This is a genomic window from Paragemmobacter amnigenus (assembly GCF_009908265.2).
Taxonomy (GTDB): Bacteria; Pseudomonadota; Alphaproteobacteria; order Rhodobacterales; family Rhodobacteraceae; genus Paragemmobacter; species Paragemmobacter amnigenus.
Map to the genome: position 1 here is coordinate 1 of NZ_JAAATX020000013.1, position 55,165 is coordinate 55,165.

General features: G+C 67.6%; 52 protein-coding genes and 1 tRNA gene (1 of these 53 cut by a window edge). 25 read left to right on the forward strand and 28 right to left on the reverse strand.

Annotated elements, in window-relative coordinates:
• Both GU927_RS16955 and GU927_RS16960 read left to right on the forward strand, forming a co-directional pair.
• Positions 1-895 (forward strand): efflux RND transporter periplasmic adaptor subunit (locus GU927_RS16955; RefSeq protein ID WP_161763646.1); only part of this gene is annotated, 895 nt, incomplete at its 5' end.
• Positions 895-4,194, forward strand: a complete 3,300-nt coding sequence (locus tag GU927_RS16960) for an efflux RND transporter permease subunit (protein WP_161763647.1) — start codon at positions 895-897, stop codon at positions 4,192-4,194. The genes GU927_RS16955 and GU927_RS16960, both read left to right, overlap by 1 nt.
• Before the next feature lie 12 nt (positions 4,195-4,206).
• Here the strand turns inward: GU927_RS16960 and GU927_RS16965 are convergent, their stop codons facing one another.
• Positions 4,207-5,004: a protein-disulfide reductase DsbD domain-containing protein gene (locus GU927_RS16965; RefSeq protein ID WP_161763648.1), complete on the reverse strand. Its 798-nt coding sequence runs from the start codon at positions 5,002-5,004 to the stop codon at positions 4,207-4,209.
• A 137-nt stretch (positions 5,005-5,141) separates the two neighbouring features.
• Between GU927_RS16965 and GU927_RS16970 the strand changes: the two genes are divergently transcribed.
• A complete protein-coding gene (locus tag GU927_RS16970) occupies positions 5,142-5,696 on the forward strand; it encodes a YqgE/AlgH family protein (protein WP_161763782.1) in 555 nt (184 codons plus the stop codon).
• A gap of 113 nt (positions 5,697-5,809) precedes the next feature.
• On the opposite strand, the gene GU927_RS16975 is transcribed toward GU927_RS16970, so the two are convergent.
• From GU927_RS16975 to GU927_RS17015, 9 genes are all read right to left on the reverse strand, one after another.
• Positions 5,810-8,152: an aldehyde dehydrogenase family protein gene (locus GU927_RS16975; protein ID WP_161763649.1), complete on the reverse strand. Its 2,343-nt coding sequence runs from the start codon at positions 8,150-8,152 to the stop codon at positions 5,810-5,812.
• Between the two features lie 4 nt (positions 8,153-8,156).
• Positions 8,157-9,143, reverse strand: a complete 987-nt coding sequence (gene deoC / locus GU927_RS16980) for a deoxyribose-phosphate aldolase (protein ID WP_161763650.1) — start codon at positions 9,141-9,143, stop codon at positions 8,157-8,159.
• A 94-nt stretch (positions 9,144-9,237) separates the two neighbouring features.
• Entirely contained in the window at positions 9,238-9,630 is a 393-nt protein-coding gene (locus GU927_RS16985; RefSeq protein ID WP_161763651.1) for a cation:proton antiporter, read from the reverse strand.
• Positions 9,627-9,896, reverse strand: a complete 270-nt coding sequence (locus GU927_RS16990; protein ID WP_161763652.1) for a K+/H+ antiporter subunit F — start codon at positions 9,894-9,896, stop codon at positions 9,627-9,629. The genes GU927_RS16985 and GU927_RS16990 overlap by 4 nt, the downstream gene beginning before the upstream one ends.
• Positions 9,893-10,384, reverse strand: coding sequence for a Na+/H+ antiporter subunit E (locus tag GU927_RS16995; protein ID WP_161763653.1), 492 nt, complete (start codon positions 10,382-10,384; stop codon positions 9,893-9,895). The genes GU927_RS16990 and GU927_RS16995 overlap by 4 nt, the downstream gene beginning before the upstream one ends.
• A 2-nt stretch (positions 10,385-10,386) precedes the next feature.
• Positions 10,387-11,892 (reverse strand): monovalent cation/H+ antiporter subunit D, encoded by a 1,506-nt coding sequence (locus GU927_RS17000; RefSeq protein ID WP_161763654.1) that lies wholly within the window; start codon positions 11,890-11,892, stop codon positions 10,387-10,389.
• Positions 11,892-12,230, reverse strand: coding sequence for a Na+/H+ antiporter subunit C (locus GU927_RS17005; RefSeq protein WP_161763655.1), 339 nt, complete (start codon positions 12,228-12,230; stop codon positions 11,892-11,894). The genes GU927_RS17000 and GU927_RS17005 overlap by 1 nt, the downstream gene beginning before the upstream one ends.
• Entirely contained in the window at positions 12,230-15,067 is a 2,838-nt protein-coding gene (locus GU927_RS17010) for a monovalent cation/H+ antiporter subunit A (protein WP_161763656.1), read from the reverse strand. Before GU927_RS17010 ends, GU927_RS17005 begins: the two co-directional genes overlap by 1 nt.
• 160 nt (positions 15,068-15,227) lie before the next feature.
• Positions 15,228-16,388, reverse strand: coding sequence for an ROK family transcriptional regulator (locus GU927_RS17015; RefSeq protein WP_161763783.1), 1,161 nt, complete (start codon positions 16,386-16,388; stop codon positions 15,228-15,230).
• 285 nt (positions 16,389-16,673) lie between these two features.
• Here GU927_RS17015 and GU927_RS17020 point away from each other — a divergent pair, with 285 nt between their 5' ends.
• From GU927_RS17020 to GU927_RS17030, 3 genes are all read left to right on the forward strand, one after another.
• Complete coding sequence (locus tag GU927_RS17020) at positions 16,674-17,696, forward strand: substrate-binding domain-containing protein (RefSeq protein ID WP_161763657.1); 1,023 nt, start codon at positions 16,674-16,676, stop codon at positions 17,694-17,696.
• A 127-nt stretch (positions 17,697-17,823) separates the two neighbouring features.
• The gene (locus GU927_RS17025) at positions 17,824-18,885 is read left to right on the forward strand and encodes an ABC transporter permease (protein WP_161763658.1); all 1,062 of its coding nucleotides are present in this window, start codon (positions 17,824-17,826) and stop codon (positions 18,883-18,885) included.
• Between the two features lie 13 nt (positions 18,886-18,898).
• Positions 18,899-19,672, forward strand: coding sequence for an ATP-binding cassette domain-containing protein (locus GU927_RS17030; RefSeq protein WP_161763659.1), 774 nt, complete (start codon positions 18,899-18,901; stop codon positions 19,670-19,672).
• 253 nt (positions 19,673-19,925) lie between these two features.
• Here GU927_RS17030 and GU927_RS17035 read toward each other — a convergent pair whose 3' ends face one another.
• Entirely contained in the window at positions 19,926-20,846 is a 921-nt protein-coding gene (locus GU927_RS17035) for a DMT family transporter (protein WP_161763660.1), read from the reverse strand.
• Between the two features lie 109 nt (positions 20,847-20,955).
• Here GU927_RS17035 and ade point away from each other — a divergent pair, with 109 nt between their 5' ends.
• Entirely contained in the window at positions 20,956-22,668 is a 1,713-nt protein-coding gene (gene ade / locus GU927_RS17040; RefSeq protein WP_161763661.1) for an adenine deaminase, read from the forward strand.
• 83 nt (positions 22,669-22,751) lie between these two features.
• Positions 22,752-23,411, forward strand: a complete 660-nt coding sequence (locus GU927_RS17045; protein ID WP_161763662.1) for an exopolysaccharide biosynthesis protein — start codon at positions 22,752-22,754, stop codon at positions 23,409-23,411.
• On the opposite strand, the gene GU927_RS17050 is transcribed toward GU927_RS17045, so the two are convergent.
• Positions 23,408-24,808 carry a sensor histidine kinase gene (locus GU927_RS17050; RefSeq protein WP_161763663.1) on the reverse strand — a complete coding sequence of 467 codons (1,401 nt, stop codon included), beginning with the start codon at positions 24,806-24,808 and terminating at the stop codon, positions 23,408-23,410. The two genes, GU927_RS17045 and GU927_RS17050, sit on opposite strands and share 4 nt — an antisense overlap.
• On the reverse strand, positions 24,805-25,479 hold the full coding sequence (locus GU927_RS17055) for a response regulator transcription factor (RefSeq protein ID WP_161763664.1): 675 nt from the start codon (positions 25,477-25,479) through the stop codon (positions 24,805-24,807). Before GU927_RS17055 ends, GU927_RS17050 begins: the two co-directional genes overlap by 4 nt.
• A 73-nt stretch (positions 25,480-25,552) precedes the next feature.
• On the opposite strand from GU927_RS17055, the gene GU927_RS17060 reads away from it, so the two are divergent.
• From GU927_RS17060 to GU927_RS17075, 4 genes are all read left to right on the forward strand, one after another.
• Positions 25,553-26,608 (forward strand): ABC transporter substrate-binding protein, encoded by a 1,056-nt coding sequence (locus GU927_RS17060; RefSeq protein WP_161763665.1) that lies wholly within the window; start codon positions 25,553-25,555, stop codon positions 26,606-26,608.
• 112 nt (positions 26,609-26,720) lie between these two features.
• Positions 26,721-27,665, forward strand: a complete 945-nt coding sequence (locus GU927_RS17065; protein WP_161763666.1) for a Bug family tripartite tricarboxylate transporter substrate binding protein — start codon at positions 26,721-26,723, stop codon at positions 27,663-27,665.
• Positions 27,662-28,150, forward strand: a complete 489-nt coding sequence (locus tag GU927_RS17070; protein ID WP_161763667.1) for a tripartite tricarboxylate transporter TctB family protein — start codon at positions 27,662-27,664, stop codon at positions 28,148-28,150. Before GU927_RS17065 ends, GU927_RS17070 begins: the two co-directional genes overlap by 4 nt.
• A 1-nt stretch (position 28,151) precedes the next feature.
• The gene (locus GU927_RS17075) at positions 28,152-29,669 is read left to right on the forward strand and encodes a tripartite tricarboxylate transporter permease (RefSeq protein WP_161763668.1); all 1,518 of its coding nucleotides are present in this window, start codon (positions 28,152-28,154) and stop codon (positions 29,667-29,669) included.
• Positions 29,670-29,919: 250 nt separating this feature from the next.
• On the opposite strand, the gene GU927_RS17080 is transcribed toward GU927_RS17075, so the two are convergent.
• Together GU927_RS17080 and GU927_RS17085 are read right to left on the reverse strand one after the other, a co-directional pair.
• Positions 29,920-29,995: transfer RNA gene (locus GU927_RS17080), tRNA-Ala, on the reverse strand.
• Positions 29,996-30,144: 149 nt separating this feature from the next.
• Positions 30,145-30,480 (reverse strand): TIGR02300 family protein, encoded by a 336-nt coding sequence (locus tag GU927_RS17085; protein ID WP_161763669.1) that lies wholly within the window; start codon positions 30,478-30,480, stop codon positions 30,145-30,147.
• Between the two features lie 182 nt (positions 30,481-30,662).
• Here GU927_RS17085 and GU927_RS17090 point away from each other — a divergent pair, with 182 nt between their 5' ends.
• Genes GU927_RS17090 through GU927_RS17100 form a run of 3 tightly spaced genes read left to right on the forward strand, consistent with a single transcriptional unit; the run spans position 30,663 to position 33,177 of the window.
• Positions 30,663-31,349 (forward strand): M48 family metallopeptidase, encoded by a 687-nt coding sequence (locus tag GU927_RS17090; protein WP_161763670.1) that lies wholly within the window; start codon positions 30,663-30,665, stop codon positions 31,347-31,349.
• 33 nt (positions 31,350-31,382) lie between these two features.
• Positions 31,383-32,033 carry a GntR family transcriptional regulator gene (locus GU927_RS17095; protein ID WP_161763671.1) on the forward strand — a complete coding sequence of 217 codons (651 nt, stop codon included), beginning with the start codon at positions 31,383-31,385 and terminating at the stop codon, positions 32,031-32,033.
• 4 nt (positions 32,034-32,037) lie between these two features.
• Complete coding sequence (locus GU927_RS17100) at positions 32,038-33,177, forward strand: MFS transporter (RefSeq protein ID WP_161763672.1); 1,140 nt, start codon at positions 32,038-32,040, stop codon at positions 33,175-33,177.
• 172 nt (positions 33,178-33,349) lie between these two features.
• On the opposite strand, the gene lpdA is transcribed toward GU927_RS17100, so the two are convergent.
• The 13 genes from lpdA to mdh all read right to left on the reverse strand — a co-directional run bounded on the left by lpdA (position 33,350) and on the right by mdh (position 47,490).
• On the reverse strand, positions 33,350-34,738 hold the full coding sequence (gene lpdA / locus GU927_RS17105; protein ID WP_161763673.1) for a dihydrolipoyl dehydrogenase: 1,389 nt from the start codon (positions 34,736-34,738) through the stop codon (positions 33,350-33,352).
• Positions 34,739-34,821: 83 nt separating this feature from the next.
• Positions 34,822-35,217, reverse strand: coding sequence for an MAPEG family protein (locus tag GU927_RS17110; protein WP_161763674.1), 396 nt, complete (start codon positions 35,215-35,217; stop codon positions 34,822-34,824).
• Between the two features lie 85 nt (positions 35,218-35,302).
• Complete coding sequence (gene odhB, locus GU927_RS17115) at positions 35,303-36,511, reverse strand: 2-oxoglutarate dehydrogenase complex dihydrolipoyllysine-residue succinyltransferase (RefSeq protein ID WP_232489255.1); 1,209 nt, start codon at positions 36,509-36,511, stop codon at positions 35,303-35,305.
• A gap of 80 nt (positions 36,512-36,591) precedes the next feature.
• Positions 36,592-39,561 carry a 2-oxoglutarate dehydrogenase E1 component gene (locus GU927_RS17120; RefSeq protein ID WP_161763675.1) on the reverse strand — a complete coding sequence of 990 codons (2,970 nt, stop codon included), beginning with the start codon at positions 39,559-39,561 and terminating at the stop codon, positions 36,592-36,594.
• A gap of 63 nt (positions 39,562-39,624) precedes the next feature.
• Complete coding sequence (locus GU927_RS17125) at positions 39,625-39,762, reverse strand: hypothetical protein (RefSeq protein ID WP_161763676.1); 138 nt, start codon at positions 39,760-39,762, stop codon at positions 39,625-39,627.
• Positions 39,763-39,793: 31 nt separating this feature from the next.
• Complete coding sequence (sucD, locus tag GU927_RS17130; protein ID WP_161763677.1) at positions 39,794-40,678, reverse strand: succinate--CoA ligase subunit alpha; 885 nt, start codon at positions 40,676-40,678, stop codon at positions 39,794-39,796.
• Positions 40,679-40,759: 81 nt separating this feature from the next.
• Positions 40,760-41,284: a hypothetical protein gene (locus GU927_RS17135; RefSeq protein WP_161763678.1), complete on the reverse strand. Its 525-nt coding sequence runs from the start codon at positions 41,282-41,284 to the stop codon at positions 40,760-40,762.
• 33 nt (positions 41,285-41,317) lie between these two features.
• Positions 41,318-42,511, reverse strand: coding sequence for an ADP-forming succinate--CoA ligase subunit beta (gene sucC / locus GU927_RS17140; protein WP_161763679.1), 1,194 nt, complete (start codon positions 42,509-42,511; stop codon positions 41,318-41,320).
• Positions 42,512-42,689: 178 nt separating this feature from the next.
• Complete coding sequence (locus GU927_RS17145) at positions 42,690-43,352, reverse strand: class I SAM-dependent methyltransferase (protein ID WP_161763680.1); 663 nt, start codon at positions 43,350-43,352, stop codon at positions 42,690-42,692.
• Complete coding sequence (pepT, locus tag GU927_RS17150; RefSeq protein ID WP_161763681.1) at positions 43,349-44,608, reverse strand: peptidase T; 1,260 nt, start codon at positions 44,606-44,608, stop codon at positions 43,349-43,351. Before pepT ends, GU927_RS17145 begins: the two co-directional genes overlap by 4 nt.
• A gap of 470 nt (positions 44,609-45,078) precedes the next feature.
• Positions 45,079-46,272, reverse strand: a complete 1,194-nt coding sequence (locus tag GU927_RS17155; RefSeq protein WP_161763682.1) for a hypothetical protein — start codon at positions 46,270-46,272, stop codon at positions 45,079-45,081.
• A gap of 11 nt (positions 46,273-46,283) precedes the next feature.
• Positions 46,284-46,451: a hypothetical protein gene (locus GU927_RS17160; RefSeq protein ID WP_217765715.1), complete on the reverse strand. Its 168-nt coding sequence runs from the start codon at positions 46,449-46,451 to the stop codon at positions 46,284-46,286.
• A 76-nt stretch (positions 46,452-46,527) separates the two neighbouring features.
• Positions 46,528-47,490, reverse strand: coding sequence for a malate dehydrogenase (gene mdh, locus GU927_RS17165; RefSeq protein ID WP_161763683.1), 963 nt, complete (start codon positions 47,488-47,490; stop codon positions 46,528-46,530).
• A 173-nt stretch (positions 47,491-47,663) separates the two neighbouring features.
• Here mdh and GU927_RS17170 point away from each other — a divergent pair, with 173 nt between their 5' ends.
• From GU927_RS17170 to GU927_RS17215, 10 genes are all read left to right on the forward strand, one after another.
• Positions 47,664-48,410 carry a sulfite exporter TauE/SafE family protein gene (locus GU927_RS17170; protein ID WP_161763684.1) on the forward strand — a complete coding sequence of 249 codons (747 nt, stop codon included), beginning with the start codon at positions 47,664-47,666 and terminating at the stop codon, positions 48,408-48,410.
• Between the two features lie 225 nt (positions 48,411-48,635).
• Positions 48,636-49,499 carry an HpcH/HpaI aldolase/citrate lyase family protein gene (locus tag GU927_RS17175; protein WP_161763685.1) on the forward strand — a complete coding sequence of 288 codons (864 nt, stop codon included), beginning with the start codon at positions 48,636-48,638 and terminating at the stop codon, positions 49,497-49,499.
• A 77-nt stretch (positions 49,500-49,576) separates the two neighbouring features.
• Entirely contained in the window at positions 49,577-50,125 is a 549-nt protein-coding gene (locus tag GU927_RS17180; RefSeq protein ID WP_161763686.1) for an NnrU family protein, read from the forward strand.
• Between the two features lie 4 nt (positions 50,126-50,129).
• On the forward strand, positions 50,130-50,333 hold the full coding sequence (locus tag GU927_RS17185) for a DUF1737 domain-containing protein (RefSeq protein ID WP_161763687.1): 204 nt from the start codon (positions 50,130-50,132) through the stop codon (positions 50,331-50,333).
• 38 nt (positions 50,334-50,371) lie between these two features.
• The gene (locus tag GU927_RS17190) at positions 50,372-51,403 is read left to right on the forward strand and encodes a MaoC family dehydratase (RefSeq protein WP_161763688.1); all 1,032 of its coding nucleotides are present in this window, start codon (positions 50,372-50,374) and stop codon (positions 51,401-51,403) included.
• A gap of 48 nt (positions 51,404-51,451) precedes the next feature.
• Positions 51,452-52,261, forward strand: coding sequence for a DUF4344 domain-containing metallopeptidase (locus GU927_RS17195; protein ID WP_161763689.1), 810 nt, complete (start codon positions 51,452-51,454; stop codon positions 52,259-52,261).
• A 195-nt stretch (positions 52,262-52,456) separates the two neighbouring features.
• Positions 52,457-52,840: a succinate dehydrogenase, cytochrome b556 subunit gene (gene sdhC, locus GU927_RS17200; RefSeq protein ID WP_161763690.1), complete on the forward strand. Its 384-nt coding sequence runs from the start codon at positions 52,457-52,459 to the stop codon at positions 52,838-52,840.
• Positions 52,841-52,853: 13 nt separating this feature from the next.
• The gene (gene sdhD / locus GU927_RS17205) at positions 52,854-53,225 is read left to right on the forward strand and encodes a succinate dehydrogenase, hydrophobic membrane anchor protein (protein WP_161763691.1); all 372 of its coding nucleotides are present in this window, start codon (positions 52,854-52,856) and stop codon (positions 53,223-53,225) included.
• A 14-nt stretch (positions 53,226-53,239) separates the two neighbouring features.
• A complete protein-coding gene (gene sdhA / locus GU927_RS17210) occupies positions 53,240-55,042 on the forward strand; it encodes a succinate dehydrogenase flavoprotein subunit (protein ID WP_161763692.1) in 1,803 nt (600 codons plus the stop codon).
• A protein-coding gene (locus tag GU927_RS17215) for a hypothetical protein (protein WP_232489256.1) crosses the window boundary here: on the forward strand, positions 55,042-55,165 show its beginning. Its footprint extends 326 nt past the window's final position; the window shows 124 of its 450 coding nt (coding positions 1-124); the start codon lies at positions 55,042-55,044; the stop codon falls past the right edge of the window. Before sdhA ends, GU927_RS17215 begins: the two co-directional genes overlap by 1 nt.

The following is a 55,165-nucleotide window of genomic DNA, read 5'->3' on the forward strand; positions in this document are numbered from 1 at the left end:
GCGCGAGGCGGGGCGGGCGCTGGTGCTGGCCCGCGATGATCTGGCGCAGGCCGAGGCGCAACTGGCGTTGCGCAAGCAGGCGCTGCAACGGCAGCGCGACATTGCCGCGCGCGGGGCCGGATCGGCGGCGGCGGTGGAGGCTGCCGAACTGGCCGAGGCGCAGGGCGCGCAGGCGCTGCTGGGCAGCCGGTCCGCGCTGGCGCAGGCCGAGGCGGCGGTGGACCAGTCCGCAATCACCGTGACGCGGGCCCGGATCGGGCTGGCCGAGGCGGAGCGGATGCTGGGGGATACGGTGATCCGCGCGGCCTTTGCCGGACGGCTGGACGGGGTGGCGGCCATCGTCGCGGGCGGGCAGGTCGGCGCGAATGAACGGCTGGGCGAGATCATCGATCCGTCCGCGCTGGAGGTGGGGTTCCGCCTGTCGGCGGCGGAACTGGCGCGGCTGGTGGACGGGACGGGCGCGGTGATCCCCGCCGCTGTGACGGTGCGGCTGGAGGTTGCGGGCGAGGATATCGCGGCCACGGGGCGCATCCTGCGGGCGGGCGCGTCGGGGGCCGAGGCAGGGGGCGGACGCGTGGTCTATGCCGCGCTGGAGGCGGCGCCCGCGCTGCGGCCCGGGGATTTCGTGACGGTCACGGTGACGGAACCCGCGCTGGAGGGGGTGGCGCTGGTGCCTGCGGCGGCGGTGGATGCGGGCGGGCGCGTGCTGGCGCTGGGTGCCGAGGAGCGGCTGGAGGAGGTCGCGGTGCGTGTGCTGCGCCGTCAGGGCGACGGGGTGGTGATCGAGGCGGGCGCGCTGGAAGGGCGCGAGGTGGTGGCGGAACGCTCTCCGCTGCTGGGGGCGGGGATCAGGGTGCGGCCGGTGCGGGCGGGTGACGTCGGGGCGGGCGGCTGATGCGGTCGCGCGGGATCCTGTCCTATTTCACGCGGCACCGGACGCTGGCCAATCTGCTGATGGTGCTGATGCTGGTGGGGGGCGTGGTCGCCGCGCTGGACATCCGCGCGCAGTATTTCCCCGATGTCGTGCTGTCCGAGGTCGATGTCAGCGTGACATGGCAGGGCGCGGGGGCCGAGGATGTGGATCGCGGCATCGTGCAGGTGCTGGAGCCCGCGCTGAAGGGGGTGGAGGGCGTGGCCGCCACCTATGCCCGTTCGGTCGAGGGGCGGGCGACGGTCGAGATCGAGTTCGAGCCGGGGGTGGATATCGACCGCGCCGCGCAGGAGGTGACGGCGGCGGTGGAGGGGATTTCCACCCTGCCCGAAGGGGCCGACGAGCCCGAGGTCAGCCGTGGCGCGTGGCGCGATCAGGTGACGGATGTGGTCATCACGGGGCCTGTCGGGGTGGAGCAACTGGCGCGGCTGGCCGACGAATTCACCGCGCGGCTGTTTGCGGCGGGCGTCACGCGGGCGACGATCAGCGGTCTGGCCGCGCCCGAGATGGTGGTGGAGGTGTCCTCGGTTGCGCTGATGCGGCATGACCTGACCATGGCCGAGGTGGCAGGCGCGGTTGCGGCGGCGGCGGGCAGCCTGCCTGCGGGCGAGGTGGCCTCCGGCGCGGCGCGGGTGCGGACGGGCGAGGCGCTGCGGACGGCCGAGGGCGTGTCGGATATCTCGCTGCGCGTCGGGGCGGATGGCGCGGTGCTGCGGCTGCGCGATGTGGCGGTGGTGCGCCTCGAGGGGGCGGATCGGGGGCGCGCGGCCTTTGTGGGGTCGAACCCCGCGATGGCGGTGCGGGTGGAGCGCGGGTCCGAAGGCGACGCCATCGACCTGCAGGCGCGGGTGGCGGCGGTGGCCGATGCGATGCGGCCCGCGCTGCCTGCGGGGGTGACGATGGATCTTGTGCGCACGCGGGCCGAGCAGATCACCGAGCGGCTGTCGCTGATGTTCGACAATGCGGCGACGGGTCTGGCGCTGGTCGTGCTGATGCTGTTTTTGTTCCTGAACGGGCGCATCGCGCTGTGGGTGGCGGCGGGGATTCCGGTCGCGACGCTGGCCGCCATCGCGGTGATGTGGGCGGGCGGGCTGACGCTGAACATGATCTCGCTTTTCGCGCTGATCCTTGTGCTGGGGGTCATCGTCGACGATTCCATCGTGGTGGGCGAACATGCCGATTTCCGCGTGCGCCATCTGGGCGAGGCGCCGGTGGTGGCGGCAGAGCGGGCGGCGGTCCGGATGGCGGGGCCGGTGTTGGCCTCTACCCTGACGACGGTGATCGCCTTTCTGGCGCTGGCGGCGATCGGGGGGCGGTTCGGGGACCTGATCCGCGACATACCGCTGACGGTGATGGCGGTGATGGTTGCCTCGCTGGTGGAATGTTTCCTGATCCTGCCCAACCACATGGCCAGTGCCCTTGCCGATTCCGTGAAGGAGAAGTGGTATGACGCCCCCAGCCGCTGGACCAACCGGCAATTGGACCGGTTCCGCAGGGCGGTGATGCGGCCCCTGATGCGGGAGGTGATCGCGGCGCGCTATCCGGTGCTGGCGGCGGCGGTGCTGGTTCTGGCGACGCAGGTGGCGCTGTTCCTGCGCGGGGATGTGCCCTTCCGCTTTTTCAACGCGCCCGAGCAGAGCAGCCTGACGGGGAATTTCGCCATGCTGCCCGGGGCCGACCGCGCCGACAGCGTGGCGATGATGCAGGAGTTGCAGCGCGCCGTCGCGGCGGTGGGCGCGGCATACGAGGCCGAGCACGGGCTGAACCCCGTCCTGTTCGTGATGGCCGAGGTGGGCGGCGGCGCGGGGCGCGGGCTGTCGGGGGCGGCGACGAAGGACCCCGACCTGCTGGGCGGGATTTCGGTCGAGATCGTCAATCCCGACCTGCGGCCCTATTCCAGCACCGCCTTCATCGCCGCGATCGAGGCCGAGGTGCGGCGTCACCCGCTGCTGGAGGAGCTGTCCTTCCGCGGCGGGCGGTTCGGGCCGGGCGGGGCGGCGATCTCGGTCGATCTTTACGGGGCCGAGGCGGGGGTTCTGAAGGCCGCGGCCGAGGCGTTGAAGGCGCGGCTGGCGGCCTTCCCCGAGGTGTCGGGGCTGGAGGATACGCTGGCCTATGACAAGGAAGAGCTGGTGCTGGCGCTGACCCCCACGGGGCAGGCGATGGGATTCACCGTCGAGGGGCTGGCGCGCGACCTGCGCGACCGGTTGGCGGGGATCGAGGCGGCAACCTTTCCCGACGGGCCGCGATCGGCCGCGATCCGCGTGGAACTGCCCGCGGACGAGCTGACGGCGGATTTTCTGGAGCGGACGCGGATGCGGGCCGGGCCGGGGGTGCATGTGCCGCTGGCCGATATCGTGACGGTGCGGCGCGAGGCGGGGTTCTCGTCCGTGGTGCGCGAGAACGGGCTGCGGGTGGTGACCGTCTCGGGCGATCTGGCCGAGGATGATCCGGCCCGCGCGGCCGAGATACAGCAGGCGCTGCGCGACAGTTTCGTGCCCGAGGTGGAGCAGGATTTCGGCGTGCAGGCGCGGTTTTCCGGTCAGGCCGAGCAGGAGCGCGAATTCCTTGGCGGGGCGCAGGTGTCGGTGGCGCTGGCGCTGGTGGGGATCTATCTGTGTCTGGCGTGGATCTTTGCCAGCTGGACGCGGCCCGTTGTGGTGATGAGCGTCATTCCCTTTGCCCTTGTCGGGGCGATCTTCGGGCATTGGGTCTGGGACGTGCCGCTGTCGATGTTTTCCATCGTGGGGATCATCGGCATGTCGGGGATCATCGTGAACGATTCCATCGTGCTGGTGGCGACCATCGACGAATATTCCCGCAGGCGCGGGCTGGTGCCTGCGGTGGTGGATGCGGTGGCGGACCGGTTGCGGCCTGTCCTGCTGACCACGCTGACGACCGTGCTGGGGCTGGCGCCGCTTCTGTTCGAGCGGTCCTCGCAGGCGGAGTTCCTGAAGCCCACGGTGGTGACGCTGGTCTTCGGGCTGGGCGCGGGCATGTTCCTTGTGCTGCTGGTGGTTCCCGCGATCATGGTCGTTCAGGCGGATATGGGCCGTCGCCTGCGCGCGCTGCGGCGGGCCTTGCGGCTGCGCCGCGCCGAGGGGCGGGTGGTGCGGATTGCGGCGGGCGGCGTCGGTGTCGTGCTGCTGACGGGGGTGGCGGTGGCGGCTGTGACGGGGGGTGTGGCGCAGGCTCTGGCCCTTGTGGCGGCGGGTGCTGCGGTTGTCACCGGCGGCGCGGTCGTCGCGGCGCGGCGGGGGTGAGAGGGGCCTTGGTCAGGGCGCGGGGCAGCCGCGGATTTCCACGGCGCGGGCGTCCGAGATCACGGTGACGGTGACGCCGGAGCGGTCCAGAGCGAAGGGGGCGCCCTGTGGCGGGACCATCTCGGCCGCGGCGGTCAGGGTGCCGCCGCTGCGGGTCGACACGGATTCCGAGACCCAGATGCCTGCGGCCGCGCTTTCGAAGACCACGGTTTCCTCGCCCCCCTTGTGGGGCAGGTCGATCGTTGCGGTGATCCGCAGCCCGTCGGCGATGGGGTCGAGCGCGCAGCCGATGCCGACAAGCCCCGCCTGTGCGGCGGCCAGCGGGCGGGAGTCCAGCGCGGCGGCGATGAGCGGGTCGGGATGTCCCGCGCCCTCGATCACGCTGTCGAAGGAGAGGGCGGCGGGGATGCAGATATCCGAGCAGACCCCCAGATCGACCGAGCCCTTCAGGCGCACGGGGCGCGCGGGATCGACGGGCGTCACCTCGATGGGCAGGACGAGTTCGTCGTGATAGCCCACCGTCTTCATGCCGTTGAGGGTGAAGACATAGGGGCGCGGCCAGTGGAAGGTTACGGCGCGCAGGTTTTCCGATCCTGTCCAGTCGAAGGCGGGGGGAATCCCCGCCTCGCCCGGGTTGCGCCAGTAGGTCTTCCAGCCGGGGGCGAGGGTAAGATGCAGCGCGGTCATGTGGTTGCCGCCCTGTTGCTGCCAGCCGGTCAGGATGCGGCCCGCGAGCACGTCCTCTTGCGAGAAGGCGAGGGCGGGGAGCGGGGTCGCAGCAAGGGCGAGGGCAAGGATCGGCTGGCGCATGGTCTGAAAATAGGCAGTCGGCGGAAAATGGGAAATCACGATCAGGGGATGGCGCTGCGGGTGATGGGGACTTGAGGCGGGGCGGCAACAGGCCCATCTTGGAGGGGTGGACACCGGAGGGTTTGGCGATGGCGGAGCTGGAACTGGATGGAAAGCTTCTGGTGGCGATGCCCGGCATGGGCGATCCGCGCTTCGAGAAGAGCGTGATCCTGATGTGCGCCCATTCCGCCGAGGGGGCGATGGGGCTGATCGTGAACCGGCCCGCGCCGGACCTGAGTTTCGCCAATCTGCTGGAGCAATTGTCGATCCCCCGCGCGCCCGAGGGGCGGGATATCCGTGTGCATTCCGGCGGGCCGGTGGAGCGGGGGCGGGGATTCGTGCTGCATTCGGGTGATTATGCGGGCGGGCCCGCGACGATGCGGATCGAGGGCGGCTATGGCATGACGGCGACGCTGGATGTGCTGGAGGCGCTTGCGCGGGGCGAGGGGCCGGAGCGGGCGCTGCTGGCGCTGGGCTATTCGGGCTGGGGGCCGGGGCAGGTAGAGGCGGAGATCAAGGCCAACGGGTGGCTGGTGGTGGATGCGAGCGCGGATCTGGTCTTCTCGGCGGATGATGCGGGCAAATGGGCGGGCGCGCTGAAGCGGCTGGGGATCGACCCGCTGACGCTGTCGGCGGCGGCGGGGCGGGCCTGAGGCAAAATTCTTCTGGCGAAGAATCTTGCGGGCGATTTTTCTGGCGAAAAATCGGGGTCGGGGTGTTTCTTCGCAGAAGAAACGGGGGGAAAATCCTTCGCGAGAAGGATTTTCTATTCGCCGTAGGGCACCCAGACGGTCTTGATCGCGGTGGCGTGGCGCAGGAATTCGCGGCCCTCTCCCTGCGGTCCCGTCCAGTCGCGCGCCTGGCCGTGGTTGACCCATGTGCGTTTGAGGTTGGTGGCGCTTTCGCCTTCGATCAGGGCCGAGAGGTCGGTCGAGGAGAAGGACCAGAGCGCGTCCACGTCCATGTGGCCCGCCAGCGGCTTGGCGAGTTCGGCATGGCTGCCGGTGACGATGTTCACCACGCCTGCCGGCAGGTCCGAGGTTTCCAGCACCTGATAGAGGTCGGTCGCGGCCAGAGGGAAGGGGTCGGAGGGGACCAGCACGCAGGTGTTGCCCATCGCGATGGCGGGGGCCATGGCGGAGATCAGGCCCAGAAGCGGCGCTTCGTCCGCGCAGAGGGCGGCGATGACGCCCACGGGTTCGTTCATGGCAAGGGCCACGCCGCGCAGGGGGACGGATTTGGCCTGACCGTCGAATTTGTCGGACCATGCGGCATAGGTGAAGAGGCGGGCGATGGAGGCGTCCACCTCTGCCGTGCCGTCCTTGCCGGTGAGGTCCTTCAGGCGCGCGGCGAATTCGGCGGCGCGGGCCGAGAGGTTTTCGGCGATGTAGTAGAGGATCTGGGCGCGGTTGTGGCCGGTGGCCTTGCCCCAGCCTTTCGCCGCGTGGGCCGCTTCGACCGCGTTCCGGATGTCCTTGCGGTTGCCAAGGCCGATATGGCCGAGGTGTTTGCCACGGGCCGAGAAGACCGCGCGGGAATAGCCGCCGTCGGGGCGGGCCTGCTTGCCGCCGATGAAGAGTTTGGCGGTGCGGTCGAGCGCGGGAGTGTCGTAGGTCGCGGGTTCGGGGATGGCGGCGACGGGTTTGAGCGGTTTCGCCGTCGCGGCGGGTTTGAGATAGGCCATGAGCCCTTCCCACCCGCCTTCGCGGCCGAAACCGCTTTCCCGCACGCCGCCGAAGCCTGCGGCGGCGTCGAAGAGGTTGGTGGCGTTCACCCAGACCACGCCCGCCTTGATCTTTGGCGCGATGTCCAGCGCGAGGTTGACGTTTTCGGTCCAGACGCTGGCGGCGAGGCCGTAGCGGGTGTTGTTGGCAAGCTCCACCGCCTCGGCCGGGGTGCGGAAGGTCATGGAGACGAGGACGGGGCCGAAGATTTCTTCCTGCATCAGGCGCGAGGCGGTGCCGAGGCCGGTGATGAGGGTGGGGGGGTAGTAGCATCCCTGCGCGGGCAGGGGCGTGTTGGCGCGGTAGATGTCGCCGTCGGAGCCGTTCACCATGTCGGTGATGGTGGCAAGCTGGATCGGGTCCACCACCGCGCCCACGTCGATGCATTTGTCCAGGGGGTCGCCAAGGCGCAGGCCGTCCATGCGGCGTTTGAGTTTTTCGTGGAAGCGCTGCGCGATGCCTTCCTGCACCAGAAGGCGCGATCCGGCGCAGCAGACCTGACCTTGGTTGAACCAGATCGCGTCCACCAGCCCTTCGATGGCGCTGTCGATATCGGCGTCGTCGAAGACGATGTAGGGGGATTTGCCGCCAAGTTCCAAGGTCAGCGCCTTGCCCGTTCCGGCGGTGGCGCGGCGGATGGCCTTGCCCACGGCGGTGGAGCCGGTGAAGGCGATCTTGTCCACGCCCGGATGGGCGACGAGGGCGGCGCCCGTATCGCCGTCGCCGGTGACGATGTTCAGCACGCCCTTGGGCAGGCCCGCCTCGCGCGTGATTTCGGCGAAGAGGAGGGCGGTGAGGGGCGTGTATTCGGCGGGTTTGAGGACGACGGTGTTTCCGGCGGCCAGTGCCGGGGCGACCTTCCATGCCAGCATCAGGAGCGGGAAGTTCCACGGGATCACCGCGCCGCAGACGCCGTGGGGGGCGTGGCCGGGGAGTTCGCTGTCCATCAGCTGGGCGAGGCCCGCGTGGTAGTAGAAGTGGCGGGCGACGAGGGGGATGTCGATGTCGCGGCTTTCGCGGATGGGTTTGCCGTTGTCCATGGTTTCCAGCACCGCCAGAAGGCGGGCGTGTTTCTGGATCAGGCGGGCCAGCGCATAGAGGTATTTCGCGCGGGCGTGGCCCGTAAGGCGGGCCCATTTCGGCTGGGCGCGGCGGGCGGCCTTTACGGCTGCGTCGATGTCCTGCGCGGTGCCTTGGGTGACTTGCGCCAGAGGGCTGCCGTTGGCGGGGTTTCTGGTGGCGAAGGTTTCGCCCGGTTTGGTGAATTTGCCGTCGATGAAATGGCCGAAGGTTTGGCCGTGTTTCCCAAGCCATGCCTTCGCCTCGGCATTGCCTTCGGGGGCGGGGCCGTAGTCCATGCGGTCGAAGATTTCCTTGATCGTCATGGTCTTATCCCATCGCGTGCCGGTTGGCGGCCGAGTAGTGGCCGGTCAGGTAATGTTCAAGCTGGCGTTCGATGTCGCCCAGCAGGGAGGAGGCGCCGAAGCGGAAGAGGTCGGGTTGCAGCCACGGGTAGCCTAGTTCGTCCTTCATCATGGCAAGGTAGAGGAGCGCGTCCTTGGCCTTGGAGATGCCGCCCGCGGGTTTGTAGCCGACCTTCACACCCGTGCGGTCCTGATAGTCGCGGATGGCGCGGATCATGGTGAGCGAGACGGGAAGGGTGGCGTTGACGGATTCCTTGCCCGTGGAGGTCTTGATGAAATCGGCCCCTGCCATCATGCAGACAAGGCTGGCGCGGGCGACGTTGCGCAGCGTGGCCAGTTCGCCGGTGGCGAGGATCGCCTTGACATGGGCGTTGCCGCAGGCCGCGCGCATCTCGCGCATTTCATCGTAAAGCGCCTGCCAGTTGCCGGTCAGGACGTGGCGGCGGGAGATGACGATGTCGATCTCGCGCGCGCCGGCGGCGACGGAGCGGCGGATTTCCTCGATCCTCAGGTCGAAGGGCGAGAGGCCCGCGGGAAAGCCGGTGGAGACGGCGGCGACGGGGATGTTGGTGCCTTCCAGCGCGCGGACGGCCGTGCCGACCATGTCGTGATAGACGCAGACGGCACCGACGGTCAGCCCCTCCATCCCCAGCTTTTCCAGCATCCACGGGGCGACGGGCTGGCGCGCCTTGGCGCAGAGCCGTTCGACGCGGCCCCATGTGTCGTCGCCCGACAGGGTGGTCAGGTCGATGAGCGAGATGGCCTTGAGCAGCCATGCTGCCTGAAACTCTTTCTTCACGCTGCGGCGGCCGCCAAGGGTGGCTGCGCGGCGTTCGATGGCCGAGGTGTTGGCCTGCACGGCGGCGACCCAGTCAAGATCGAGCGGCATCCCCTCGTTGCGGGGATGGGCGATCTGGGGCAGGCGGGTCGGGGTGGGGGTGGATGTCTGCACGCTGTCCTCCCTTCGGACGGGTGCGAGGATGCACGGGCAGGCAGGCCCGCGCAAGGGCGGGCGGGGGAGGAGGTGCTGTTTTTTGACCTTTTGGTCAGGTATCGCGGCGGGGCAGGGACGGTTCTGCCGGTTCCGGCTGGTGGTCGAAGGTGGCCCAGTCGCGCGCAGTGCCGGTTTCGGGCAGGTCCAGTTCGGCCCGCCGCAGGTGCAGGTGAAGTTTGGACAGGTAATTCGCGCTGATCGGGGCGGTGACGAAGATGAAGATCATCACCAGGAGTTCCTGCCAGGAAAAGCCCGTGCCCGTGCCCAGCCCGTGCAGCATCGACACCAGCAGCGCCGCGCCGAGGCCGACGGTGGAGGCCTTGGTCGGCGCGTGCAGGCGCTGCATCCCCTCGCGCAGGCGGATGAGGCCGTAGCTGCCGATCAGGCCGAAGCCGCCCGCGATCACGAGCAGGGCGGCAAGCAGGAGGTCAAGCGCGTCCGTCATTCGATCACGCTGCCCCTGAGCTGGAATTTGCAGAAGGCGACCGTGCCGACGAAGCCCGTCATGGCGAAGAGCATGGCGGCCTCGAAGTTGATGCCGGTGCCGGTGGCGATGCCGTAAAGGACGATCAGCGCGATGGTATTCACCACCATCGTATCCAGCGCAAGGATGCGGTCCGCCATGGCAGGGCCGCGCGCCAGCCGCCAGAGGTTGAGCAGAAGCCCCGCGCCGAAGCAGGCGAAGGCGAAGCCGAGGGCATAGGGGATCATCCGAAAATCCTTTTCAGCCGTGTTTCGTAGCGGGACTTGATGTCGTCCCTGATCGCGTCGGGGTCGGGGGCGTGCAGCGAATGGATCAGCAGCACGCGACCATCGGCGGACATGTCGGCGGTCACGGTGCCGGGGGTCATGGTGATGGTGCCTGCAAGGACGGCGATCGCCTCGGGCGTGGCAAGGTCGACGGGCACGCGGATGAAGGCCGAGCGGATGCGGTCGGGCGGCATGAAAAGGACGATGCGCGCGACCTGGATATTGGCGAGGATCACGTCCCAGACCACGAGAGCCACATAGGCGAGCAGGGCCGGAAGGTTCCGCACGCGGGGGGCGCCGGGCCAGTAGGGCGCGGTGAAGAGCGGGATGAGGGTGGCAAGGATCGCCGCCATCACGAGCGAGCCGAGCTTCCAGTCATTGACCAGAAGGAACCATGTGACGATCAGGAAAAGCGACAGCACGGGATGGGGGAAGAGGCGGCGGAGCATGGTCAGTTCCCCCCGTCAAGCCGGTTCGCCGCGATATAGGCATCGGGCGTATGGAGCGATGCGGCCGTGTCTGCGAGCCAGCCTGTCACGGGGCCTGCGAAGGCGGTCAGGGCCACGAGCGCGGCGATCAGCGCCGCCGTTGCGGCAAAACTGGCGGGGCGCGGCGCGGGATGGGGTGTGGCCGGGCTGCCTGTTGCCGCGGATTTCCAGAAGAGCGTGGAGCCCGCCCGCGCGAAGCCGAGGATCATGAGGAAGGAAGAGAGGAGGATCACGCTCCAGACCAGCGGCGCATCGGCGCGCAGGGCGTCGAGGATCAGCAGCTTGCCGAGGAAACCCGACAGCGGCGGCATCCCCGCAAGCGCGATGGCCGTCACGAAGAAGAGGACGGCCAGCATCCCCTGCTGCGGCACGGGCGGCTGCGGCGTCAGCCTGCCATCGGCACGGCGGGCGGCCAGAAGGTCCGCGATGAGGAAGAGCGCCGCCGTGGCGAGGGTGGAGTGGATCAGGTAGTAGAGCGCCGCCCCCGTCGCCTGCGGGGTAAAGGAGGCCAGCGCGGCAAAGAGCGTGCCCATGGAGGCGATGCCCGCAAAGGCCGCCAGACGGGGCAGGGTGGTCGCCCCGAGCGTGCCTATGGCCCCGATGGCGAGCGTGGCCAGCGCCGCGGGCAGCATCAGATCGGCCAGCAGCGGGCCGATGGCAGGCGTGTCGGGCGGGAAGATCAGCGTCGTCGTCCGCAGGATCGCATAGGCACCGACCTTGGTCATGATGGCGAAGAGCGCGGCCACCGGACCGGGGGCGTTGGCATAGGTGCCCGGCAGCCAGAATTGCAGCGGCACGAGCGCGCCCTTGATGGCGAAGACCGACACCATGAGCACCGCCGCCACCCGGATGAGGGCTGCGTCGCCCTCGGGCAGGGCGGCGATCTTCTGCGCCAGATCGGCCATGTTGAGCGTGCCCGTCACCGCATAGACCGTCGCAAGGGCAAAGAGGAACAGGGTGGAGGCGATCAGATTGAAGGCGATGTATTGCACGCCCGCGCGCAGCCGGTCGCGCCCCGCCCCGTGGATCATCAGGCCGTAGGAGGCGATCAGCAGGACTTCGAAGAACACGAAGAGGTTGAAGGCGTCGGCAGTCAGGAACGCGCCGTTCAGACCCATGAGCTGGAACAGGAAAAGCGCGTGGAAATGGCGCCCGCGCGCGTCCCACCCCGTGGTCACCGCATGGCCGAGAACCGCCAGCGCCAGCGTCGCGGTCAGCAACAGCATCAGGGCCGAGAGGCGGTCGAGCATCAGCACGATGCCGAAGGGCGCGGGCCAGTGGCCGAGGAAATAGGGCTCTGGCGGGTTATGGCCGGACGAGAGCAGCAGTGCGAGCGCGATGCCCCAGAGGGCCAGACTGCCCGCGCCGGAGACGAGCCTTTGGGCCATGAGGTTCCGGCGCGCGAGCAGCAGGATGAGCGGCGCGAGGATCGCGGGCAGGACGACGGGGGCGATGATCCAGTGCGACATCAGGGGCGCTCCTCCGGGTCGTCCATGTCGATGCGGTCATGGCCCGATTCGAAATAGGCGCCCAGCGACATCAGCACGATGACGGCGGTCATGCCGAAGGAGATGACGATGGCCGTCAGCACCAGCGCCTGCGGCAGCGGATCCGTATAGCCCGGCGCGTCCTTGGCGATGATGGCGGGCAGGCCCGCGACGAGGCGTCCCGAGGCGAAGATGAAGATGTTGACCGCATAGGACAGGAGCGTGAGTCCAAGGATCACGGGAAAGGTCCGCTGGCGCAGCATGAGGTAAAGACCTGCGGCGGTCAGCGTTCCGATGGTGGTGGCGATCAGGGCTTCCATCAGCGCGCCTCGTCCGGATCAATGGAATACGGGTCGTTGCTGGAGGTTTCGCCTGCACGGACGGCAAGGCGGCCCAGCGAGTTCAGCGCCAGCAGCACCGCGCCGAGGACGCAGAGGAAGACGCCGAGGTCGAAGATGGCGGCGGTGGCAAGCTCGAATTCCTCGAGCGGCCAGAGATGGACATAGGTGTAGGACGACGACAGGAAGGGTGCGCCGAAGAACCACGAGCCGACCCCTGCGGCAGAGGCGGTGAGCACGCCTGCCGCGATCAGGGCGTGATGGTCGATGCGCTGCCGTGCCTCGGTCCATGAGAGGCCGGAGGCCATGTATTGCATGACGAAGGCGATTGCGAAGACCAGACCCGCGACAAAGCCGCCGCCGGGCAGGTTGTGGCCGCGGAAATAGATGAAAACGCCGATCATCAGGGCCACGGGCAGCAGGAAGCGGGTGGCCATGACCATGAGCAGCGGGTGGCGGTCGCCCGCGCTGTCGGGGCGGGGCAGGGTTCCCGCGAGCCGCGACAGGGCGGGGGCCGAGCGCAGCAGCGCCTCGGCCAGGGCGAAGATGACGAGGGCGGCGATGCCCAGGACGATGATCTCGCCAAAGGTGTCGTAGCCGCGGAAGTCGACGATGATCGTGTTGACCGCATTGGTCCCGCCCGCGCCCGGTTTCGACTGGGCAAGGTGATAGGCCGAGATCGGGGGGAAGGCCGGTTCGCGCGTCATCACCGCATAGGCGAGCGCGCCGATGCCCGTTCCGGCGGCGGCGGCGACCAGCGCGTCGCGCATGCGCCGCAGGGGACTGCTCTCGCGCGGCGTCGTGCGGGGCAGGAAGTTCAGCGCGAGGAGCATGAGGATGACCGACACCACCTCGACCGTGATCTGGGTGAGGGCGAGGTCGGGCGCGGAGAGCCAGGCGAAGCCGAGCGAGATGATGAGGCCCATGATCCCGACAAGGATGAGGGCGAAGAGGCGGTTGCGGTGGGTCAGCACGAGGCCCGCCGTCGCGGCAAGGACAAGGGCCCAGGCGATGGCCACCACCGGCGGGACGGGCATGGCCATGCGGGTGCCCGCATCATGCGGGGCAGTGGCAAAAGCCCAGAGCGCGGCCGCGGCAATGGCCGTGGTGCCGATGGCCACGGCGCGGGTGAGCGAGCCGTCGTGCAGGGTGGCGGTGACGCGGCGCGACAGTCCCGCCATGGGTTCGACGATGGCGTCGAAGATCGCCTTCGCCTCGGGCTTGGGCCATGCGTCGTAGAGGGCGCGCAGGGGGCGGGCGGCGGACAGGATCGCGAAGCCCCCGCCGATGGCCGCAACCGACATCCAGAGCGCGGGCGAGGACAGGCCGTGCCAGTGCTTGATATGCACTTCGGCCGCGCTGCCGGTCGTCGCGCTGGCGGCGCTGTCGACCAGCCACGCGGCGATGGGCATGGGCGCAAGGCCGATCAGCACGACCAGAACGGCAAGGAAGGCGGGGGCGGCCCACATCCCGAAGGGCGGGTCATGCGGGGGGTGGGGATAGTCGTGGCGCTGCGGGCCGAGGAAGGCCGCGGACAGGAAGCGCAGGCTGTAGGCCACCGACCAGAGCGCGGCGATGGTGGCAAGGACAGGCAGCAGCCATGCGGGGCCGAGCGCGGTATGCGCGGCCTCTTCCAGCATCATCTCTTTGGACAGGAAGCCGTTGAGCGGCGGGATGCCCGCCATGGACAGGGCCGCGACAAAGGCGAGGACGAAGGTCACCGGCATCAGGTGGCGCAGCCCGCCAAGGCGCGACAGGTCGCGCGTGCCGGTTTCGTGATCGACGATGCCGGCCGTCATGAAGAGCGCGGCCTTGAAGGTGGCATGGTTCAGGATGTGGAACACCGCGACCGTCGCGGCCTTGGCCGTGCCCATGCCCAGAAGCATGGTGATCAGGCCGAGATGGCTGACGGTCGAGAAGGCCAGCAGCGCCTTGAGGTCGTCCTTGAAGAAGGCGATCTTGGCGCCGATCAGCATGGTGACGAGACCTGCCGTGGTGACGATCCAGAACCATTCCGGCGTCCCAGCCAGCACCGGCCAGAGGCGGGCCATCAGGAAGATCCCTGCCTTCACCATCGTGGCCGAATGCAGATAGGCCGAGACGGGGGTCGGGGCTGCCATCGCGTGGGGTAGCCAGAAATGGAAGGGAAACTGCGCCGATTTCGTGAAGCAGCCGAGCAGGATCAGGATCAGCGCGGGCAGGTAGAGCGGCGAGGCCTGGATCACCTCGCGCTGGGACAGGATGACCGACAGTTCGTAGCTTCCCGCGATATGGCCGAGCAGCAGCATCCCCGCGATCAGCGCCAGCCCGCCGCCGCCCGTGACGGCCAGCGCCATGCGCGCGCCCTGCCGTCCTTCGGGCAAGTGTTTCCAGAAGCCGATCAGCAGGAAGGAGGAGAGCGAGGTCAGTTCCCAGAAGATGAGCAGCAGCAGGATGTTGTCCGACAGCACGATCCCCAGCATCGCGCCCTGAAACAGCATCAAATAGGTCAGGAACACGCCCATCGGATCGGATTTGGACAGGTAGAAGCGAGCATAGAGGATGATCAGCAGCCCGATGCCGAGGATCATCCCTGCAAAGAGCAGGCCCAGCCCGTCCAGACGGAAGCTGGCATTCAGGCCGAGGGCGGGCAACCAGTCGACGCTGTAGGTGACGACCCCGCCGTCCAGCACGGCGGGGGCCTGCAGCGCCAGCAGCGCAAGGGCCAGCGCGGTGAAGGCGGCGGTCAGGGTCGCGCAGGCGCTGCGTCCGGCGCGGATGGCGACAGCGGGCATCAGCGCGCCGAGAAAGGGAAGGGCAGCGATCAACGCAAGGGTCATGGTTTCTTATTTTTCCTGTGCGTCTTTCCGCATGGATGTCCGGTCCATTAATAGTCGGCTCGGGGCGCCAAAAGATTAGTCCCCCTCATTTGGGTGGAGGCTTGCCCCAGATCAAGCTTTTTCGGACCCGCCGGGGGCAGATCGGGCGCGGGCGGGGGCGTCAGGACAAGTTGTCGCGCAGCGCCTGCGGGGCGGCGGGGTCGATCAGATAGCGCTGGGCCAGCGGGATCGCGGCGGCCCCCAGCGCGCGCGCCTCGGCCCCGACGGTGCCTTCGCGGACATGTGGCGGTTCAACCCCCGACAGGTCCAGCTTCGACAGCGCGACCTCGGTCCGGCGGGTGATTTCCGACCGGATCGACACGGGCATCCAGCCGTCGATCATCACCGCCTCGAGTTCCACGAGGGCCGCGGCAGAGAGGGTGGCATAGGCCAGCCCCTCGGCCGCGTGTTGCAGCCAGCCGTCGAGGATCGGGTCGGGGATACGCCACTCGCTGTGCTGTTCCCACAGGTGGTCGGCGCTGTGGCCCGCGGCCTCGGCCAGTTCGGCAAGGCGGGACATGGAGGCCACGTCGAAGAGCCGTTGCAGCGTGCCGTCGGGGCCTGGGACGGGCATCGGGCCCACGCCGCCCGCATTGCCGGTGCGGCCGGTGAAGAGCTGGCCGTTCAGCACGAGCCCGCCGCCGATGAAGGTGCCGAAGTAGAAATACAGGAAATCCTTGGGCTTTTCGCCCGTGCCGAAAACGAGTTCCGCGCCGCAGGCGGCGGTGGCGTCGTTCTGGACATGGACGGGCATCCCCGCCAGTGCCGAAATCTCGGCCGCGATGTCGCGGTCGCGCCATGCGTCCATTTCCGATTGCGGCGCGCCGATGTAGCGCACCCAGTTCCAGAGCTGGAAGGGCATGGCGATGCCCATGCCGCCCACGCGGTCGCGCAGCATGGCGGGCAGGGTCGCAAGGACGGCAGGCAGGGCTTCGGATACGAAGCCCACCACGGTGCCGGGGGTGGGGTAGCGGTAGACGCGGCGGCGGGTGGCGCGGACGCGGCCAAGGAAATCGACCAGCGTCAGGTCGGCGGACCTGCGACCGATCTTCAGCCCGAGGAAGAAGGCGCCTTCGGCGTCAAGAGACATGGGCACCGAGGGTTGGCCGATGCGGCCGCGGATCGGCTCTCCCCTGAGAAGGAGTCCGTCCTGTTCGAGGCTTCGCATGATGACCGAAACGGTCTGCACGGACAGGCCCGTCATGCGCGCGATGTCGGATTTTGCCAGCGCGCCATGGCTGCGCAGGATCGAAAGGACCAGCCGTTCGTTATGGGCGCGCATGCCGGACTGGTTCGACCCCCGGAAGCCTGCGGCTTCGGGGGCGGTGCGATCCGGTATCGCCTCGGCCTGGGGTCTCACATCTCCTCCCGTCCGGGCGGTTCTGCCCGGTTTTGAGGCAAGGATGAGCGGGGAATCGGCAGGCTGTCAATAATAATTCAGAGTGATTTAATTATCTTGACGGATGGGTGGGAATCGGTTTTCTTACCCGTCGTCGCATCGGGGCAAGGCCCTGCACGGCGTGTAACACAGGGGGGCTACCCCCGGATTTTCTTGGGAGGAAAATCGATGAAATTCAAAGCGAAAGCCCTTGTGGGCGCGGCGACGCTTGCGCTGGTCTCGGCTGCTCCGGCGCTGGCGCAGGACGTTTCGGCCTGCCTGATCACCAAGACCGACACCAACCCCTTCTTCGTGAAGATGAAGGAAGGCGCCGAGGCCAAGGCGGCCGAGCTGGGCGTGACCCTGAAGTCCTATGCCGGCAAGGTCGACGGTGACCATGACAGCCAGGTTGCGGCCATCGAGGCCTGCATCGCGGACGGCGCCAAGGGCATCCTGATCGCCGCGTCGGACACCAAGGCGATCGTCGACTCGGTCAAGAAGGCGCAAGAGGCCGGCATGGTTGTCATCGCGCTCGACACGCCCCTCGATCCGGCGGATGCCGCCGACGCGACCTTCGCGACGGACAACCTGGAAGCCGGCAAGCTGATCGGCGCATGGGCCGCGGCGACGCTGGGTGCCGAGGCTGCCAATGCCAAGATCGGCTTCCTGAACCTGACGCCGTCGGAGCCGACCGTGGACGTCCTGCGCAACCAGGGCTTCATGATGGGCTTCGGGATCGACGTGAAGGACCCCAACGACATCGGCGACGAGGATGACGCGCGCATCGTCGGCCATGACATCACCAACGGGAACGAAGAAGGCGGCCGCAAGGCGATGGAGAACCTTCTGCAGATCAACCCCGACATCAACGTGATCCACACGATCAACGAGCCGGCCGCCGTGGGTGCCTATCAGGCGCTGAAGGCGATCGGCAAGGAGAACGACGTGCTGATCGTGTCGGTCGACGGCGGCTGCCCGGGCGTTGCCTCGGTCAAGGACGGCGTGATCGGTGCGACCTCGCAGCAGTACCCGCTGATGATGGCGGCGCTGGGCGTCGAGGCCATCAAGAAGTGGGCCGACGAAGGCGTGAAGCCGGAGCCGACCCCGGGCAAGGCCTTCTTCGACACTGGCGTGGCGCTGATCACCGACAAGCCCGCCGAGGGCGTGCCGTCGATCGACACCACCAAGGGCACCGAGCTCTGCTGGGGCTGATCTGAAAAGACTTGCGCGGGGGGAGTGTCCCCCCGCACCATCCCGGAAGGGAGAAAGCGGGGGCGGCTCTCGATCAGGGCCGCCCTTCGTCTAGGAAGCGCCCGGATCGCGGGCTGAAGGGGGACATATGAGCCAGCCACAGGAATTCGAGAAGGTGCTCGACCAGAGCGCGACGGGCGTCGCGCAGTTCGAGGACCACAAGAGCGGCCTTCGCAAGTTGCAGCATTTCCTGCATTCGAACCCGGCCGCCGTGCCGATGATCGTTCTGGTCGCGCTGATCATCATCTTCGGCTTCGCGCGGGGCGAGCGGTTCTTCTCGGCCTATACGCTGACGCTGATCATGCAGCAGGTGGCGGTGGTGGGCATCCTTGCCGCGGGGCAGACGCTGGTGATCCTGACGGCTGGGATCGACCTGTCCATCGGGGTGCTGATGGTCTTCGCCTTTGTCATTATGGGCAACTTCGTGCTGGCCTACGAGATGCCCGCGATGGTGGCCATCCTTGCGGGTTTCCTGATCGCGGGGGGCGGGGGCGCGCTGAACGGCTATCTGGTGTCGCGCCTGAAGCTGCCGCCCTTCATCGTGACGCTGGGCACGTGGAACATCATCATGGCGATCTGTCTGATCTATTCAGAGAACGCCACGATGCGAGAGGCCGACCTGACGGCCGTCACCCCTTGGCTGCATGTCTTCGGCATCAGCTTCAAGATTGGCGGCGCGGTGGTGACTCTGGGTGTGGTGGCGATGCTGACGTTGTACGTCGCCCTCTGGTACATGCTGAACAACACGGCCTTCGGGCGGCACATCTATGCGGTGGGCGATGATCCGGATGCGGCGGATCTTGCCGGGATCCGGACCAATCAGGTGCTTTTGAAGACCTATACGCTGGCCGGTCTGATCGCGGGGCTTGCGGCATGGGTGTCGATCGGGCGGAACGGGTCGATCTCGCCTTCCACCGTCGTCACGGACTTCAACCTGCAGGCCATCACGGCGGCGGTGATCGGGGGCATCTCGCTGTTCGGGGGGCGCGGGTCCATTCTGGGCGTGCTGTTCGGGACGCTGATCGTGGGCGTGATGAGCATGGGTCTGAACATGCTGGGCGCGGACCCGCAGTGGAAGGTGCTGCTGACCGGTATCCTGATCATCGGCGCTGTCGCCATTGACCAGTGGATCCGCAAGGTTTCGGGCTGAGGGAGGAGAGATCATGGCTGAACCCATTCTGACCGCGCGGGGCCTGACCAAGCGCTATGGGCGCGTCACGGCGCTGGATAACTGCGACTTCGACCTTTACCCCGGCGAGATTCTGGCCGTGATCGGGGATAACGGGGCGGGGAAATCGACGCTGATCAAGGCTTTGTGCGGTGCGGTGGTGCCGGATGAGGGCGAGATCAGGCTGGACGGGAAACCCGTCCAGTTCACCAACCCGATGCAGGCGCGGGAAGCGGGGATCGAGACGGTCTACCAGAACCTCGCGCTGTCGCCCGCGCTGTCGATCGCGGACAACATGTTCATGGGGCGGGAAATCCGCAAGCCCGGCGTGATGGGGTCCGTGCTGCGGATGCTGGACCGCAAGGCGATGGAGAAGGTGGCGCGCGAGAAGCTGAGCGAGCTGGGTCTGATGACGATCCAGAACATCGGGCAGGCGGTGGAGACGCTGTCGGGTGGCCAGCGGCAGGGCGTGGCCGTGGCGCGGGCGGCGGCCTTCGGGTCGAAGGTCGTGATCATGGACGAACCCACCGCCGCCTTGGGCGTGAAGGAAAGCCGGCGCGTGCTGGAACTGATCCTTGACGTGAAGAAGCGGGGGCTGCCGATCATCCTGATCAGCCACAACATACCCCATGTGTTCGAGGTGGCGGATCGCATCCACATCCACCGACTGGGCAAGCGGCTGTGCGTGATCGATCCGAAGGAATACACGATGTCGGACGCGGTGGCCTTCATGACCGGCGCGAAGGTGCCGGAGCATGTGATCGCGTGACGCGACGGTGAACGAGGGACAGGCGGGGGGCTTTGGCCCCCCGTTTGTTTTTGGGGATGCTTGGCTTGGAGTGCGAGGAGTGCCGAAAGGTGCCAGTGGCACGTTTCGGCACTCCGCCGGTAGGGCCGCGCGCGTCACGCCGGGGCGGGCGCCCATGGCGCACGTCCCGGTGGGGCGGGACGTGCGCGGGCCGTGGCTTCGGGCCACGGTCCGGAACCTGCCGTTGCACTTTGTGGCCAAAGAGACGGGGGGTTCACCCCTGTAGCGTGGTGACCTTGCGCGCCGCCGCGCGGTCCTTGCCGAGTTTACGCTCGCGCAAGATGATCAGGATGCCTGCCGTGATGATGATCGCCGCGCCCATGAGCATTGTTAGCGTGGGCATTTCGGCGAAGACGAACCAGCCGATGGCGAGGGCAAAGAGCATCGAGGCATAGTCGAAGGGCGCGACGAGGGAGGCGTCGGCCTCGCGGTAGCTGGAGGTGAGGAGGATCTGGCCGATCCCGCCCAGAAGCCCCGCGCCGATGAGCAGCGCGAGTTCGAGGGGCGCGGGGGCGACCCAGCCGAAGGGGATCGTGACGAGCGAGAGCAGCGTGGCGGTCAGCGAGAAGTAGAAGACGATGGCGGGGGTCTTTTCCGTCTGCACCAGTTTGCGGACGAAGACCTGCGCGAGGGCTGCGAAGACCGCGCCGCCGAGGACGAGCATCGCGCCGAACGCTTCGGTATGGCCTGCGCCGCCGTCGAGGACGGTCAGGCGCGGGGAAAGGACGATGAGCACGCCGATGAGGCCGAGCGCCACGCAGGAGAGGCGGAAGAGGCGGACGTCTTCGCCAAGGAACATGGCGGCGAAGACGACGGTCAGCAGGGGCGCGGCATAGCCGATGGCGGTGACCTCGGGGAGCGGCAGGTAACCCAGCCCCGCAAAGCCCAGACCCATGGCGCAGGTGCCGGCAAAGCCGCGCCAGACATGGCCCATCGGGTTGACCGCGCGCAGACCTGTCGCAAGTTCGCGGCGCAGCATGAGCCAGAGGACGATCACCGGAATGGCGAAGGCAGAGCGGAAGAACACGGCCTGTCCGGCGGGGACATGGTCGGCGGTGGCCTTGATCATCGCGGACATCACGATGAAGACGAGGACCGAGCCGAGCTTGAAGGCGATGCCGCGCAGGGGGCGCATGGGGGACTCCGGGGGCTTCATGCGGTTGGACCATCGTTTCGCGGGGGCTGCAAGGGGGTGGACAGGCGGGGCGGGGGGCGCTTTGCTGGGGGGAAAGGAGATTTGACCCATGCCGCAGATTGCCCCCAAGGCCGCCCTGTCAGACCGCATCGCGCAGGGGCGGGGCGCGGTTCCGGCGGATGTCGTGCTGCGCGGCGGGCGGGTGTTCGATCTGGTGACGGGGGAACTGGTCGAGACGGATGTGGCGATCTGTGGCGACACGATCGTGGGGGTGTTCGGGGAGTATCAGGGGCGGCGGGTCGTCGATATGGGCGGCCGCGTGCTGGTGCCGGGGTTCATCGACACGCATCTGCATATCGAAAGCTCGCTGGTGACGCCCTTCGAATTCGACCGCTGCGTGACGCCGCGGGGGGTGACGACGGCGATCTGCGATCCGCACGAGATCGCGAATGTCTGCGGGCTGGAGGGGATCGGGTATTTTCTGGAGGCGTCGGCGCGGACGCTGATGGATATACGGGTTCAACTGTCGTCCTGCGTGCCGTCCACGCATATGGAGACGGCGGGGGCGCGGCTGGAGGCGGGGGACCTGATCCCGCTGATGGACCATCCGAGGGGCATCGGGCTGGCGGAGTTCATGAATTTTCCCGGCGTGCTGATGCAGGATGCGGGGTGCATGGCGAAGCTGGAGGCGTGGCAGGGGCGGCATATCGACGGACATGCGCCGTTGCTGCGGGGCAACGACCTGAACGGCTATATCGCGGCGGGGATCCGGACGGAGCATGAGGCGACGTCCGCAGAAGAGGCGCTGGAGAAGCTTCGCAAGGGGATGCGGGTGCTGATCCGCGAGGGGTCGGTGTCGAAGGACCTGCACGCGCTGGCGCCGCTGCTGGTGGAGCGGTTCGCGCCTTACCTTTGCCTCTGCACGGATGACCGCAACCCGCTGGACATTGCCGAGCACGGGCATCTGGACCACATGATCCGCACGGCGATCGCGCTGGGGGCAGAGCCTTTGGCCGTCTATCGCGCGGCGTCGCTGTCGGCGGCAGAGGCGTTCGGGTTGAAGGACCGGGGGCTGATCGCGCCGGGGAAGCGGGCGGATATCGTGGTGCTGGACAGTCTGGAAGGCTGCCATGCCGCGATGGTCTTTGCGGGCGGGGTGGAGGTGACGGAGGCGGCCTTTGCGGCGCGCGCGATCATCCCCCCGGTGGCGCGGCAGTCGGTGAAGGCGCCGCGCGTGGAGGCGCATCATTTCCGCTGTGGCGGGAACCGGGTGGAGACGTCGGTGATCGGGATTTTGCCGGGAAAGATCATCACCGAACATCTGACCTTCGACATTGCCCCGGTGGACGGGGACAAGCGGCCCGACCTGTCGCGCGACCTGATCCGGATCGCGGTGATCGAGCGGCATGGCAAGAACGGCAACCGCGCGACGGGATTCGTGCAAGGCTTTGGCTTGCAGCGGGGGGCGATCGCGTCGACCGTCTGTCACGACCACCACAATATCGCGGTGGTGGGGGCGGATTATGCCGACATGGCGCTGGCCGCGAACCGGCTGGGCGAGATCGAGGGCGGTTTCGTCCTGGTCGAGGGGGGCCGGGTGCTGGCGGAACTAGCGCTGCCGGTGGCTGGGCTGATGAGCCTTGAGCCGTTCGAGGTGGTGCGCGAGAGGCTGGTCGCGCTGCGGGCGGCGGCGGCGGGGCTGGGCGTGGTGCTGGAGGAGCCGTTCCTGCAACTGGCATTCCTTGCGCTGCCCGTCATTCCGCATCTGAAGATCACCGACCACGGGATGGTGGATGTGGATCGCTTTGAAGTGATCCCCTGAAGCCGGTCCGCGCCTTTCGGCGGGGTTGCGCTTTGCCTGTCGCGGCGCGAAAGGTGGGGAGAGTGACGAGGAGTGATTGCCCGATGGGCAGGGGACGCAAGATCGCCAAGAGGTTCAGGGATATCCGGGGACCGCAGCCCGAGGGGAAGAGGCGGTTCAGCCAGATCCTCGATGCCATCGGCGCGGATGAACGGCGCGAGCGGGTGTCGGTGTCCGACCTGATGCGGGCCATGGATGCGCGGGCGGTGGCGGCGCTGATCCTGCTGTTCGCGCTGCCCAATGTGGTGCCCACACCGCCGGGGACGTCGTCGATCCTCGGGCTGCCGCTGCTGTATCTGACGGCGCAGATGATGCTGGGCAAGCTGCCGTGGCTGCCCGCCATCATCGCGGACCGGTCGATGACGCGGGGGGATTTCAATGCCTTTGTCGGGCGGGTGACGCCCCTTTTGGCGCGGGCGGAGCGGTTATTGCAGCCGCGTTTCCTGTTCATCACCTCGGCGCGGGGAGAGCAGGTGATCGGGGGGCTGTGCCTTGTGCTGGCCATCGTTCTGGCGATGCCGATCCCCTTGGGCAACATGCTGCCCGCGCTGGGAATTTCGCTGATGGCGCTGGGCGTGCTGGAGCGGGACGGGCTGTGGGTGGTGATCGGGGCCGTGGTGGGCGCGCTGTCCATGGTCATCGTGTCGGGCGTGGTCTGGGCGCTGGCCAAGGCCACGATCTTCCTGATCGTCAACGCCTTCTAATCGCCCTCGGGCAGGGGGAATGTGGCGCGGATGATCTGGCCCCGTCCGGTGGTGGCGGGCTGGAAATCCAGTGCGGCGTCGAAGAGTCGGGCGATTTCGGCCACCACGGCAAGGCCGAGGCCATGGGTGCCTTGCGGGCCGGATTGCGCCGCGTCGGCGCGCAGGTCGCGGCGGGACAGGAGGCGGGGCAGGGTGTCGGGCGGGATGCCGGGGCCGTCATCCTCGACCTCCAGCACGGGGCCTGCGGGGGTGGCGCGGGCGCGGACGGTGATGGTGGCGCTGGGGCCTGCGTAGCGGATCGCGTTGTCGACGAGGTTGGACAGCAGTTCCGCGCAGAGCACGGGGTCGGCGCGGGCGGTGAGGGTGTCGTCCCCCTCGAACCCCAGATCGTGGCCGTGGCGCGTGGCTTCGGGGATAGCGTCGGCGGTGGTGGCGCGGGCGATGGCGGCGATGTCGGTGGCGGGCAGGGCACGGCGGGCGGCGGCCCCGTCGATGCGGGCCAGCATCAGCAGTTGCGCCAGCACCCGTTCGGCGCGGATCAGCGCGGCTTCGGCCTTGGCGGCGCTGTCCTGCGCCTCGGGCGGGGCGAGGCGCGAGACGAGGGCCAGTTGCGCACGGACCGTGGCAAGGGGAGTGCGGAGCTGGTGGCCCGCATTGCCTGTGAAGTTGCGAAGTGCCGCGACCGCCCCGTCAAGGCGGGACATGAAGCTGTTCATCGCGCCGATCGGGCCTGCCACTTCGGACGGGATATCGGCCTGAAGCGGCGAGAGGTCGTCGGGCGCGCGGGCCTGAAGGGTGCGCGCCAGCCGGTCGAGCGGGCGCAGCGCCACGGTCACGGTGATCCAGACGATCAGCGCGGCCCCCAGCGCAAGGCCGGACAGGCGCAGCGCGGAACGGATCAGGATGGCGCGGGCAAGGGCATCGCGGGCGCGGGTGGATTCGGCCACCGTCACGGCGAAGGGCAGCACGTCCTCGCCGGTGGAGACCTGACCGGACAGGGTGGCGATGCGGATGCGGGTGTCGCCAAAGCGACCATCGGCAAAGGCGGTATCCTCGGCCCCGCGCGGCACGGTGGGCAGGGTGTCGTAGCCGGTGAGGAAGCCGTCGGGGCCGTCGATGCGGTAGAAGACCTGATCCTCGGCCGCCGAGGCCAGCATGTCGAGGGCGGAGAAGGGGATGTCGACCTCGATGCTGCCCGACAGGTCGACCGTGACGCGTTCGGCGATGGCGAGGGCCGATCCGGCCAGAACACGGTCTGATACAGATTGCGCGGTGCGGCGGGCCTCGAACCATGTGTCGGTCAGGGCGATCAGACCCAGCAGGGCGGTGGAGAGAAACAGCCAGATCAGCAGGCGGCGGCGCAGCGACCAGCCGCCGATGGCGGGGGCATCCGTCATGGGCTGGCCGGCGCTTCGATGAAATAGCCGATGCCCCGCGCGGTCCGCAGGGCCACGCCATAGGGCGCAAGGCGGCGGCGCAGGCGCGAGACATATTGTTCGATCGCATTGTCCGACAGGGAATCGTCGAGCGAGGTGAGGGACTGGACGATGGTTTCCTTGGACACGACCTTGCCCGCGCGGGTGAAGAGGAGTTCCAGCAAAGCGAGTTCGCGGGCGGGCAGGTCGATGCCGCCCTGCGGGGTGAAGAAGCGGCGCGAGGTCAGGTCGAAGGTCACCTCGCCCAGCGTGAGGATCGCGCGGCGCAGCCCTGCCTGACGGCGCAGGAGCGAGCGGACGCGCGCCTCGAATTCGGCGACGTCGAAGGGTTTGGTCAGATAGTCATCCGCGCCGAGGTTCAGCCCGCGCACGCGATCCTCGGGCGCGCCGCGGGCGGTCAGGATCATCACCGCCGCCTCGTCCGAGCGGGCGCGCAGCGCGCGCAGGACCGACAGGCCGTCCATTTCCGGCAGGTTGAGGTCGAGGATGACGAGGTCGAAGCGTTCCGCCGCCGCCAGCGCCTCGGCAGAGGCGCCGTCGTGGACGGCGTCGACGGCATGGCCCGACTGGACGAGGAGCGCGGTCAACGCCTCGGCCAATGGCAGGTCGTCCTCGACGAGCATGATACGCATGGGTCCTCCGCCGGACAGAGTAGGGGGGAACGGCGGCGTTGTGAACGGGGCGGTGATGGGGCAAGCTTGACCCATGGGAATTGTCCGTTTTGTCCTGCTGTCGTTGCTTGCCGCCCTGCCCGCACGGGGAGAGGTGTTCGAATTTGCCGCACCGTCCGGCGGGTCGGGACGCGAGCTGACGGTCTATTCCACGCTGGACGAGGGGTTGGCGGCCCCGCTGATCGCGGCCTTCCAGACGCGCTATCCCGATGTTGCGGTCCGGTACGAGGATCTGCTGACCGGCGCGATCCGCGACCGCGTGCGGCGCGAAACCGATGACGGCGGGGCGACGGCGGATTTCGTCTTTTCCTCGGGGATGGACCTGCAGATGTCGCTGGCCAATGACGGTTACGCGCTGGCGGTGCGTCCGCCCGCGGCCAAGGACTGGCCCGACTGGGCGCAATGGCAGGACCGTGCCTATGCGCTGACCTTCGAGCCTGCGGTTCTGGTCTATCACCGGCCCAGCTTTCCCGGCGGGCCGCCGCAATCGCGCAGGGCGCTGATGGACTGGCTTCGCGCGCAGGCGGGACAGGGTGGCGCGGTGGGCACCTATGACATCACCCTGTCGGCGCTGGGCTATCTGTTCCTTGCGCGGGACGAGGAGCGGTCGGGGGATATCTGGACACTCCTTGCCGCGATGGCGGATGCGGGGCTGGAGGTCTTTCCCACCAGTCAGGAGATCATCGACCGCGTGGCCGAGGGGCGGCTGAAGCTGGGATACAACATCCTTGGCAGTTATGCCGCCGATCAGGCGCGGCAGCGGCCCGATCTGGGGCTGGTATTGCTGCGGGATTACACCGTGGTCGTGTCGCGGGTCGCCCTTGTGCCCCGCGCGGCGCGGAACCCCGATCTGGGCGAGGCGTTTCTGGGATTCCTGATGAGCCGCGAGGGGCAGGAGGTGCTGGCGCGCAAGCTGCGCCTGCCTGCGGTCAGTCTGGAAGTGTCGGATGCCGAGTCGGCCCGCGCCATGCAGGCCGCGCTGGGCGCGCAGTTGCAGCCTGTGGCGGTCAGTCCCGGCCTGCTGGTCTATCTGGATCAGGCCAAGCGGCGGCGGCTGTTGGCAAAGTGGCAGGCTGCGGTGGGCGGGTAATCCGCGTGTCAGGTTGATGACAGGTTTTTGTGGTCGGGTGAGTCGCAGGGGGCACGAGGAGGTGCCTGCCGCAGGGAATCACCGGCGCAGGCCGGTTCAGGGAGGAATAGCGATGAAACATGCCCTTTTCGGCGCGATGGTTGCGGCTGCGCTGGCCGTGCCGGCCTTTGCGAACGATTACACGATCATGGCCCCCGCCAGCCCCGGTGGCGGCTGGGATTCGACCGCGCGCACCATGCAGGAGGTGATGCAGGCCGAAGGGATTTCGTCCAGCGTGCAGGTGACGAACGTTCCGGGCGCGGGCGGGACCGTGGGTCTGGCGCAGTTCGTGTCCAGCGCGTCGGGCGATCCGTCGCAGCTGATCGTGGGGGGCTATGTGATGGTCGGGGCGATCCTGACCAATGCCTCGCCCGTGTCGCTGGCCGATGTGACGCCCATCGCGCGGCTGACCGGCGAGGCGGTCGCCATCGTCGTTCCGGCGGCGTCGGAGATTCAGGACATCAAGGGTCTGGTCGATGCCATGGCCGCCGATCCGGGTGCCGTAAGCTGGGCCGGCGGGTCGGCCGGTGGCGTGGACCATATCACCGTTGGCCTGCTGGCCAAGGCGGCGGGTGTTGACCCGACCAAGATCAACTATGTCGCCTTCTCGGGCGGTGGCGAGGCGACGGCGGCCATTCTGGGCAATCAGGTGACGGCGGGCATCTCGGGGCTGGGCGAGTTCCTGCCGCAGGTCGAGGCGGGCACGATGCGCCTGCTGGCCGTGTCGTCGGATGCACGGATCGAGGGCGTGGATGCGCCGACGCTGACCGAGGCGGGCTATGACGTCGTGGTGCAGAACTGGCGCATGGTGGCCGCCGCACCTGGCCTGAGCGACGAGCAGAAGGCGCAGGTTGCGGGCGATATCGAGAAGCTGGCGAAATCGGCAGGATGGCAGAAGGCGCTGGCCGACAAGGGCTGGGCCGACACCTATCTGGCGGGTGCCGATTTCGAGGCGCAGCTTGCCAAGGAGATCGAGTCGACGACCGCGATCCTCAAGGACATCGGTCTGGTGCAATGACACCGCAAGGTGCACAGGGACGCCGCCCCGACGGGGCGGCGTTCGTCATCGCGGCCGGTCTGGTGGCGCTGGGCGCGCTGCTGGTCTGGGAAGGCGGGCGCATTCCGAACAAGCAGGGCTATGCGGGCGTCGGTCCGGGGGATGTGCCGTGGCTGGTGGGCTGGGTGCTGGTGGCGCTGGGTCTGGGGACGGCATGGCAGGGATGGCGGAACCCCGGCCCGCCACGACCGAAACAGCAGGCGGTGCCGCTGCTGTGGCTTTTGGGCGGGATGGGGGTGATGGTGGCGACGATCCACTGGATCGGGTTCGTCCTTGGCGCCGCGATCCTGTTCACCTGTGCCGCGGCGGCCTTTGGCGAGCGGCGTTTCCCACGCGCGATCCTGTCGGGGCTGGCGCTGGGGCTGTTCATCTATCTGGTCTTCGATGTCCTGTTGCAGCTGAACCTGCCTGCGGGGCCGATTGAAATGCTGATCTTCGGGCGCTGACATGGATACCTTCGGCTTTCTGATGCAGGGGCTGGCCACGGCGTTCGAGCCGATGATGCTGCTTTATGCGCTGATCGGGGTGGTGCTGGGCACGGCGGTGGGCGTGCTGCCGGGGATCGGGCCTGCGCTGACGGTGGCGCTGCTGCTCCCCGTGACATACGGGCTGGACCCTGCGGGGTCGCTGATCATGTTCGCGGGGATCTATTACGGGGGGATGTATGGCGGGTCGACCACGTCGATCCTGCTGAACACGCCGGGCGAAAGCGCGTCGGTCATCACCGCGCTGGAGGGGAACAAGATGGCCCGTGCGGGGCGCGGGGGGCCTGCGCTGGCGACGGCGGCCATCGGGTCGTTTGTGGCGGGGCTGATCGCGACGCTGCTTCTGGCATTTCTTGCGCCGCATGTGGTGAAGCTGGCGCTGGTCTTTGGCCCGCGGGAATATTTCGCGCTGATGGTGCTGGCCTTTGTCACCGTGTCGGCGGCCTTTGGCGACAGCGCGCTGAAGGGGTTGGTGTCGCTGTTCATCGGGCTGGCGCTGGCCTTGGTCGGGATCGACCAGTTGACGGGGCAGGCGCGGCTGTCCTTCGGCGTGCCGCAACTGCTGGACGGGGTGGAGGTGACGACGCTGGCGGTTGCCATGTTCGCGCTGGGCGAGGCGCTGTTCGTCGCGGCGCAGGGGCCGGATGGCGGCAATGGCGTGCTGGCGATCAAGGGCAAGGTGCAGATGACGGCCGCCGATTGGGCGCGGTCGTGGAAGGCGTGGCTGCGCGGCACGGCGATCGGCTTTCCCATCGGGTCGATGCCGGCGGGCGGGGCGGATATCGCGTCCTTCCTGTCCTATGCGACCGAACGGAACCTGACCAAACATCCGGAAGAATTCGGAAAAGGCGCGATCGAGGGCGTGGCGGGACCGGAGGCCGCGAACAACGCGGCGGCGGCGGGGACGCTGGTGCCGCTGTTGACGCTGGGCCTGCCCACGACTGCGACGGCGGCGATCATGCTGGCAGGGTTCCAGCAGTTCGGGTTGCAGCCGGGGCCGTTGCTGTTCGCCAGCGCGCCGCAGCTGGTCTGGGGGCTGATCGCGTCGCTTCTGGTGGCGAATGTGATGCTTCTGGTGCTGAACCTGCCGCTGATCCGGTTCTGGGTTCTGCTGCTGCGTATCCCACAGCCGTGGCTTTATGGCGGCATCCTTGTCTTTGCCACGCTGGGCACGCTGGGGGTGAACCCGTCGGTGGTGGAGCTGACCATGCTCGTGCTCTTCGGGACGCTGGGGTATCTGATGCGCCTATACGGCTATCCCATCGCGCCGGTGGTGGTGGGGCTGATCCTTGGTCCCATGGCCGAACAGCAGTTGCGCCGCGCGCTGGCCATCGCGCAGGGCGATCCGCTGACGCTGGTGCAATCGCCCGTGGCGGCGGTGCTGCTGGGGCTGGCCGCGGTGGCGCTGATCCTGCCGATGATCCTGCGGGCACGCGGGCGGGGGGATGTGCTGGCGCAGGTCGGCACGGCCGAGGACTGAGGCGCAGCGCGGGGCATGGTTCTGCCGCGCCGTTCACGGGTACGGCTGCGGCCTGCCCCTTGACCGATGCCCGTCCATGGACCTTGCGTCTGGCCCCTGCCCGATGGCGGGGGCCTTGCCCGTCTGTCCGCGGACTCTGCCCCGTCTTGCAGGCAGCGCCTGTGGAGCGTGGGGCCGGATGGGCGTTGCAAGCAAGACATGCCGCCGGATGTTGCGATCCGCGGCCATCAGCATGTCAGGGGAAGGATATTGGTGGAGCCAGGGAGGATCGAACTCCCGACCTCTTGAATGCCATTCAAGCGCTCTCCCATCTGAGCTATGACCCCACCGGAGGTCGAAGCACTCCTGCTTCGATGGGCGAAGCGTTTCCGCTTCGATGGCCGCTGTCTAGTAGAGGGCGCGGTGGGGTGCAAGGGGAAAAATCGCGTTCTTCCAACCTTGTTTTCGGGCCCCGTTCCGCGCCCCGAAAGCGGTGTCAGACTTCCTCTTCGTCGCCGGCCACGTCGGCCAGATCGTCGAGCGAGACGTTGTCGTCGGCGTCATCTTCCAGCAGATCGTCGTCCAGTTCCGTGTCGTCGGCAACGCCCGCCTCGAGCAGGTCGTCATCGGCTTCCAGATCGTCGACCAGAACGTCATCGTCCTTTTCCGGCACGGCGCGGCTGATGACGGCGGCGGCCATCTTGCGGCGGGCGGATTCGATATCCACCACTTCGCCGGTATAGGGCGAAACGATGGGCGAGCGGTTCAGGTCATAGAAGCGCTTGCCGGTCGTCGGGCAGATACGCTTTGTACCCCATTCTTCCTTGGGCATGGTCGTCCCTTTGTCATGGCCCCTGCGACGGCTTGCCGGAATCGGCTGCGCCATGCGTCAGGCTGGGTTGTCCAGAGTCGTGGTCGCTTGCCACAAGGCAAGGCGGGTGTCAAAGGCTTTTGCGGGCGTTGCAGCCATGGTGCAAGTGGCTATCCTTGGCGCGCAAAGCAAGAGGTTCCGTGATGCCTGTCCTTCCCGGCTCGCCCCCGGTGGAAATCGTCCTGAAACGGTCGGCCCGCGCGCGGCGCTTCTCGCTCAGGGTGTCGCGGCTGGACGGGCGGGTGACGCTGTCGCTGCCCGCCCGCGCGCGCGAGGCCGAGGCGATGGATTTCGCCCGCGCGCAGGAGGGCTGGCTGCGCGAGACGCTGGCGGCCATGCCGTCGCGGGCCGGGGTGGGAATCGGGTCCGAAGTTCCGGTGGAGGGGCGGCTGCTGCGGCTTGTCGCGGCGACGGGGCGCGGGGTGCGGGTGGAGGGCGACTCGCTGCTGGTGCCGGGCGATCCGGCGCAGGCGGGGGCGCGGGTGGGGGCCTTCCTCAAGGCGCTGGCGCGGGAGCGGCTGGTCGCGGCATCGGACCGTCACGCGGCGGCGATCGGGCGTACGGTGACGCGGGTCACGCTGCGGGACACGCGGTCTCGCTGGGGATCCTGCGCGCATGACGGGTCGCTGATGTATTCCTGGCGGCTGGTGATGGCCCCGCCTTCGGTGCTGGACTATGTCGCCGCGCATGAGGTGGCGCATATGGTCGAGATGAACCATTCCGACCGTTTCTGGGCAGTGGTGGAGCGACTTTATCCCCGCTGGCAGGTGCAGCGGAAATGGCTGCATGCCGAGGGGCAGGCGCTGCATGCCTATCGTTTCGGGGATTGATTTTTCCCCGTTGCGGGTGCTTGGCTGCGCATCATGCCGATCACCCCGCGCCAGACCGACCCCAACGCCGCCGCGCATGAACGCCTGTACCGGACGCTGCGCCAGCAGGTGATGCATGGCGAGCTGCCGCCCGGTCAGGCGATGACGTTGCGGGGGCTGGGCAAGCAGTTCGGCGTGTCCATGACCCCCGCGCGCGAGGCGGTGCGGCGGCTTGTGGCGGAGGGGGCGCTGACGCTGTCCTCGTCGGGGCGGATCTCGACGCCGGAACTATCGCCCGAGCGGATCGAGGAGTTGGCGGCGATCCGGGCGCTGCTGGAGCCCGAGATGGCAGCAAGGGCGCTGCCGCGGGCGCATTTCGCGCTGATCGAACGGTTGGCGGCGATCAATGCGCTGAACGCGGAGGCGGTGGTGAAGCAGGATGCGGTGGCCTATGTGCGGACCAATCTTGAATTCCACCGCACGTTGTACCTGCGCGCGCAGGCGCCCGCGATGCTGGCCATCTGCGAAACCGTTTGGCTGCAACTGGGGCCCACCATGCGGGCGCTTTACTCCAAGCTGCGCCGGAAAGAGCCGCCGCAGCACCACCGGATGATCCTTGCCGCGCTGAAGGCGGGGGACGAGCCGGGGCTGCGGCTGGCGGTGCGAACGGATGTGACGCAGGGGCTGCGGCATCTGGCGGGATGATGTGATGATGAGACTTCCCCCGATCGTGCTGCTGATGGCGGCGGTGACCCTTGTCGGGTCCAATTCGCTGGCCCTGTCGCCTGTCGCGCTGGAGATCGGGCGCGGCTTTGGTGGGGCGAGTGCGCAGGAGGTGCTGGTGGCGGCGTCGCTCTTCGGGGCGGGGACGGCGCTGGCGGCGGTGGGGATCGCGCCCTATGCCGACCGGATCGGGCTGTCGCGGGCGCTGTCGGTGGCGCTGTGCGTGCTGGTGCTGGGGATGGCCGCGACGGCGCTGGCACCGACGCTGGCGGTGGTCTGGGTGGCGCAGGGGGTGGCGGGGCTGGGGTCTGGCGTGGCGCTGCCTGCGACATACGGGCTGGCCGCCGAGATCGCGCCCAAGGGGCGGGAGAGCACCTTTCTGGGCCGGGTTCTGATGGGATGGACGCTGAGCCTTGTCTTTGGCGCATCCGCCGCTGCTTTGATTGCCGAGGTGGCGGGGTGGCGGGCGGTGCATGGGGTGCTGGCGGGGCTGGGGGTCGTGGTGCTGCTGGCGCTGGCGCTGTCGCCGCGGATGGGCGAGGTGCGGGCGGCGCAGGGCGGGACGCCGTGGTCGGCGCTGCGGGTGCCCGGGATCGGGCCGGCGCTGGCGGTGGCGGGGGGCTATATGGCGGCTTTCTATGGGCTTTATGCCTATGTCGCGCCGCATCTGCAGGCGGGGCTGGGCTGGCCAGTCTGGATGGCGGGGGCGGTGCCGCTGGTCTACGGGATCGGGTTCGGGGCGGCGGCGCTGGGCGATCCGTGGATCGACCGGTTCGGGGCGCGGCGGGTCGCGCCTTGGGTGTTCGGCGTGCTGGTGGTGCAATATCTGGCGCTGGCGCTGGTGGCGGGCAGCGCATGGGCGCTGGTGGCGGGGTGCCTGACCTGGGGGATGATCAACCACATGGGGCTGAACCTGATCGTCGGGCGGCTGGCGGGGATGGATGCCGCGCGGCGGGGGGCGATTCTGGGGCTGAATTCGGGGGTGACCTATCTGGCGATGTTCGTCGCCACCGCCGGGTTCGGCTGGGTCGAGGCGGGATGGGGCTTTGCCGCCTGCGCCGTGGTGTCGGCGGTCTGCGTGCTGCCCGCGCTTGGGGATGCGCTGCGGCTGCGGCGGGCGCGGTGAGGGGGGTGCGGGGGGCTGCGCCCCCCTCACCCCCTTGGCGCTTCGTTGGTGGGGTTTCGCGGGTGCCGGATGGCGGACCGGGGGACTTTGCGTCCCCCGGACCCCCTGCAGGATATTTGGGAACGGAAAATGCGGCGGGGGGGGAAGGTTGGCCCACCTCCCCCGGCCAAGATCAGGCGTGGATCGCGCCGTCGCCACAGGCGAGCGCCGCCTCGCGCACCGCTTCGGAATATGTCGGGTGGGCGTGGCAGGTGAGGGCCAGATCCTGCGCCGAGGCGCCGAATTCCATCGCGACGCAGACTTCGTGGATCAGGTCGCCCGCGGCGGGGCCGATGATATGGGCGCCGAGGATGCGGTCGGTCGCCTTGTCGGCCAGCAGTTTCACGAAGCCTTCGCCCTGGAACACCGCCTTGGCGCGGCCATTGCCCATGAAGGAGAACTTGCCGACCTTGTAGGCGCGGCCCTCTTCCTTGAGCTGTTCCTCGGTCTTGCCGACGCTTGCCACTTCGGGCGTGGTGTAGATGACGCCGGGGATCACGCCGTAATTCACATGGCCCGCCTTGCCGGCAAGGATTTCGGCCAGCGCCATGCCCTCATCCTCGGCCTTGTGGGCGAGCATGGGGCCGGTGATCGCGTCGCCGATGGCGTATAGGCCCTTGATATTCGTGGCGAAATGGGCGTCGGTCTTGACCTGTCCGCGCGGGAGCATCTCAACCCCCAGCGACTCGAGGCCGAGGCCCGCGGTGAAGGGGCGGCGGCCCGTGGCGACCAGCACGGTGTCGGCGTCGAGCGTGGCCTCGGAGTCGTCCTTGCGGAGTTTGTAGCGGACCTTGGCGCCCTTCTTCGACACATCGACACCCTGCACGGCGGCGCCGAGGATGAACTTGAGCCCCTGTTTTTGCAGGATGCGCTGGAAGGATTTGGCGACTTCGGCATCCATGCCGGGGGTGATGGCGTCGAGGTATTCGACCACGGTGACTTCGGCGCCGAGGCGGGCGTAGACGCTGCCCATTTCAAGGCCGATCACGCCTGCGCCGATAACGACCAGTTTGGCAGGGATCTTTTCCAGGGTCAGCGCGCCGGTGGAGGTGACGACGGTCTTTTCGTCCACCGTCACGCCGTTCAGGGGCGAGGATTCGGAACCCGTTGCAATCACGATGTTTTTCGCGCTGTGCACCTCGTCGCCCACCTTCACTTGACCGGCGGCGGGGATGGAACCCCAGCCCTTGAGCCATGTGACCTTGTTCTTCTTGAACAGGAATTCGATGCCCTTGGTGTTCTGGCCGATCACGTCGTCCTTGTAGCCGAGCATACGCGCCCAATCGACGGTGGGCTTGGCGCCCATCAGGCCCATTTTTTCAAAGTTCTCATGCACTTCGTGCAGGTGGTGGGTGGCATTCAAGAGCGCCTTGGACGGGATGCAGCCCACGTTCAGGCAGGTACCGCCAAGGGTGTCGCGCCCTTCGACGACCGCGGTCTTCAGGCCCAGTTGCGCGCAGCGGATGGCGCAGACATAGCCGCCGGGGCCGCCGCCGATGATGATGACGTCGAATTCAGCCATGGGTCGGTTCCTTCCTTGTCAGTCCCTCTGCGCCGTGCCGCGGGCTGTGCCGCAAGCTGTGCAGACAGGTGTACATACGTTTGTCAGATCAGCGCGGCCAGCATGAGGCCGAGGGTGGCGAACCAGCCCACGGCCCAGATGGCTGAACGCCAGGGGCGCCAGCCGAAGGCATAGGCGGGGATGTAGAGGATGCGGGCGGCCAGATAGGCGAAGGCCAGCGTCGCGGTGAGGGGCGAGGATGTGCCCGACAGCGTGACGACCACCACGGCGAGGGTGAAGAGGATCAGCCCTTCGAAATGGTTGTTCATCGCGCGCTGCAGGCGGCCCGTCAGGGTGGAGAGGGGCCGCTCCGGCGCGCGGTCGCGGGGGCCGGAGGTGTAGCGGGTGCCGAGTTCAAGGTTGGCGGGGACGGCGAAGAGGATGAACTGCACCATCTGGAGGAGGCCAGCGAGGGTGAGGGCGGTGAGTTCGGGGGTCATTGCGGGCCTCGGGTCGGGGCGGGGGCAAGGCGGGGCCGGTGGCCCCGCCTTGCGGTAGGATGGGCAATATTGCCCATCCTACGGGTCAGAGATCCATCAACAGACGGCGCGGGTCTTCCAGCGCTTCCTTGACGCGGACGAGGAAGGTCACCGCGCCTTTGCCGTCGACGATGCGGTGGTCGTAGGAGAGCGCCAGATACATCATCGGGCGGATGACGATCTGGCCGTTCACCACCACGGGGCGGTCCTGGATCTTGTGCATCCCGAGGATGCCCGACTGCGGCGGGTTCAGGATGGGCGAGGACATGAGCGAGCCGTAGACGCCGCCGTTCGAGATGGTGAAGGAGCCGCCCTGCATTTCGGCCATCGACAGTTTCCCGTCGCGGGCGCGGATGCCGAGTTCGGCGATTTTCTTTTCGATCGCGGCAAAGCCCATCTGGTCGGCATCGCGCACCACGGGAACGACGAGGCCAGAGGGCGTGCCCACGGCCACGCCCATGTGGACGTAGTTCTTGTAGACGACATCGGTGCCGTCGATTTCGGCGTTGACCTCGGGCACCTCTTTCAGGGCGTGGCAGCAGGCCTTCACGAAGAAGGACATGAAGCCCATCTTGACGCCGTGCTTCTTTTCGAAGGCGTCCTTGTAGGTGTTGCGGAGTTCCATGATACCGGACATGTCGACCTCGTTATAGGTCGTCAGCATGGCGGCGGTGTTCTGCGCGTCCTTCAGGCGGCGGGCGATGGTCTGGCGCAGGCGGGTCATCTTGACCCGTTCCTCGCGCGCGGCGTCATCGGCGGGCACGGGAGCGCGGGGGATGGCGGCGGGGGCGGGCGCGGGGGCCACGGCGGCGGCGGCGGCACCGGCAGCACCGGCCACGGCGCGGGCCACGTCTTCCTTCATCACGCGGCCGTCGCGGCCGGTGGCCTGCACCTGATCGCGGGTGAGGCCCGCCTCGGCCAGTGCCTTTTTCGCGGCGGGGGCGTCTTCGACATCCTTCGCGGCGGGGGGGGCAGCGGAGGGCGCGGCCTCGGCCTTCGGGGCCGGAGCGGCGGCGGCGCCGCCTTCGGTCATGATGGCAAGGCGGGCATTGGCGGCCACGGTCGCGCCTTCGGGGGCGATGATTTCGGTCAGCACGCCGGAAACGGGGGCGGGCACCTCGACCGACACCTTGTCGGTTTCGAGTTCACAGAGCATCTCGTCCTGCTTCACGAAATCGCCCGGTTTCTTGAACCAGGTCGAAACGGTGGCTTCGGAGACGCTTTCGCCAAGGGCGGGCACCATAACATCGGTCATCTTCGGTTCCTCCGCGCCGCTTGATGGGCGCCTATCGTTGGGGTCGGGCCCGCGGCGGGGTGGCCGCGGGCGGGATGGGATCAGGCGGCGGGACCGCCGAGGGCTTCGTTCACCAGTGCCTCCTGTTCGGCCTTGTGGCGCGAGGCGAGGCCGGTGGCGGGCGAGGCCGAGGCGGCGCGGCCGGCATAGGCGGCGCGTTTCGACTTGGCGCCGATGCGGCCCAGCACCCATTCGAGGTTGGGTTCGACGAAGGTCCAGCCGCCCTGGTTCTTGGGTTCTTCCTGGCACCAGACGATGTCGGCGTTCTTGAAGCGTTCAAGCTCCTTGACCATCGACATGGCGGGGAAGGGGTAGAACTGTTCCAGACGCAGCAGGTAGACGTCGTCCAGCCCCCGCTTGTCGCGTTCCGCGAGCAGGTCGTAATAGACCTTGCCCGAGCAGATGACGACGCGCTTGATCTTGGCGTCGGGTTTCAGGGTCAGGTCGGAATGGCCCTTTTGCGCGTCGTCCCAGAGGACGCGGTGGAAGGTGGAGCCGGTGGTGAAATCCTCGGCATCCGACACGCACATCGGGTGACGCAGGAGCGATTTCGGCGTCATCAGGACCAGCGGCTTGCGGAAGCTGCGGTGGATCTGGCGGCGCAGGATGTGGAAGTAGTTGGCGGGGGTGGAGCAGTTCGCCACAATCCAGTTGTCTTCCGCCGAAAGCTGCAGGAAGCGTTCCAGACGGGCGGAGGAGTGTTCCGGACCCTGCCCTTCGAAGCCGTGGGGCAGCAGCATGACGAGGCCCGACATCCGCAGCCACTTGCGTTCGCCCGAGTTGATGAACTGGTCGAACATGATCTGCGCGCCGTTGGCGAAGTCGCCGAACTGCGCCTCCCACATCACGAGCGCATTGGGTTCGGCCAGCGAGTAGCCGTATTCGAAGCCAAGGACGGCGTATTCCGAGAGCATCGAGTCGATGACCTCATACCGCGCCTGTCCGGGGCGGATGTGGTTCAGGGGGTAGTGGCGTTCCTCGGTCGTCTGGTCGATGAAGGCCGAGTGGCGCTGCGAGAAGGTGCCGCGGGTGCAGTCCTGACCGGCCAGACGGACGGGGAAACCTTCGGTGGCAAGCGAGCCGAAGGCCAGCGCCTCGGCCGTGGCCCAGTCAAAGCCCTTGCCGGTTTCGAACATCTTGGCCTTGGCGTCCAGTTGGCGCGCGACGGTCTTGTGGATGTCGAAGCCCTCGGGGACGCGGGTGAGGGCGGCGCCCACTTCCTTCATCGTTTCCGGTTTGATCGCTGTCTGGCCGGGCTGGTATTCCTCTTTCTCGCGGTCCAGCCCCGACCAGCGGCCATCCAGCCAGTCTGCCTTGTTCGGCTTGAAATTCTTGCCGATATCGAACTCTTCGTTGAGTTTCGACTGGAAGGCGGCCTTCATGTCCTCGATCTCGCCCTCGGGGATGAGGCCGTCTTTCACGAGGCGTTCGGTGTAGATCTGCAGCGTGGTCTTGTGCTTTTTGATCCGGTTGTACATGGCCGGATTGGTGAACATCGGCTCGTCGCCTTCGTTATGGCCGAAGCGGCGATAGCAGAAGATGTCGAGCACGACGTCCTTGTGGAACTTCTGGCGGTATTCGGTCGCCACGCGGGCGGCGTGGACCACCGCTTCGGGGTCGTCGCCGTTGACGTGGAAGATCGGCGCCTCGACCATCAGGGCGATGTCGGTCGGATAGGGCGAGGAGCGCGAGAAGTGCGGCGCGGTGGTGAAGCCGATCTGGTTGTTCACCACGATGTGGATGGTGCCGCCCGTGCGGTGGCCGCGCAGGCCCGACAGGCCGAAACATTCGGCCACGACGCCCTGACCGGCAAAGGCCGCGTCGCCGTGCAGCAGGATCGGCAGGACCGAGGCGCGGTCGGTCTGGTCGCCCAGCTGGTCCTGTTTGGCGCGGACCTTGCCGAGGACGACGGGGTTCACTGCCTCGAGGTGCGAGGGGTTGGCGGTCAGCGACAGGTGGACGGTGTTGCCGTCGAAGGTCCGGTCGGAGGAGGCGCCGAGGTGGTATTTCACGTCGCCGGAGCCATCCACATCCTCGGGCTTGTAAGATCCCCCTTGGAATTCGTGGAAGATGGCGCGGTAGGGTTTGGCCATGACGTTGGCCAGAACCGACAGGCGGCCGCGGTGGGGCATGCCGATGACGATTTCCTTCACACCCAGCGCACCGCCGCGCTTGATGATCTGTTCCATCGCGGGGATCAGCGCCTCGCCGCCGTCAAGGCCGAAGCGTTTGGTGCCCATGTATTTGACATGGAGGAACTTTTCGAAACCCTCGGCTTCGACCAGCTTGTTCAGGATGGCGCGGCGCCCTTCGCGGGTGAAGGCGATTTCCTTGCCGTAGCCTTCGATCCGTTCCTTGAGCCATGCGGCCTGTTCGGGGTCGGAGATGTGCATGTATTGCAGCGCGAAGGTGCCGCAATAGGTGCGGCGCACGATCTCGATGATCTGGCGCATGGAGGCCATTTCGAGGCCCAGCACCTTGTCAATGAAGATCGGGCGGTCCATGTCGGCCTCGGTGAAGCCGTAGGAGGCGGGGTCAAGCTCGGGGTGGAGCTTGTCGTCGCGCATGCCCAGCGGGTCGAGGTCGGCCACCAGATGGCCGCGGATGCGGTAGGCGCGGATGATCATCAGCGCGCGGATGGAGTCGAGCACGGCGCGCTGCACCTGCGCGTCGGTCAGCGAGACGCCCTTTTCGGCGGCCTTTTCCACGATCTTCTGCGCGGCGGCGCGGCCTTCCTTGGCGGGGGCGGCGGGCCATTCGCCGGTCATGGCGGCGGTCAGGTCATCGGCGGGGGCGGGCGGCCAGTCGGCGCGCGCCCAGGACGGCCCCTGCGCCTGACGCTTGGCGTCAAGTTCGCTGTCGCCGAGGGCGCGGAAGAATTCGGCCCATGCGGCATCGACCGCGTTCGGGTCAGCCGCATAGCGGGCCTGAAGCTGGTCGATATATTCGGCGTTGTGGCCTTGCAGGAAGCTCGAGGCGTGGAACTGGTCGTTGGGCGTATGCTCGGTCATCTCTTCGATTCCTCCCCCTTCACGGGACAAGCGGACCGGCGTCCCGGCCCGCTTCTGGCAACTTCATTCTGTCTGTCCGAACAGCGCGCCCTGTAGCGCGCGGTTGGGTTCTGCGTGGGTGGTGGACGTCCAGGCCGCGAGGGCGAGGAAGCCCAGCAGGGCGAGGAAGGAGGCGATCACCGTCTTGGTCCTGATGTCCATGGCCTGCTCCTCCATCGCCCGCTCTCCTGTGTTACTTGCCCAGAGCCTTCATGACCGCCTCGCCCAGCGTGGCGGGGCTGTCGGCCACGACGATGCCTGCAGAGCGCATCGCCTCGATCTTGCTTTCCGCGTCACCCTTGCCGCCCGCGACGATGGCACCCGCGTGGCCCATGCGGCGGCCGGGGGGGGCGGTGCGGCCCGCGATGAAACCGGCGCAGGGCTTGGCGCGGCCGCGCTTTGCCTCGTCCTTCAGGAATTGTGCCGCCTCTTCCTCGGCCGAACCGCCGATTTCGCCGATCATGATGATCGACTGCGTCTCGGGGTCGGCAAGGAACATCTCGAGCACGTCGATATGTTCCGTCCCCTTGATCGGATCGCCGCCGATTCCGACCGCCGAGGACTGGCCAAGGCCGAGGTCGGAGGTCTGCTTGACCGCCTCATAGGTCAGCGTGCCCGAGCGCGAGACGACGCCGACCGAGCCGCGCTTGTGGATGTGGCCGGGCATGATGCCGATCTTGCAGGCGTCGGGGGTGATAACGCCGGGGCAGTTCGGCCCGATCAGGCGGGATTTCGACCCCGACAGGGCGCGCTTGACCTTCATCATGTCCAGCACCGGGATGCCTTCGGTGATGCAGACGATCAGCTCCATCTCGGCATCGATGGCCTCGAGGATCGAGTCGGCCGCGAAGGGCGGGGGGACGTAGATCACGGTCGCGTTGGCCTGCGTGGTTGCCTTCGCTTCATGAACGGAATCGAATACCGGAAGGTTAAGGTGGGTCGTGCCGCCTTTGCCCGGTGTCACGCCGCCGACCATCTTCGTGCCATAGGCGATGGCCTGCTCGGAATGGAAGGTGCCCTGGCTGCCGGTGAAGCCCTGGCAGATCACGCGGGTGTTTTCGTTGACGAGTACGGCCATGGTCGGCTCCTTGATCGGTTGCCCCTTGCGGGGCGGGGTTCGTTTGCCCCTCGGGGCGATGTCGGGTCGGTCCGGACGGGGTCAGCCCTCGTCCAGAACGGTGAGTGTCACGCCGCCATCGGGTTGTTCTTCACACATCGGGTCGTTGCCGCCCGTGGTGATGGCGATGTAGTTTTCGGGGTCCGCGTCCGAGGCGACATAGAGGCAGCCGTCGGTGTCCTGCGAGACTTCGGCGGTGCCGCCGGCCTGAAGCGTGACGAGGTCGGAGGCGACGGCGATGGCGTCGTCGAAGCCCAGCACCATGTTTTCCACCGCGCAGAAGCCCGCGTCGGGGTTCACATAGGCCATGGTTTCGTCCAGCACATAGGAGCGAAGGCCACCATCGTCCGCCTCGCCGCCTTCCCAGCCTGCGGAGGAGAAAGCGTCCATGGCGAGCCAGAGGTCACCGGAACCGGCAAGGCAGTTGGCCGCCGCGCCCCGCAGCAGCATGTCGGGGGCGGAGGCGTTCAGGTTGGCAGCGTCGGCCATGTCCTGCGCCGCGGAGGGACTGGCAAGGGCCAGCGCCGCCACGAGGGTGAGAGCGGGAACTGATACGATGGTTTTCACTGTTTGACCTTTGCGCTGCGCCCTGATGCCCGTTCAGCCCTTGACCGCCTTGACGATCTTCTGCGCCGCGTCCGACAGGTTGTCGGCGGCGATCACGTTCAGGCCGGATTTGTTGATGATTTCCTTGCCCAGCTCGACATTGGTCCCTTCCAGACGGACGACCAGCGGCACCTTGAGGCCGACTTCCTTGACCGCCGCGATCACGCCTTCTGCGATGATGTCGCAGCGCATGATGCCGCCGAAGATGTTGACGAGGATGCCTTTGACGTTGGGGTCCGAGGTGATGATTTTGAAGGCTTCGGTCACCTTCTCTTTCGTCGCGCCGCCGCCCACGTCAAGGAAGTTGGCCGGTTCCGCGCCGTAAAGCTTGATGATGTCCATCGTGGCCATCGCAAGGCCCGCGCCGTTGACCATGCAGCCGATCTCGCCATCCAGCGCGATGTAGTTCAGATCGAACTTCGAGGCGGCGAGTTCCTTGGGGTCTTCCTCCGTCTCGTCGCGCAGGGCGGCGATGTCGGCGTGGCGGTAGAGGGCGTTGGAGTCGAAGCCCATCTTCGCGTCGAGGCATTTCAGGTTGCCGTTGGTCATGACGACCAGCGGGTTGATCTCCAGCATCTCCATGTCTTTCTCGATGAAGAGCTTGTAGAGGTTCTTCACCAGCGCGACGCATTGCTTGACCTGCTGGCCTTCGAGTTTCAGCGCGAAGGCGACACGGCGGCCGTGGAAATCGGACAGGCCGGTGGCGGGGTCGACCGAGAAGGAGACGATCTTTTCGGGGGTGTTGTGGGCCACATCCTCGATCGACATGCCGCCTTCGGTCGATGCGACGAAGGAGATGCGCGAGGTCTGGCGGTCGATCAGGATGGCGAGGTAGAGCTCGCGTTCGATGTCGGAGCCGTCCTCGATGTAGATGCGGTTGACCTGCTTGCCCGCCGGGCCGGTCTGGATGGTGACGAGGGTGCGGCCCAGCATCTGGCGGGCGAACTGGTCGGCCTCTTCCACGGAACGGGCAAGGCGGACGCCGCCCTTTTCACCGGCCTCGGGTTCCTTGAAGCTGCCCTTGCCGCGGCCGCCCGCGTGGATCTGGGCCTTGACCACCCAGAGCGGGCCGTCGAGTTCGCCTGCGGCGGTCTTGGCCTCTTCGGCCTTCATCACGACGCGACCGTCCGAGACCGGAACGCCGTAGGACCGCAAAAGCGCCTTGGCCTGATATTCGTGGATGTTCATGGCGACCGTCCCGTAACTGTGGTTTTGCGGGTGGAATGCCACGGAAACGAGGGTCGGGAAACGGTATTCTATGGTATGCAGCGGTTTCGCGCAGAAAAAGCGGAATTTGTGATCACGGGTCGAAAAAGTGTGATCACAAGAGGGATTCCGTTAGCGGTATCGGGTGATTCGCGGGGCGTCAGGCCGGATCGGCGGTGATCATCACCTGACCGCGCGGCAGGCGGTGGGGGTGGGCGGTGGCGGCAAAGCCTGCGTCCTGTGCGATTGCCAGCGCGCGGGTTCCGGTCATGTGCCACGGGAAGCGGTCGGGATGGGTGACGACGCCGTCGTTCTGGCGTTGGGGGCCGGTGTGGGTTTCGGGGCACAGGAAGACGGTGAAGATCACGCGGCGCAGGGCGGGAAAGCGGGGGCGGAGGTTTTGCAGCGCGGATTGCAGGGCGTCGGCGGGCAGGTGGGTGAAGACGGCGAAGGCGAGGGCGAAGGTGATGGTGGCGGGGACGGTCGGATAGGCGAAAGTTTCGTCCCCGATAAGGTGGTCTTGCGGGAGGCTGATGCGGCCAGCCTCGTCCAGTTCGGTTTCCCAACCTTTAAGCATGAGCGCGCGCGAGGCGTCGGTGGCCCAGTATTCCGCGACCTGCGGCGCGAGGTGGCGGCCAAGGCGCAGGCTGCCCGCGCCGATGTCGAGGAGGTGGTCGCGCGCCGTCAGGCCGTGCCGTGCCAGCAGGGGCAGGACAATGCGCGGGGTTTCGTCCCAGCGCCCGCCCACGATGTCGCGGTGGCGGCCCTTTGCCAGCGCGTCATCGTAGAAGCCCGGGGCAGCGTAGGGGGAGGGGTGTTTCATGGGGTATCGGGCGGATGTCCTGCCTTGGCGGCGGCGCGACGGAGGATCGACAGCATCAGGACGGAGGCGCGTTCCATGTCCTGCACCGAGACCCATTCCAGCGGCCCGTGGATTTCCTGCATGCCGGTAAACAGGTTGGGGCAGGGCACGCCCATTTCCGTCAGGCGCGAGCCGTCGGTGCCGCCGCGGATCGGGACCGAGACGGGGTCGAGTCCGATGTCGCGGCAGGCCTCTTGCGCCAGCGTGACGGGGCGCATGTCCTTTTCCAGCCAGTAGCGCATGTTGCGGTATTGCGGGGTGATGGTGCAGGTGATCGTGGCGCGGGGTTCGCCCGCCTGCACTGCGGCGCAGACCTGACGCAGGATTTCGCCTTTGGCTTCAAGCCCTTCGCGTTCGAAATCGCGCAGGATGAAGCGCAGCGTCATGGCCGATGAACCGCCCGTCATTTCCGTCGCGTGGATGAAGCCGTCGCGGCCGTCGGTCAGTTCGGGCAGCATCGTGTGCTGGGGGAGGGCCGCGATGATCTTTGCCGCCAGATGGATCGCGTTGACCATCTTGCCCTTGGCCCAGCCGGGGTGGATCGAGACGCCTTCGATCTTCACCTCGGCCCCGTCGGCGGAGAAGGTTTCGAATTCGATCTCGCCCGCCTCGCCGCCGTCGAAGGTGTAGGCCCAGTCGACGGCAAGGTCCTTGGGCAGGCGCTTGTCGACGCCGCGGCCGATTTCCTCGTCCGGGGTGAAGGCGAGGCGGATGGGGCCGTGGGGGATGGTGGGGTCTGCCAGCAGTGTGGCGGCAGTGTGCAGGATGATGGCGATGCCTGCCTTGTCATCCGCGCCCAGAAGCGTGGTGCCGGAGGCGGTGACGATGTCATGGCCCAGCTTTTTCAACAGGTTGGGCGAGGATTCGGGGGTGAGCGTCAGGGTGGGGTTGTCGGGGTAGCTGATCGCGCCGCCGTTGTAGCCGCGGATGAGGCGGGGTTTCACGCCGGTGGCGTTGAATTGGGGGGCGGTGTCCATATGGGCCAGAAAGCCGATGGTCGGGCCCGGCGCGGTGGCGGGGATGGTGGCCAGCACCGTGCCGTAGTCGGTGAGGGTGATGTCGGCGGCGCCGATGGCCGCGAGTTCCTGCACCAGCAGTTTGGCGAGGTTCAGTTGGACTGCGGTGGAGGGTTGGCTGGGGCTGTCGGCATCGGACTGGGTGTCGATGGCGCAGTAGCGCATCAGGCGGGCGGCGAGGTCTTCGGTGCGTGCGGTCATGGCGGTCCCCTTTGGGGGGATGTGGCCGTGGGGCGGTAACGAAGTCAATGGGGGCAAGGGGTTGGGGGATTTCGGCTGTGCAGGCGGTTGTGCAGAGGGCTGTGCCGCAAAGTGTGCATACAAATTCGGAGAGGGTGGGGTGGGGAAACGTGGTTAAGGGTGCGCGCGCGCACAGGGTTTCGCGGATGTTGTGGTTCGGGCTGGCGGTGGCGCGGGATGTAGAGGGTGCAGGTGATAAGGCCAAAGTTGGGTGTGAGATAGGACCAGTTGGGCGCTGGATCCTAGGGAGCGGGTTCCAGTGGTGCGCGTTCCGGGGGGGGAGGGATCGGGAGTGACGGTCAGGTTTCACCCGGGCCCCAAAGGCCCGGGTGGCGGCCGTCCCGCCCCCCGGGGCGGCCGCACGTATACGTGCAGCCACCCCGGCGTGACGGCCGCCACCCTTGCGTTGGGAATGGAAGGGGTGCCCGTGTTCAGTTCAGCCAGACCGACATCAGCATCGCGTCGCCGCCCATCATCGACTCGAACCGCGACCAGTTCCCGGCGCTGACGGTTTCGCCTTGTTCAAGATAGGGCCGCGCGCCGGTTCCCTGTATCCAGTCCTTGAGGTCGATCGGCGCGGGGTCGGTGAACATGCGGGCAAGGTTCACGCCCGCGCCTTCGCCCAGACGCCAGTAGGGGACGAGCTTGTCGCCGTTTAAGAGCGCCTCGCCATCGGCCAGCACGGCGAGCCATGTGTCCTTCGTTTCCGGCGGAAGCGTCAGGCCGAGGGCCGAGGTCTGGCGCGCGTTGGGCAGCCATTCGGCGTCGTCGTCGGTTTCGGTTTCCACCGCCGCCCAGAAGGCGCGGTTCTCGGCCACCATGGACAGGAAATGGTCGCGGGCGGCGGTCAGGCGCGCGGCGTCGGGCTGCTGGTCGAGGGTTTCGAGGATCACCCAGAGCGCATCGAGGCCGGGGGCGAACATGTCGTATTCCGAGAATTCGGGCTGTGACAGCGCGGCCATCCCGTCGCGGGCCGCTGCGGCGCGGGTGAGCGCGTCGGTGGGGTCATAGGCGAGGACCACGTTCGCCGCGCCTTCGAGCAGGTGGGTATAGGCGGAGAGCCACGCCGCATCGGCGCGGTCGAAGCGGATCACGGGGGCGGGGGCGGTCGGGTCGCGGTCGAACCAGCGCCAGCCCATGAGGGAGGGGCCGAGGAGTTGCATCAGGTCTTCGTCGGGCGTGCGGGTGCCATCGGCGTTCACGTCGAACCAGAGGTCGGCGAGGCGGATTTCCACGCTGAATTCCGCGCCGGTGGCGAGGTCGGCGAGGGGCGCGCGTGCGGCGGCCATGTCGGTGGCGGCTTGGGTGAAGAGGGCGGCGACGTCGCCCGGTTGGAAGCTGGCGTCGGGGGCGGTGCCCTGATTGAGGCGGATCAGGGGGACCATGCCGGTGGGGTCGTCCATGCCGGTGCGGTAGCGGGTCTGGAACGTGGTTTCCAGCGCGCGCAGGAAGCGGACGCCGCCGAGGGCGAAGCGGTCTGCTTCGGAGGGCGCGGCGAGGGCGGCAAGCTGCGCCGCGGTCGCGGAAAGGCCATTGGCGGCGATGTCCGCCGACAGGTCCTGCGCGGCGAGGGGGAGGGGGGAGAGGAAAAGGGAGGCGAGGAAAAGGGATTTGGGAAAACGCATGGGGCCACTCGTCAGGGTTTGGGTTTGCGTGCCTGCGCCGCCGCCTTCATCCGGGCGAGGAGTTCGGCCTTTTTCTGGGCGGCCTTGTCGTCGCCCTTGGGCGCACCGCGGCGGGGCTGATCGAGCGGGTGGTGGCTGTCCTTGGCCATCTTGGGGTTGCCGTTCTTGCCGTAGTCCATGGGGCGGGCCTTTCAGGGAAACGTAAGGGGGCGCCCTGTGGCAGGGCGCCCCCTTGGATTAGCACGGGTTCGCGGATCAGGCCAGCGAGGGGTCGATGCCCTTGCAGGCGGCGACGAGGCCCTTCACGGCATCCACCGACTTGTCCATCATCGCCTGTTCGGCGGCGTTGAGCTTGATGTCGACGATGCGTTCGATGCCGCCCTTGCCGATGATCGTCGGCACGCCGACGTAAAGACCGTCAAGGCCGTAGGCGCCCTTCACATAGGCCGCGCAGGGCAGCAGGCGCTTTTGATCCTTGAGGAAGGCTTCGGCCATTTCGATGGCGGAGGTGGCGGGGGCGTAGAAGGCGGAGCCGGTCTTCAGGAGCCCCACGATCTCGGCGCCGCCGTCGCGGGTGCGCTGGACGATGGCGTCGAGCTTTTCCTGCGTGGTCCAGCCCATGGCGACGAGGTCGGGGAGCGGGATGCCCGCGACGGTGGAGTAGCGGGTCAGCGGGACCATCGTGTCGCCGTGGCCGCCCAGCACGAAGGCCGTCACGTCGCGCATGGAGACGTTGAATTCCACCGAGAGGAAGTGGCGGAAGCGCGCGGAGTCGAGCACGCCCGCCATGCCCACCACCATGTTGTGCGGCAGACCCGAGAATTCGCGCAGCGCCCAGACCATCGCGTCGAGCGGGTTGGTGATGCAGATGACAAAGGCGTTCGGGGCATGAGCCTTGATGCCTTCGCCCACGGATTTCATCACCTTGAGGTTGATGCCGAGGAGGTCGTCGCGGCTCATGCCCGGCTTGCGGGGAACACCGGCGGTGACGATGCAGACATCGGCGCCCGCGATGTCGGCGTAATCGTTGGTGCCCTTCATGGTGGCGTCGAAGCCTTCCGACGGGCCGGACTGTGCGATGTCCAGAGACTTGCCCTGCGGGGTGCCTTCGGCGATGTCGAAGAGCACAACGTCGCCGAGTTCCTTGATGGCGGCGAGATGGGCGAGCGTGCCGCCGATCTGGCCGGCGCCGATGAGGGCGATCTTGGGTCGTGCCATGGTCCGGATCCTCTGTCTGGAGTGAGTCGGGCTGTTTGCTACGCCCCTGCGGCGCGTCTGGCAAGCGGAACGGTGCGGTCACGGTATGCAATGGTATGCGGCAAATTAAGCATGTGCGGTGGTGGCGGGGCGGTGTTTGCGCTAAAGCGCGGGCAGGCGGGCCGGAGGGCGGAATGGACGGGCTGGGGTTCTGGGTGGCGGCGGTCGCGGCGGCGGTTTTCGTCGGCGCGGGCAAGGGCGGGATTCCGGTCGTGGGGATGCTGGGCGTGCCGGTGCTGGCGCTGGCGATCAATCCGGTGACGGCGGCGGGGCTGCTGCTGCCGGTCTATGTGGTGTCGGATGTCTTCGGGCTTTGGGCCTATCGGCGCGAATTCGACGGGCGGGTGCTGGCGATCCTGTTGCCGGGTGCGGTGGCGGGGATCGGGCTGGGCTGGGCCACGGCGAGCGTGGTGTCCGAGGCGGTGGTGACGGGGTTGATCGGGGTGATCGGGGTGGTCTTCGCGCTGAACCTGATCCTGCGGCGGAGGGGCGAGGTGGCGCCGAAGCGGGCCGAGGTGGTGCCGGGGCTGTTCTGGGGGGCGATGACGGGGTTCACGAGCTTTGTCAGTCACGCGGGGGCGCCGCCCTATCAGGTCTATACGCTGCCGTTGCGGATGCCCAAGACGGTGTTCGCGGGGACGTCGACCATCGCTTTCGCCGTGATCAATGCGGTGAAGCTGGTGCCTTACTGGGCGCTGGGGCAGTTGAGCGCGGAGAACCTGCATGTGGCGGTGATGCTGATGCCTGCCGCCGCGCTGGCGGTGTTCGCGGGGGTGCGGCTGGTGCGGGTGCTGCCGGAGGCGGTGTTCTTCCGGATCGTGACATGGGCGCTGCTGGGGGTGTCGGTGAAGCTGGTCTGGGACGGGGTGACGGGGGTGTGACGCGGCGCGGGCGTTCCGCCCGCAAGCGCGGTCCCCCCGTTCCGCGCGGGGCGCGCGGAACGGGGCCCCGCGGGGGCGCCGCCCCCGGCGCGGCAGGGCCGCGCTCCCCCGGAGTATTTGGGCCGAGATGAAGCAGCTTTACGCTGCGCTGCGGCATTTTTGGCCTTGCTGAAACTTCCGAAATGGTGCCTTTGGGCGAAAGAATCTTTCGTGGAGGCGAATCCGATGACGCGGCCATTCCGTTCGGTGCTGTATATCCCCGCATCCAAGGAGCGCGCGCTGGAGAAGGCGCGCGAGATTGCGGCGGATGCGATCATCTTCGATCTGGAGGATGCCGTAGCTCCTGACGAGAAGGCGCAGGCGCGGGTGACGCTGGCGCGGTTCCTGTCGGAGGTGGATTACGGCCCGCGCTACCGGATCGTGCGGATCAACGGGCTGGATACCGTCTGGGGGCGCGAGGATGCGCTGGCCTTTGCCGCCCATGCGGGGGTGGATGCCCTGCTGGTGCCCAAGGTGAACGCGCCCGCCGATCTGGATGCGGTGGCGGCGCTGGCGGCCAAGGTGCCGCTCTGGGCGATGATGGAAACGGCGGCGGGGATGCTGAATGCGGCCGCCATCGCGGGCCATGCGCGGCTGGAGGGGATGGTCATGGGGACCAACGATCTGGCCAAGGAACTGGGCAGCCGGTTCCGCGCGGACCGGTTGCCGATGCAGGCGGGGCTGGGGCTGTGCCTGCTGGCGGCGCGGGCGCATGGGCGCGTGATCGTGGACGGGGTCTATAACGCCTTCAAGGACGAGGACGGCTTGCGGGCGGAATGCGCGCAGGGGCGCGACATGGGGTTTGATGGCAAGACGCTGATCCATCCGGCGCAGGTGGACATCTGCAACGCGGCCTTCGCGCCGAGCGAGGCGGAGGTCGAGCTTGCCAAGCGGCAGATCGAGGCGTTCAACGCCGCGCAGGCGCAGGGGCAGGGGGTGGCCGTGCTGGACGGGCGGATCGTGGAGAACCTGCATGTCGTCACCGCGCAGGCGGTGCTGGCCAAGGCGCAGGCGATCCGGGCGCAGGCGCAGGATATCGCGGCGCAGTGATGGGTCGCGGTCGATTGCGGCGGGCGCGGATTGCGGGCAGGGTGCGCGCGAAACTTAGCCCTGCGGAGGTGTGAGCGATGACCCTGTTGATCCTTGGCGTGGCCCTGTGGTGGGCGGCGCATCTGTTCAAGCGTGTGGCGCCCGACGCGCGGGCGGGCATGGGCAATGCCGGAAAGGGGCTTGTGGCGGTGGCCGTCCTTGCCTCGGTCGTGATGATGTATTTCGGATATGGCGCGGCGAAGGCGTCGGCGGATGTGTGGTGGGGGCGCAATCCGGCGCTGGTGGGGATCAACAACCTGCTGATGGTGCTGGCGGTCTATCTCTATGCAGCCTCGGGCACGGGGGCGGCGCTGGCGCGGAAGATCCGGCATCCGCAACTGACGGCGGTCAAGACATGGGCGGTCGCGCATCTGCTGGTCAATGGCGATCTGCCGTCGGTCATCCTGTTCGGCGGGCTGCTGGCATGGGCCGTGGTGTCGGTCATCGTGATCAACCGCGCGCAGCGGGACTGGACCCCGCCGGTGGCAAAGCCGGGGGCAGAGGTGAAGGCGGTGGTCGGGACCGTGGTGGTGCTGGTCGCAATCATGCTGGTGCACGACTGGCTTGGCTATCAGCCTTGGGGGTGAGGGGATGAAGCTTTACCGGTTCCTGTCGGAGGACGATACCTCCGCCTTTTGCCACAAGGTGACGGCGGCGCTGAACAAGGGGTGGGCGCTGCATGGCGCGCCCACCTATGCCTTCGATGCCGCGCGGGGCGTGATGCGCTGCGGGCAGGCGGTGGTGAAGGAGGTTCCCGGCACCTACACGCCGGATGTGAAACTGGGCGAGCAATGAGGGGTGGCCTTCGGGCCACCTGAAGGAGAGACGGCACGATGAAGACCAATCCGGGGCGGTTTTTCGAGGATTACCGTTTGGGCGAGACGATCGTCCATGCGGTGCCGCGCACGGTGTCGGGGGGCGAGCGGGCGCTGTACCATGCGCTCTATCCCGCGCGGGGGGCGCTTTATTCCTCGGACGAGTTCGCGCGGGGATGCGGGCTGCCTGCGGCGCCGGTGGATGATCTGGTGGCGTTCCATGTGGTCTTTGGCAAGACGGTGCCGGATATCAGCCTGAACGCGGTGGCGAACCTTGGCTATGCCGAGGGGCGCTGGCTGGGGCAGGTCTATCCGGGCGATACGCTGCGGTCGGAATCCACCGTGATCGGGTTGAAGGAGAATTCCAACGGCAAGTCGGGTGTCGTCTATGTCCGCACGCGGGGCATCAACCAGCGCGACGAGGTGGTGCTGGAATATGTGCGCTGGGTGATGGTGAGGAAGAACCGGCTGGACGCGCCCGCGCCTGCGGCGGTGACGCCATCGCTGGCCCCGGTCGTGGTGCCCGAGGCGCTGGTGGTGCCCAAGCGGCTGGACTTTTCGCGCTATGATTTCGCGCTGGCGGGCGAGCGGCATCGCTTTGCGGATTACACGGTGGGCGAGCGGATCGACCATGTGGACGGGGTGACGGTCGAGGAGGCCGACCACCTGCTGGCGACGCGGCTGTGGCAGAACACCAGCAAGGTGCATTTCGACGTGACCCAGCGCGAGGACGGGCGGCGGCTGATCTATGGCGGCCATGTGATTTCGCTGGCGCGGGCGCTGTCCTTCAACGGGTTGGCCAATGCGCAGATGATCGTGGCGCTGAATGCAGGGGCCCACGCGAACCCGTGTTTCGCGGGGGATACGGTCAGGGCATGGTCCGAGGTGCTGGACAAGGCCGAGACGGGCGCGCCCGGCGTGGGGGCGCTGCGGCTGCGGCTGGTGGCGGTGAAGGACGGGGCGGCGCCCTTCGCGCTGAAGGGGGCGGAGGGGAAGTATCTGCCCGAGGTGTTGCTGGATCTGGATTACTGGGCGCTGGTGCCGGTGTGATCACCAAATCCCGCTTGAACGGCGGCGCACTTCGGGCATGATGCCCGCATGTGGCGTCATACCTGTTCCCTGCTTGTGTTGCTGCTTTTGCCGTTCGGCGCGATGGCCGAAGGTTCGTCCTGGGTTTCCGCGCCGGAGGGGGCGGAGGAGGACGGGTCGGTGGCCGGTGACGGCCCCGAATTGACCGATGCGGAATGGCATGTCCGCGATGTGATGATCACCATCTTCTACCACGAACTGGGTCACGCGCTGATCGATGTGATGCAGTTGCCCGTTCTGGGGCTGGAAGAGGATGCGGCAGATGTGCTGTCGGTGGTGATGACCGACCGGATCTGGGATGGTGAGTCGTCCGAGCAGAAGGTGGCGGCAGCGGCGACCTTCTGGGGGGCGAGTGCGGCCGAGACGGCGCAGGCGGGCTATGCGCCGGCCTTCTGGGGCGTCCATTCGCCCGACGAGCGGCGCTATTTCACCTATCTTTGCCTGTATTACGGCGGCGCGCCCGAAGAGCGCGAGGCGATGGCGGTGGAGTTCGGGCTGCCCGAGGACCGCGCGGTGACCTGTCCGGACGAGTTCGATCTGGCGGCCTCGTCCTGGGGCGTGTTTCTGGACGAGCTGGAGGCGGCGGGTCCGGGCGAGAGCCTTGTCTGGATGGGGGAGGCGGAGCCTTCGGACAGCGTGGCGGCGGGCATCAAGGAAGAGGTCGACTATCTGAACTCGATCTGGACGCTGCCCGAACCCGTGGGGGTGCAGGTCGCGCCCTGCGATCAGGCCAATGCCTTTTACGATCCGTCCGAGAAGATGATCACCATGTGTAGCGAGATGGCGGAGTATATCCTGACCACCGCGCCTGCCGAGTGAAATCCGTGATCACAAATTTTCTGCGCGTGATCACATCGTGCATTTTTTCGCCGGTTTAGCGCGAACATTGCGTGTCCTGCGGCGTTCTGCTGCGTGACTCGTCTGGAAAAACCGCTATTCAGAACCGAAGAACAAGCCGAAGCGCGCGCCCGCCGGTCCCGCCGGAAGGGCAAGCCAGCGACGAAGGGAACCGAGATGGCTGATGTGAAGCGGGTCGAGCGGCCCCTTTCCCCGCATTTGCAGATTTATCGCCCGCAGTTGACGTCGGTCACGTCGATCCTGACGCGGATCACGGGCAACGGGCTGATCGTGGGGACGATCCTTGCGGTCTGGTGGCTGCTGTCGGCGGCGACGTCGCCGGAGTATTTCGCCTTTGCCGATGCGGTGGTGACAAGCTGGTTCGGCGATCTGGTGTTCACCCTGTCTGCATGGGCGCTGTGGTATCACTACCTCGCCGGGATCCGGCACCTGATCTATGACGCGGGGCGCGGGCTGGACATCCCCACCGCCGAAAAGCTGGGCTGGGCCTGCATCATCGGGTCGGTCGTGCTGACCGTCCTGACTGTCGTGATCGTGTAAGGGGGGGCGGGACATGCGTTATCTGACCGACCGCAAGCGCGCCGTGGGCAAGGGCGCAGGGCATTCGGGGACCGAGCATCACTGGTACATGCAGGTGAGCGCGGTGGCGCTGGCCTTCCTGCTGCCGGTGTGGGTCTTCATCTTCGGCAGCGCGCTGGGGCAGGGGCACGAGGCGGTTGTGGCAACCTTCGCGCGGCCCTTTCCGGCGATCGTGACGGGGCTGGTGCTGTTTGTCTCGATGCGCCACTTCGCCAAGGGCGCGCAGATGATGATCGAGGACTATGCGCGGGGGCACATGAAGAAGGCCCTCGTGATCGCGGCGATTTCGCTTTCCTACGTGGTGATGGCGACGGGGTTCTATGCCCTTGTCCGCATCGCGCTTTGAGATTCGGGGCTGAAATGACGGCTTATCCTTATGAAGTGCACGACTATGACGTGGTCGTGGTGGGTGCGGGTGGCGCGGGTCTGCGCGCGACGCTGGGCATGGCGGAGCAGGGGCTGCGCACGGCCTGCGTGACGAAGGTCTTCCCGACGCGGTCGCATACCGTGGCGGCGCAGGGCGGGATTGCGGCCAGCCTTGGCAACATGGGGCCGGATTCGTGGCAGTGGCACATGTACGACACCGTGAAGGGGTCGGACTGGCTGGGCGATACGGATGCGATGGAATATCTGGCGCGCGAGGCCCCCAAGGCGGTGTACGAGCTGGAGCATTACGGGGTGCCGTTTTCCCGCACCGAAGAGGGCAAGATCTACCAGCGCCCCTTTGGCGGCCATACGACCGAGTTCGGGGAAGGCCCGCCGGTCCAGCGCACCTGTGCCGCCGCCGACCGGACGGGGCACGCGATCCTGCACACGCTGTACGGTCAGTCGCTGAAGAACAATGCGGAGTTCTTCATCGAATATTTCGCGCTGGACCTGATCATCACGGACGGGGCCTGCACGGGTGTCGTGGCGTGGAAGCTGGATGACGGCACGATCCATGTGTTCAACGCCAAGATGGTGGTGCTGGCGACGGGCGGCTATGGGCGGGCCTATTTCAGCGCGACTTCGGCGCATACCTGCACGGGTGACGGTGGCGGAATGGTGGCGCGGGCCGGTCTGCCGTTGCAGGACATGGAATTCGTGCAGTTCCATCCGACGGGAATTTACGGGTCAGGCTGTCTGATCACCGAAGGCGCGCGGGGCGAGGGCGGGTATCTGACCAACGCCAATGGCGAGCGGTTCATGGAGCGCTATGCGCCGCACTACAAGGACTTGGCGCCGCGCGACTATGTCAGCCGCTGCATGACGCTGGAAATCCGCGAGGGGCGCGGCGTGGGCGCGAATGGCGACCATATCCACCTGCACCTGAACCACCTGCCGAAAGAGACGCTGGAGCTGCGGCTGCCCGGCATTTCGGAATCGGCGCGCATCTTTGCGGGCGTGGACCTGACGAAGGAGCCGATTCCGGTTCTGCCGACGGTGCATTACAACATGGGCGGGATTCCCACGAATTACTGGGGCGAGGTGCTGAACCCGACGCCCGAGAACCCCGATGCGGTCTTCCCCGGTCTGATGGCCGTGGGCGAGGCGGGCTGTGCGTCGGTGCATGGGGCGAACCGTCTGGGGTCGAACAGCCTGATCGACCTTGTGGTCTTTGGTCGCGCGGCAGCGATCCGCGCGGGACAGATTGTCGACCCGAAGGCCCCTACGCGGCCTGTGAACCGTGCGGAAGTGGACAAGGCCCTGACGCGGTTCGATGCGATGCGGCACGCCAATGGCGGCACGCCCACGGCGGAGCTGCGGCTGGAGATGCAGAAGACCATGCAGTCGGATGCCGCCGTGTTCCGCGCCGAGGCGACGCTGGCCGAGGGCGAGCGGAAGATGACCGCGATCGCGGGCAAGATGGGCGATCTGAAGGTCACGGACCGGTCTCTGGTCTGGAACAGCGACCTGATGGAGACGCTGGAACTGGCGAACCTGATGCCCAATGCGCTGGCCACGATCTATGGTGCCCATGCGCGGACCGAAAGCCGCGGCGCGCACGCGCACGAGGATTACCCGAACCGCGACGATGCCAACTGGCGCAAGCATTCGCTGGCATGGGTCGAGGGCAACCGCGTGACGCTGGGCTATCGCGGCGTGCATGTCGATCCGCTGACATCCGAGGCGGAAGGCGGCATCAGCCTGAAGAAGATCGCGCCCGCAGAGCGGAAGTTCTGATGGAGCGGGCGGCGGGGCATTCGGCGGCAAGCTGCCGTTCCGGCGCGCGGATCGCGCGGCGGGACTGCGGGCGGCTGACGCCCCGTGGCAAGGTGGCGGCGGTTTCACAGACAGGAGTTGCCG

Bases quoted from the DNA above. Each gene is read 5' to 3' on its own strand.
- GU927_RS16960 (WP_161763647.1), top strand. From the start codon at position 895: ATGCGGTCGCGCGGGATCCTGTCCTATTTCACGCGGCACCGGACGCTG.
- GU927_RS16965 (WP_161763648.1), bottom strand. From the start codon at position 5,004: ATGCGCCAGCCGATCCTTGCCCTCGCCCTTGCTGCGACCCCGCTCCCC.
- GU927_RS16975 (WP_161763649.1), bottom strand. From the start codon at position 8,152: ATGACGATCAAGGAAATCTTCGACCGCATGGACTACGGCCCCGCCCCC.
- GU927_RS16985 (WP_161763651.1), bottom strand. From the start codon at position 9,630: ATGACGGACGCGCTTGACCTCCTGCTTGCCGCCCTGCTCGTGATCGCG.
- GU927_RS16990 (WP_161763652.1), bottom strand. From the start codon at position 9,896: ATGATCCCCTATGCCCTCGGCTTCGCCTTCGCCTGCTTCGGCGCGGGG.
- GU927_RS16995 (WP_161763653.1), bottom strand. From the start codon at position 10,384: ATGCTCCGCCGCCTCTTCCCCCATCCCGTGCTGTCGCTTTTCCTGATC.
- GU927_RS17000 (WP_161763654.1), bottom strand. From the start codon at position 11,892: ATGTCGCACTGGATCATCGCCCCCGTCGTCCTGCCCGCGATCCTCGCG.
- GU927_RS17005 (WP_161763655.1), bottom strand. From the start codon at position 12,230: ATGGAAGCCCTGATCGCCACCACCATCGGAACGCTGACCGCCGCAGGT.
- GU927_RS17010 (WP_161763656.1), bottom strand. From the start codon at position 15,067: ATGACCCTTGCGTTGATCGCTGCCCTTCCCTTTCTCGGCGCGCTGATG.
- GU927_RS17015 (WP_161763783.1), bottom strand. From the start codon at position 16,388: ATGCGCGCCCATAACGAACGGCTGGTCCTTTCGATCCTGCGCAGCCAT.
- GU927_RS17020 (WP_161763657.1), top strand. From the start codon at position 16,674: ATGAAATTCAAAGCGAAAGCCCTTGTGGGCGCGGCGACGCTTGCGCTG.
- GU927_RS17025 (WP_161763658.1), top strand. From the start codon at position 17,824: ATGAGCCAGCCACAGGAATTCGAGAAGGTGCTCGACCAGAGCGCGACG.
- GU927_RS17030 (WP_161763659.1), top strand. From the start codon at position 18,899: ATGGCTGAACCCATTCTGACCGCGCGGGGCCTGACCAAGCGCTATGGG.
- GU927_RS17035 (WP_161763660.1), bottom strand. From the start codon at position 20,846: ATGCGCCCCCTGCGCGGCATCGCCTTCAAGCTCGGCTCGGTCCTCGTC.
- ade (WP_161763661.1), top strand. From the start codon at position 20,956: ATGCCGCAGATTGCCCCCAAGGCCGCCCTGTCAGACCGCATCGCGCAG.
- GU927_RS17045 (WP_161763662.1), top strand. From the start codon at position 22,752: ATGGGCAGGGGACGCAAGATCGCCAAGAGGTTCAGGGATATCCGGGGA.
- GU927_RS17050 (WP_161763663.1), bottom strand. From the start codon at position 24,808: ATGACGGATGCCCCCGCCATCGGCGGCTGGTCGCTGCGCCGCCGCCTG.
- GU927_RS17055 (WP_161763664.1), bottom strand. From the start codon at position 25,479: ATGCGTATCATGCTCGTCGAGGACGACCTGCCATTGGCCGAGGCGTTG.
- GU927_RS17060 (WP_161763665.1), top strand. From the start codon at position 25,553: ATGGGAATTGTCCGTTTTGTCCTGCTGTCGTTGCTTGCCGCCCTGCCC.
- GU927_RS17065 (WP_161763666.1), top strand. From the start codon at position 26,721: ATGAAACATGCCCTTTTCGGCGCGATGGTTGCGGCTGCGCTGGCCGTG.
- GU927_RS17070 (WP_161763667.1), top strand. From the start codon at position 27,662: ATGACACCGCAAGGTGCACAGGGACGCCGCCCCGACGGGGCGGCGTTC.
- GU927_RS17075 (WP_161763668.1), top strand. From the start codon at position 28,152: ATGGATACCTTCGGCTTTCTGATGCAGGGGCTGGCCACGGCGTTCGAG.
- GU927_RS17085 (WP_161763669.1), bottom strand. From the start codon at position 30,480: ATGCCCAAGGAAGAATGGGGTACAAAGCGTATCTGCCCGACGACCGGC.
- GU927_RS17090 (WP_161763670.1), top strand. From the start codon at position 30,663: ATGCCTGTCCTTCCCGGCTCGCCCCCGGTGGAAATCGTCCTGAAACGG.
- GU927_RS17095 (WP_161763671.1), top strand. From the start codon at position 31,383: ATGCCGATCACCCCGCGCCAGACCGACCCCAACGCCGCCGCGCATGAA.
- GU927_RS17100 (WP_161763672.1), top strand. From the start codon at position 32,038: ATGATGAGACTTCCCCCGATCGTGCTGCTGATGGCGGCGGTGACCCTT.
- lpdA (WP_161763673.1), bottom strand. From the start codon at position 34,738: ATGGCTGAATTCGACGTCATCATCATCGGCGGCGGCCCCGGCGGCTAT.
- GU927_RS17110 (WP_161763674.1), bottom strand. From the start codon at position 35,217: ATGACCCCCGAACTCACCGCCCTCACCCTCGCTGGCCTCCTCCAGATG.
- odhB (WP_232489255.1), bottom strand. From the start codon at position 36,511: ATGACCGATGTTATGGTGCCCGCCCTTGGCGAAAGCGTCTCCGAAGCC.
- GU927_RS17120 (WP_161763675.1), bottom strand. From the start codon at position 39,561: ATGACCGAGCATACGCCCAACGACCAGTTCCACGCCTCGAGCTTCCTG.
- GU927_RS17125 (WP_161763676.1), bottom strand. From the start codon at position 39,762: ATGGACATCAGGACCAAGACGGTGATCGCCTCCTTCCTCGCCCTGCTG.
- sucD (WP_161763677.1), bottom strand. From the start codon at position 40,678: ATGGCCGTACTCGTCAACGAAAACACCCGCGTGATCTGCCAGGGCTTC.
- sucC (WP_161763679.1), bottom strand. From the start codon at position 42,511: ATGAACATCCACGAATATCAGGCCAAGGCGCTTTTGCGGTCCTACGGC.
- GU927_RS17145 (WP_161763680.1), bottom strand. From the start codon at position 43,352: ATGAAACACCCCTCCCCCTACGCTGCCCCGGGCTTCTACGATGACGCG.
- pepT (WP_161763681.1), bottom strand. From the start codon at position 44,608: ATGACCGCACGCACCGAAGACCTCGCCGCCCGCCTGATGCGCTACTGC.
- GU927_RS17155 (WP_161763682.1), bottom strand. From the start codon at position 46,272: ATGCGTTTTCCCAAATCCCTTTTCCTCGCCTCCCTTTTCCTCTCCCCC.
- GU927_RS17160 (WP_217765715.1), bottom strand. From the start codon at position 46,451: ATGGACTACGGCAAGAACGGCAACCCCAAGATGGCCAAGGACAGCCAC.
- mdh (WP_161763683.1), bottom strand. From the start codon at position 47,490: ATGGCACGACCCAAGATCGCCCTCATCGGCGCCGGCCAGATCGGCGGC.
- GU927_RS17170 (WP_161763684.1), top strand. From the start codon at position 47,664: ATGGACGGGCTGGGGTTCTGGGTGGCGGCGGTCGCGGCGGCGGTTTTC.
- GU927_RS17175 (WP_161763685.1), top strand. From the start codon at position 48,636: ATGACGCGGCCATTCCGTTCGGTGCTGTATATCCCCGCATCCAAGGAG.
- GU927_RS17180 (WP_161763686.1), top strand. From the start codon at position 49,577: ATGACCCTGTTGATCCTTGGCGTGGCCCTGTGGTGGGCGGCGCATCTG.
- GU927_RS17185 (WP_161763687.1), top strand. From the start codon at position 50,130: ATGAAGCTTTACCGGTTCCTGTCGGAGGACGATACCTCCGCCTTTTGC.
- GU927_RS17190 (WP_161763688.1), top strand. From the start codon at position 50,372: ATGAAGACCAATCCGGGGCGGTTTTTCGAGGATTACCGTTTGGGCGAG.
- GU927_RS17195 (WP_161763689.1), top strand. From the start codon at position 51,452: ATGTGGCGTCATACCTGTTCCCTGCTTGTGTTGCTGCTTTTGCCGTTC.
- sdhC (WP_161763690.1), top strand. From the start codon at position 52,457: ATGGCTGATGTGAAGCGGGTCGAGCGGCCCCTTTCCCCGCATTTGCAG.
- sdhD (WP_161763691.1), top strand. From the start codon at position 52,854: ATGCGTTATCTGACCGACCGCAAGCGCGCCGTGGGCAAGGGCGCAGGG.
- sdhA (WP_161763692.1), top strand. From the start codon at position 53,240: ATGACGGCTTATCCTTATGAAGTGCACGACTATGACGTGGTCGTGGTG.